Annotated in this window: 49 protein-coding genes and 3 pseudogenes (2 of these 52 only partly in view); 26 read left to right on the forward strand and 26 right to left on the reverse strand. The window is 64.0% G+C overall.

Annotated elements, in window-relative coordinates; genetic code table 11:
• The 12 genes and pseudogenes from ubiE to LOY51_RS24945 form a co-directional block, all read left to right on the forward strand.
• On the forward strand, window positions 1-760 hold the 3' portion of the coding sequence (gene ubiE / locus LOY51_RS24895) for a bifunctional demethylmenaquinone methyltransferase/2-methoxy-6-polyprenyl-1,4-benzoquinol methylase UbiE (protein ID WP_050707258.1). It extends 11 nt beyond the left edge of the window; only the last 760 of its 771 coding nucleotides appear in the window; the start codon falls outside the window, past its left edge; the stop codon is at window positions 758-760.
• Window positions 760-1,383, forward strand: coding sequence for a ubiquinone biosynthesis accessory factor UbiJ (locus LOY51_RS24900; RefSeq protein WP_258643493.1), 624 nt, complete (start codon window positions 760-762; stop codon window positions 1,381-1,383). The genes ubiE and LOY51_RS24900 overlap by 1 nt, the downstream gene beginning before the upstream one ends.
• Entirely contained in the window at window positions 1,380-2,993 is a 1,614-nt protein-coding gene (ubiB, locus tag LOY51_RS24905) for a ubiquinone biosynthesis regulatory protein kinase UbiB (RefSeq protein ID WP_258643495.1), read from the forward strand. The genes LOY51_RS24900 and ubiB overlap by 4 nt, the downstream gene beginning before the upstream one ends.
• A 73-nt stretch (window positions 2,994-3,066) precedes the next feature.
• Entirely contained in the window at window positions 3,067-3,459 is a 393-nt protein-coding gene (hisI, locus tag LOY51_RS24910; RefSeq protein ID WP_110994129.1) for a phosphoribosyl-AMP cyclohydrolase, read from the forward strand.
• 2 nt (window positions 3,460-3,461) lie between these two features.
• Entirely contained in the window at window positions 3,462-3,797 is a 336-nt protein-coding gene (locus LOY51_RS24915; protein ID WP_125860784.1) for a phosphoribosyl-ATP diphosphatase, read from the forward strand.
• A gap of 180 nt (window positions 3,798-3,977) precedes the next feature.
• The gene (locus LOY51_RS24920) at window positions 3,978-4,250 is read left to right on the forward strand and encodes a twin-arginine translocase TatA/TatE family subunit (protein WP_125465849.1); all 273 of its coding nucleotides are present in this window, start codon (window positions 3,978-3,980) and stop codon (window positions 4,248-4,250) included.
• Window positions 4,251-4,253: 3 nt separating this feature from the next.
• Window positions 4,254-4,631, forward strand: a complete 378-nt coding sequence (gene tatB, locus LOY51_RS24925; protein WP_125860786.1) for a Sec-independent protein translocase protein TatB — start codon at window positions 4,254-4,256, stop codon at window positions 4,629-4,631.
• Window positions 4,628-5,419 carry a twin-arginine translocase subunit TatC gene (tatC, locus tag LOY51_RS24930; protein WP_110994125.1) on the forward strand — a complete coding sequence of 264 codons (792 nt, stop codon included), beginning with the start codon at window positions 4,628-4,630 and terminating at the stop codon, window positions 5,417-5,419. The genes tatB and tatC overlap by 4 nt, the downstream gene beginning before the upstream one ends.
• Window positions 5,416-6,123: a 16S rRNA (uracil(1498)-N(3))-methyltransferase gene (locus tag LOY51_RS24935; RefSeq protein ID WP_125465851.1), complete on the forward strand. Its 708-nt coding sequence runs from the start codon at window positions 5,416-5,418 to the stop codon at window positions 6,121-6,123. Before tatC ends, LOY51_RS24935 begins: the two co-directional genes overlap by 4 nt.
• Window positions 6,124-6,333: 210 nt before the next feature.
• Window positions 6,334-7,284, forward strand: a pseudogene (locus LOY51_RS27365) (methyl-accepting chemotaxis protein); the annotation flags it as partial.
• Window positions 7,285-7,542: 258 nt separating this feature from the next.
• Window positions 7,543-8,139, forward strand: a pseudogene (locus LOY51_RS27370) (methyl-accepting chemotaxis protein); the annotation flags it as partial.
• Window positions 8,140-8,307: 168 nt separating this feature from the next.
• Complete coding sequence (locus LOY51_RS24945) at window positions 8,308-10,260, forward strand: methyl-accepting chemotaxis protein (RefSeq protein WP_258643501.1); 1,953 nt, start codon at window positions 8,308-8,310, stop codon at window positions 10,258-10,260.
• Window positions 10,261-10,370: 110 nt separating this feature from the next.
• Here the strand turns inward: LOY51_RS24945 and LOY51_RS24950 are convergent, their stop codons facing one another.
• The 7 genes from LOY51_RS24950 to pip form a co-directional block, all read right to left on the reverse strand.
• Window positions 10,371-11,105 (reverse strand): amino acid ABC transporter ATP-binding protein, encoded by a 735-nt coding sequence (locus tag LOY51_RS24950; protein ID WP_125861437.1) that lies wholly within the window; start codon window positions 11,103-11,105, stop codon window positions 10,371-10,373.
• The gene (locus LOY51_RS24955; RefSeq protein WP_258643503.1) at window positions 11,098-12,060 is read right to left on the reverse strand and encodes an amino acid ABC transporter permease; all 963 of its coding nucleotides are present in this window, start codon (window positions 12,058-12,060) and stop codon (window positions 11,098-11,100) included. The genes LOY51_RS24950 and LOY51_RS24955 overlap by 8 nt, the downstream gene beginning before the upstream one ends.
• A 111-nt stretch (window positions 12,061-12,171) precedes the next feature.
• Window positions 12,172-12,969: a transporter substrate-binding domain-containing protein gene (locus tag LOY51_RS24960; protein ID WP_167409836.1), complete on the reverse strand. Its 798-nt coding sequence runs from the start codon at window positions 12,967-12,969 to the stop codon at window positions 12,172-12,174.
• Between the two features lie 259 nt (window positions 12,970-13,228).
• Complete coding sequence (gene mdoH / locus LOY51_RS24965; protein ID WP_125860792.1) at window positions 13,229-15,796, reverse strand: glucans biosynthesis glucosyltransferase MdoH; 2,568 nt, start codon at window positions 15,794-15,796, stop codon at window positions 13,229-13,231.
• Window positions 15,789-17,513 (reverse strand): glucan biosynthesis protein G, encoded by a 1,725-nt coding sequence (locus LOY51_RS24970; RefSeq protein WP_309475586.1) that lies wholly within the window; start codon window positions 17,511-17,513, stop codon window positions 15,789-15,791. The genes mdoH and LOY51_RS24970 overlap by 8 nt, the downstream gene beginning before the upstream one ends.
• A 263-nt stretch (window positions 17,514-17,776) precedes the next feature.
• Window positions 17,777-18,214, reverse strand: a complete 438-nt coding sequence (gene dtd / locus LOY51_RS24975) for a D-aminoacyl-tRNA deacylase (RefSeq protein ID WP_258643505.1) — start codon at window positions 18,212-18,214, stop codon at window positions 17,777-17,779.
• A complete protein-coding gene (gene pip / locus LOY51_RS24980) occupies window positions 18,211-19,182 on the reverse strand; it encodes a prolyl aminopeptidase (RefSeq protein ID WP_125465856.1) in 972 nt (323 codons plus the stop codon). The genes dtd and pip overlap by 4 nt, the downstream gene beginning before the upstream one ends.
• Before the next feature lie 256 nt (window positions 19,183-19,438).
• Between pip and LOY51_RS24985 the strand changes: the two genes are divergently transcribed.
• A complete protein-coding gene (locus tag LOY51_RS24985) occupies window positions 19,439-20,689 on the forward strand; it encodes an IS256 family transposase (protein WP_125858773.1) in 1,251 nt (416 codons plus the stop codon).
• 155 nt (window positions 20,690-20,844) lie between these two features.
• On the opposite strand, the gene hutG is transcribed toward LOY51_RS24985, so the two are convergent.
• The 7 genes from hutG to hutC all read right to left on the reverse strand — a co-directional run bounded on the left by hutG (window position 20,845) and on the right by hutC (window position 29,249).
• Window positions 20,845-21,660, reverse strand: coding sequence for an N-formylglutamate deformylase (gene hutG, locus LOY51_RS24990; protein WP_258643507.1), 816 nt, complete (start codon window positions 21,658-21,660; stop codon window positions 20,845-20,847).
• A gap of 10 nt (window positions 21,661-21,670) precedes the next feature.
• A complete protein-coding gene (gene hutI, locus LOY51_RS24995) occupies window positions 21,671-22,876 on the reverse strand; it encodes an imidazolonepropionase (protein WP_125860798.1) in 1,206 nt (401 codons plus the stop codon).
• A gap of 15 nt (window positions 22,877-22,891) precedes the next feature.
• Window positions 22,892-24,295, reverse strand: a complete 1,404-nt coding sequence (gene hutT / locus LOY51_RS25000) for an L-histidine transporter HutT (protein WP_125860800.1) — start codon at window positions 24,293-24,295, stop codon at window positions 22,892-22,894.
• Window positions 24,296-24,451: 156 nt separating this feature from the next.
• Window positions 24,452-25,984, reverse strand: a complete 1,533-nt coding sequence (hutH, locus tag LOY51_RS25005; protein WP_258643509.1) for a histidine ammonia-lyase — start codon at window positions 25,982-25,984, stop codon at window positions 24,452-24,454.
• Window positions 25,985-26,092: 108 nt separating this feature from the next.
• Window positions 26,093-27,766 carry a urocanate hydratase gene (gene hutU, locus LOY51_RS25010; protein ID WP_038706939.1) on the reverse strand — a complete coding sequence of 558 codons (1,674 nt, stop codon included), beginning with the start codon at window positions 27,764-27,766 and terminating at the stop codon, window positions 26,093-26,095.
• A 203-nt stretch (window positions 27,767-27,969) separates the two neighbouring features.
• Window positions 27,970-28,542, reverse strand: a complete 573-nt coding sequence (locus LOY51_RS25015) for a HutD/Ves family protein (RefSeq protein ID WP_110996502.1) — start codon at window positions 28,540-28,542, stop codon at window positions 27,970-27,972.
• Window positions 28,539-29,249 (reverse strand): histidine utilization transcriptional repressor HutC, encoded by a 711-nt coding sequence (gene hutC, locus LOY51_RS25020; protein ID WP_189654580.1) that lies wholly within the window; start codon window positions 29,247-29,249, stop codon window positions 28,539-28,541. The genes LOY51_RS25015 and hutC overlap by 4 nt, the downstream gene beginning before the upstream one ends.
• Before the next feature lie 145 nt (window positions 29,250-29,394).
• On the opposite strand from hutC, the gene LOY51_RS25025 reads away from it, so the two are divergent.
• The gene (locus LOY51_RS25025; protein WP_258643512.1) at window positions 29,395-30,759 is read left to right on the forward strand and encodes a formimidoylglutamate deiminase; all 1,365 of its coding nucleotides are present in this window, start codon (window positions 29,395-29,397) and stop codon (window positions 30,757-30,759) included.
• Between the two features lie 89 nt (window positions 30,760-30,848).
• On the opposite strand, the gene LOY51_RS25030 is transcribed toward LOY51_RS25025, so the two are convergent.
• Entirely contained in the window at window positions 30,849-31,421 is a 573-nt protein-coding gene (locus tag LOY51_RS25030; RefSeq protein ID WP_125465864.1) for a lipocalin family protein, read from the reverse strand.
• On the reverse strand, window positions 31,418-31,672 hold the full coding sequence (gene bamE / locus LOY51_RS25035; RefSeq protein WP_079230016.1) for an outer membrane protein assembly factor BamE domain-containing protein: 255 nt from the start codon (window positions 31,670-31,672) through the stop codon (window positions 31,418-31,420). Before bamE ends, LOY51_RS25030 begins: the two co-directional genes overlap by 4 nt.
• A 229-nt stretch (window positions 31,673-31,901) precedes the next feature.
• On the opposite strand from bamE, the pseudogene LOY51_RS27315 reads away from it, so the two are divergent.
• A pseudogene (locus LOY51_RS27315) lies at window positions 31,902-32,939 on the forward strand (HAMP domain-containing protein); the annotation flags it as partial.
• Between the two features lie 129 nt (window positions 32,940-33,068).
• Window positions 33,069-33,794, forward strand: a complete 726-nt coding sequence (locus LOY51_RS27320; protein ID WP_371923757.1) for a methyl-accepting chemotaxis protein — start codon at window positions 33,069-33,071, stop codon at window positions 33,792-33,794.
• 145 nt (window positions 33,795-33,939) lie between these two features.
• On the opposite strand, the gene LOY51_RS25045 is transcribed toward LOY51_RS27320, so the two are convergent.
• The 3 genes from LOY51_RS25045 to LOY51_RS25055 all read right to left on the reverse strand — a co-directional run bounded on the left by LOY51_RS25045 (window position 33,940) and on the right by LOY51_RS25055 (window position 38,217).
• On the reverse strand, window positions 33,940-34,536 hold the full coding sequence (locus LOY51_RS25045; protein ID WP_125860810.1) for a DUF924 family protein: 597 nt from the start codon (window positions 34,534-34,536) through the stop codon (window positions 33,940-33,942).
• Window positions 34,537-34,539: 3 nt separating this feature from the next.
• Window positions 34,540-35,550, reverse strand: a complete 1,011-nt coding sequence (locus LOY51_RS25050) for a class 1 fructose-bisphosphatase (protein WP_125465868.1) — start codon at window positions 35,548-35,550, stop codon at window positions 34,540-34,542.
• 201 nt (window positions 35,551-35,751) lie between these two features.
• A complete protein-coding gene (locus tag LOY51_RS25055) occupies window positions 35,752-38,217 on the reverse strand; it encodes a glycogen/starch/alpha-glucan phosphorylase (protein ID WP_125465869.1) in 2,466 nt (821 codons plus the stop codon).
• Between the two features lie 185 nt (window positions 38,218-38,402).
• Here LOY51_RS25055 and LOY51_RS25060 point away from each other — a divergent pair, with 185 nt between their 5' ends.
• A complete protein-coding gene (locus tag LOY51_RS25060) occupies window positions 38,403-38,807 on the forward strand; it encodes a YkgJ family cysteine cluster protein (protein ID WP_016712459.1) in 405 nt (134 codons plus the stop codon).
• A 193-nt stretch (window positions 38,808-39,000) separates the two neighbouring features.
• Here LOY51_RS25060 and typA read toward each other — a convergent pair whose 3' ends face one another.
• Window positions 39,001-40,821, reverse strand: coding sequence for a translational GTPase TypA (gene typA, locus LOY51_RS25065; protein WP_110995311.1), 1,821 nt, complete (start codon window positions 40,819-40,821; stop codon window positions 39,001-39,003).
• A gap of 127 nt (window positions 40,822-40,948) precedes the next feature.
• Window positions 40,949-42,403 (reverse strand): tRNA uracil 4-sulfurtransferase ThiI, encoded by a 1,455-nt coding sequence (gene thiI / locus LOY51_RS25070; protein WP_125465870.1) that lies wholly within the window; start codon window positions 42,401-42,403, stop codon window positions 40,949-40,951.
• Window positions 42,404-42,988: 585 nt separating this feature from the next.
• On the opposite strand from thiI, the gene glnA reads away from it, so the two are divergent.
• The 4 genes from glnA (at window position 42,989) to LOY51_RS25090 (ending at window position 47,976) form a co-directional block, all read left to right on the forward strand.
• Window positions 42,989-44,395, forward strand: a complete 1,407-nt coding sequence (glnA, locus tag LOY51_RS25075; RefSeq protein ID WP_110995313.1) for a type I glutamate--ammonia ligase — start codon at window positions 42,989-42,991, stop codon at window positions 44,393-44,395.
• 466 nt (window positions 44,396-44,861) lie between these two features.
• On the forward strand, window positions 44,862-45,947 hold the full coding sequence (gene glnL / locus LOY51_RS25080) for a nitrogen regulation protein NR(II) (protein WP_125465871.1): 1,086 nt from the start codon (window positions 44,862-44,864) through the stop codon (window positions 45,945-45,947).
• Entirely contained in the window at window positions 45,944-47,380 is a 1,437-nt protein-coding gene (gene ntrC, locus LOY51_RS25085; RefSeq protein WP_258643519.1) for a nitrogen regulation protein NR(I), read from the forward strand. The genes glnL and ntrC overlap by 4 nt, the downstream gene beginning before the upstream one ends.
• 140 nt (window positions 47,381-47,520) lie before the next feature.
• Window positions 47,521-47,976 (forward strand): REP-associated tyrosine transposase, encoded by a 456-nt coding sequence (locus LOY51_RS25090; protein WP_258643520.1) that lies wholly within the window; start codon window positions 47,521-47,523, stop codon window positions 47,974-47,976.
• A gap of 381 nt (window positions 47,977-48,357) precedes the next feature.
• Here LOY51_RS25090 and LOY51_RS25095 read toward each other — a convergent pair whose 3' ends face one another.
• A complete protein-coding gene (locus LOY51_RS25095) occupies window positions 48,358-48,795 on the reverse strand; it encodes a hypothetical protein (protein ID WP_258643521.1) in 438 nt (145 codons plus the stop codon).
• On the opposite strand from LOY51_RS25095, the gene trmL reads away from it, so the two are divergent.
• The gene (gene trmL, locus LOY51_RS25100; RefSeq protein WP_125860817.1) at window positions 48,794-49,255 is read left to right on the forward strand and encodes a tRNA (uridine(34)/cytosine(34)/5-carboxymethylaminomethyluridine(34)-2'-O)-methyltransferase TrmL; all 462 of its coding nucleotides are present in this window, start codon (window positions 48,794-48,796) and stop codon (window positions 49,253-49,255) included. The genes LOY51_RS25095 and trmL overlap by 2 nt on opposite strands.
• Before the next feature lie 167 nt (window positions 49,256-49,422).
• On the opposite strand, the gene secB is transcribed toward trmL, so the two are convergent.
• The 3 genes from secB to LOY51_RS25115 are packed head-to-tail and all read right to left on the reverse strand — an operon-like array spanning window position 49,423 to window position 50,615.
• Complete coding sequence (gene secB, locus LOY51_RS25105) at window positions 49,423-49,905, reverse strand: protein-export chaperone SecB (RefSeq protein ID WP_125465874.1); 483 nt, start codon at window positions 49,903-49,905, stop codon at window positions 49,423-49,425.
• A gap of 40 nt (window positions 49,906-49,945) precedes the next feature.
• Complete coding sequence (gene grxC, locus LOY51_RS25110) at window positions 49,946-50,200, reverse strand: glutaredoxin 3 (RefSeq protein WP_110995319.1); 255 nt, start codon at window positions 50,198-50,200, stop codon at window positions 49,946-49,948.
• Between the two features lies 1 nt (window position 50,201).
• The gene (locus LOY51_RS25115) at window positions 50,202-50,615 is read right to left on the reverse strand and encodes a rhodanese-like domain-containing protein (protein WP_125860821.1); all 414 of its coding nucleotides are present in this window, start codon (window positions 50,613-50,615) and stop codon (window positions 50,202-50,204) included.
• 206 nt (window positions 50,616-50,821) lie between these two features.
• On the opposite strand from LOY51_RS25115, the gene gpmI reads away from it, so the two are divergent.
• The 4 genes from gpmI (at window position 50,822) to LOY51_RS25135 (ending at window position 56,045) form a co-directional block, all read left to right on the forward strand.
• Window positions 50,822-52,357 (forward strand): 2,3-bisphosphoglycerate-independent phosphoglycerate mutase, encoded by a 1,536-nt coding sequence (gpmI, locus tag LOY51_RS25120; protein WP_125860823.1) that lies wholly within the window; start codon window positions 50,822-50,824, stop codon window positions 52,355-52,357.
• 184 nt (window positions 52,358-52,541) lie between these two features.
• Window positions 52,542-53,846 (forward strand): murein hydrolase activator EnvC family protein, encoded by a 1,305-nt coding sequence (locus LOY51_RS25125; RefSeq protein ID WP_258643525.1) that lies wholly within the window; start codon window positions 52,542-52,544, stop codon window positions 53,844-53,846.
• 87 nt (window positions 53,847-53,933) lie between these two features.
• On the forward strand, window positions 53,934-55,268 hold the full coding sequence (locus LOY51_RS25130; RefSeq protein ID WP_125465877.1) for a S41 family peptidase: 1,335 nt from the start codon (window positions 53,934-53,936) through the stop codon (window positions 55,266-55,268).
• Between the two features lie 9 nt (window positions 55,269-55,277).
• Window positions 55,278-56,045, forward strand: coding sequence for a divergent polysaccharide deacetylase family protein (locus LOY51_RS25135; RefSeq protein ID WP_125465878.1), 768 nt, complete (start codon window positions 55,278-55,280; stop codon window positions 56,043-56,045).
• Between the two features lie 17 nt (window positions 56,046-56,062).
• Here LOY51_RS25135 and LOY51_RS25140 read toward each other — a convergent pair whose 3' ends face one another.
• A protein-coding gene (locus tag LOY51_RS25140) for a dermonecrotic toxin domain-containing protein (protein WP_258643527.1) crosses the window boundary here: on the reverse strand, window positions 56,063-57,499 show its 3' portion. Its footprint extends 3,264 nt past the window's final position; only the last 1,437 of its 4,701 coding nucleotides appear in the window; its start codon lies off the right edge, out of view; its stop codon occupies window positions 56,063-56,065.

Here is a 57,499-nt window from a genome sequence, read left to right on the forward strand (position 1 = left end):
GCGCAAAGGCGACCACGCCGAACCCACCACCCACTTCGGCTACCAGGATGTGCCCGAGAGCCAGAAGGCGAAGAAAGTCGCCGAGGTCTTCCACTCCGTCGCCGCCAAGTACGACCTGATGAACGACGTGCTGTCCGGCGGCATGCACCGCCTGTGGAAGCGCTTCACCATCGAGCTGTCCGGTGTGCGCAGCGGCAACCGGGTGCTGGACATCGCCGGTGGTACCGGCGACCTGGCCGCCAAGTTCTCGCGTCTGGTCGGCCCGACCGGCCAGGTGGTACTGGCCGACATCAACGACTCGATGCTCAAGGTCGGCCGTGACCGCCTGCTCGACCGGGGCGTGGCCGGCAACATCGAGTTCGTCCAGGCCGACGCCGAGAAGCTGCCGTTCCCGGACAACCACTTCGACTGCGTGACCATCGCCTTCGGCCTGCGCAACGTGACGCACAAGGACGAAGCCATTCGCTCGATGCTGCGCGTGCTCAAGCCCGGTGGCCGGCTGTTGATCCTGGAATTCTCCAAGCCCACCAACAAGCTGATGTCCAAGGCCTACGACGCCTACTCGTTCGCCTTCATGCCACTGGCCGGCAAGCTGATCACCAACGACTCCGAGAGCTACCGTTACCTCGCCGAGTCGATCCGCATGCACCCCGACCAGGAAACGCTCAAGAGCATGATGGTCGAAGCCGGCTTCGACCGCGTCACCTACCACAACATGACCAGCGGCATCGTCGCCGTGCACCGGGGGATCAAACCCTGATGCTCCTGGCCGGCCTTCTCGCCAGCGTCGAACACGGCCTCAACCGGGTCCTGCGCATGGACAGCACGGCACTGCCGCGGCTGGCCGCGCTGGAGGGCCAGGTCATCGAGATCGACTGCGTGCAGCCGGCCGTCAAGCTGTTCGTGCTGCCCGATGAAGAAGGCCTGATGCTGGCCGCCCACTGGGAGGGCGAGGTCGATTGCACCCTGCGCGCCCCGGCCGGGCGCCTGGCCCAGTTGGCCCTGAGCAAGGACAAGAGCGCCGTGCTGCACAGCCCGCAGGTCGAACTGCACGGTGACAGCGCCGTGCTGCTCGACCTGGTCGCGGTGTTGCAGGACCTGGAACTGGACTGGGAACACGAGCTGCAACGCTGGCTCGGCCCGGTACCCACCGCGCTGCTCGCCGGCCACGTGCGCCTGCGCGCGCGCTGGACCAGGCAAGGGCTGGCCCGTTTCAGCCAGAACCTTTCCGAGTACCTGGCCGAAGAGTCCCGCACCCTGGTCGGCAAACGCGAAGCCGAAGCGGCGTTCAGCGAACTCGATGCGCTCAAAGTCGACATCGAACGTCTCGAGGCGCGCCTGCGCCGCCTCGCCCACACTCTTGATACCAGCGATAACGCATGAAGCTGCTCGCCGTCCGCCGTCTGTTGCGCATCCAGCGCGTCGTGATCCGCTACCGCCTCGATGACCTGCTGTTCGAACAGCCCCTGCTGCCCTGGTGGCTGGCCAGCCTGCGCCTGCTGATGCCTTGGCGCTGGCTGCCGCGCAAACCCCTCGAACTCAGCCGTGGTGCGCGCATGCGCCTGGCACTGCAGGACCTGGGGCCGATCTTCATCAAGTTCGGCCAGCTGCTGTCCACCCGCCGTGACCTGCTGCCCACCGACATCGCCGACGAGCTGATGCTGCTGCAGGACCGGGTGCCGCCGTTCGACCCGCAGCACGCCGTGGCGCTGATCGAAGAGCAGCTGGGGGCCAAGGTTGGCGAGGTGTTCAGCCGTTTCAACGTCGAGCCGCTGGCCTCCGCTTCGGTAGCCCAGGTGCACGCCGCACGCCTGAAAAGCGGCGAAGAAGTGGTGGTCAAGGTGGTGCGCCCGGGCCTCAAGCCGGTGATCGCCCAGGACCTGGCCTGGCTGTTCCTGATCGCCAAGGCCGCCGAGCGCGCCTCGGCCGATGCCCGCCGTCTGCACCCGGTCGAGATCGTCGGCGACTACGAAAAGACCATCTACGACGAGCTCGACCTGCTGCGCGAGGCGGCCAACGCCAGCCAGCTGCGGCGCAATTTCGAAGGCTCGGAACTGATGTACGTGCCCCAGGTGTACTGGGACTTCTGCCGGCCCAAGGTGCTGGTCATGGAGCGCATCTACGGTGTGCCGGTCACCGACATGGCCACCCTGGCCGACCAGCGCACCGACATGAAGCTGCTGGCCGAGCGCGGTGTCGAGGTGTTCTTCACCCAGGTGTTCCGCGACAGCTTCTTCCACGCCGACATGCACCCGGGCAACATCTTCGTCAGCACGGTCAAGCCGTGGAGCCCGCAGTACATCGCCATCGACTGCGGCATCGTCGGCAGCCTCACCGCCGAGGACCAGGACTACCTGGCGCGCAACCTGATCGCCTTCTTCAAGCGCGACTACCGCCGCGTGGCGCAACTGCACATCGATTCGGGCTGGGTGCCGGCGCAGACCAAGGTCAACGAGTTCGAAGCGGCGATCCGCACCGTGTGCGAGCCGATCTTCGAAAAGCCGCTCAAGGACATCTCCTTCGGCCAGGTGCTGATGCGCCTGTTCCAGACCGCCCGGCGCTTCAACATGGAAGTCCAGCCGCAACTGGTGCTGCTGCAGAAGACCCTGCTCAACATCGAAGGCCTGGGCCGCCAGCTGTACCCCGACCTGGACCTGTGGAGCACCGCCAAGCCGTTCCTCGAACGCTGGATGCGCGAACGCATGAGCCCCAAGGCGGTGTTCGGCAACCTGTACAGCCAGGCCGAGCAACTGCCGCACCTGGCCGACATGACCCGCGACCTGCTCGAACGCCTGTCGCAGCCGCACCTGCACGACCCGCAACTGCCCGAACGCCGTCGCCAGGGCGACAACTGGGCGCTGCGCCTGCTCGGTGCCGGCCTGCTGGCCGGCGGCGCCACGCTGGCCACCGGCGCCGTGAGCCTGAGCGCCCCGGCGGCGTGGCCGGCCTGGTTGATGCTGGCCGCAGGCTTGTACCTGATCGTGCGCCGATAGCCAGCCGCGCGGCTGGCTGGCACACTAGCGCACAGGGGCCCGGTACGGGAGCGGGCCCGGTTTGGAGTCGACGATGAAAGACTGGCTGGACGAGATCAAGTGGAACAGCGATGGCCTGGTACCGGCCATCGCCCAGGACCACAAGACCGGGCGCGTGCTGATGATGGCCTGGATGAACCGTGAATCCCTCGTGCTGACCGCCGCCGAAAACCGCGCCATCTACTGGTCGCGCTCGCGGGGCAAGCTGTGGCGCAAGGGCGAAGAGTCGGGCCATGTGCAGAAACTGCACGAAATGCGCCTGGACTGCGACGCCGACGTGATCATCCTGATGGTCGAGCAGTTGGGCCATATCGCCTGTCATACCGGCCGCGAAAGTTGCTTCTACCGCGTCTTCGAAGACGGCCAGTGGAAAATCGTCGATCCGGTCCTGAAGGACCCGGACGCCATCTACAGCGCAGGACACTGAACATGAGCGACACGCTGAACCGCCTCGCCGAAGTGCTGGAAGAACGCAAGCACGCCGCCCCCGACAGCAGCTATGTGGCCAGCCTCTATCACAAGGGCCTGAACAAGATCCTCGAGAAACTCGGCGAAGAGTCGATCGAGACCATCATCGCCGCCAAGGATGCCGCCGCCAGCAAGGATTACAGCGATGTAATCTATGAGACCGCCGACCTGTGGTTTCATAGCCTGGTCATGCTCAGCGCGCTGGGCCAGCACCCGCAGGCGGTGTTGGACGAACTGGATCGCCGGTTCGGCCTGTCCGGCCACGACGAGAAGGCGGCGCGACAGCCGTCTGCCTGACTTATCACAGCCCCTGTGGGAGCGGGTTCACCCGCGAAGCAGGCGCCGCAATGCCGGGCAATGGTTTCGCCCGTGTTCGCGGCGGTTCGGCGCCCCGATGAACCCGCTCCCACAGGTCCTGCATGGCCTGTAGGCGCTTGATCGGTCTCGCTGGCCGACACACATTTTCAGGAGTTTGAGATGGGCATTTTCGACTGGAAACACTGGATCGTCCTGCTGGTCGTCGTCGTGCTGGTGTTCGGCACCAAGAAGCTGAAGAACTTCGGCAGCGACCTGGGCGAATCGATCAAGGGCTTTCGCAAGGCCATGAACGAAGAAGAAAGCAAGCCGGCCGAGCAGACCCCGCCGCCCGCCCAGCCCGTGCCACCGGTGCAGAACACCGCGCAGCAGGCCCAGGGCCACACCATCGAGGGCCAGGCGCAGCCGGTCCAAGAGCCGCAGCGGAAAGACTGACCCATGTTCGGCATCAGTTTCAGTGAGCTGCTGCTCGTCGGCCTGGTCGCCCTGCTGGTGCTCGGCCCCGAGCGCCTGCCGGGCGCCGCGCGCACCGCAGGCCTGTGGATAGGCCGGCTCAAGCGCAGCTTCAATGCGATCAAGATGGAGGTCGAGCGCGAAATCGGCGCCGACGACATCCGCCGCCAGCTGCACAACGAGCACATCCTGCAGATGGAACAGGAAGCCAAGCGCATCCTCAATCCACTGGCGCCGCCTGCCGCCCAGCCCGGCACTGATGCACCCGCAACCCCAGCAGCACCCGCCGCCGACGCAGCACCGACGCCACCTGCCGCTGCGCCGCAACCCTCCGAGCCGCCACCACCGCCGCGAGCCCCATGAGCGATAACCCGGAAAACGACCAGCCGATGCCGCTGGTTTCGCACCTGACCGAGCTGCGCACCCGCCTGCTGCGATGCGTCGCCGCCATCTTCCTGATCTTCGCCGGGCTGTTCTCCTTCGCCCAGCAGATCTATACCCTGGTGTCGGCGCCGCTGCGCGCGCACTTGCCGGCCAACGCGACGATGATCGCCACCGACGTGGCCTCGCCGTTCCTCACGCCGTTCAAGCTGACCATGATCGTTTCGCTGTTCCTGGCGATCCCGTTCATCCTCCAGCAGATCTGGGGCTTCATCGCGCCAGGGCTGTACCGCCACGAAAAGCGCATCGCCATCCCGCTGCTGGTGTCGAGCATCTTCCTGTTCTACGCCGGCATGGCCTTCGCCTACTTCCTGGTGTTCCCGCTGATCTTCGGCTTCTTCGCCAGCGCCACCCCCGAGGGCGTGTCGATGATGACCGACATCGCCAGTTACCTCGACTTCGTCATGACCTTGTTCTTCGCCTTCGGCGTGGCCTTCGAGATTCCGGTGGCCGTGGTGCTGCTGGTGTGGATCGGCGTGGTCGACGTGCAGTACCTGAAGAAGATCCGCCCGTACGTGATCATCGGCTGCTTCGTGGTCGGCATGGTACTGACGCCGCCGGACATCTTCTCCCAGACCCTGCTGGCCGTGCCCATGTGGCTGCTGTTCGAGATCGGCGTGCTGTGCGGCAGCCTGATCCGCAAGCGCAGCCACGAGCGCGACGAACACAACGAAGACCACAACGACCAACCGCCTGCGACCCAACCGTGAACCTGCTGCTTCTCGAAGAGGCCGACTTCGTGTCGGCCGACCGCGTCATCCTCGCCGACCGCCGTTTCACCCACATGCAGGAGATCCACGGCGTGGCGGTGGGCGACAGCCTGCGCGTCGGGCGTATCAACGGTTTGATGGGCAAGGCCGAGGTGGTCCGCCTCGAAGGCCATGAAGCCGAGCTTCAGGTGGCCTTCCACCAGCCGCCACCCGCCAAGCTGCCGCTCACCCTGGTGCTGGCTGTGCCCCGGCCGAAAATGCTCCGCCGGCTGTTCCAGACCATCGCCACCCTGGGCGTTGAGCGGCTGATCCTGGTCAACAGCTACAAGGTCGAGAAGAGTTTCTGGCAGACGCCGTTCCTCAACCCCGAAACAATCCGGGAAAACCTCATCCTGGGCCTGGAACAGGCCCGCGACACGGTCTTGCCGGAAGTCATCATCGAAAAACGCTTCAAACCATTCGTCGAGGACCGCCTGCCCGCCATCGCCGCAGGCACCCTCGGCCTGGTCGGCCACCCCGGCCCTTACCCGGCCTGCCCGCGCGCCGTGGAAGGCCCGGTAACCCTGGCGATCGGCCCCGAAGGCGGCTGGATCCCGTACGAAGTCGACCTGCTGCACAAGGCAGGCCTGGCGCCGGTGCAGCTGGGTGATCGCATCCTACGGGTCGAGACAGCTGTCACTGCCCTGCTTTCGCGAATTTTCTGACAAACGGGTCAGCTTTCGCCCATCAAGTTTCCTCGACGCACGCCGATGGCCTTGGCAACAGAACAATAATCCGCACTGCCACGCGCCGGGGAGTCGTCTATGTACCGTTGGTTTGCCCAGTCACTGGGGAATGTAAGCGTCAATCGCAAGTTGGGGATCGGCTTCGGCCTGGTACTGCTGTTCACCCTGGGCATCACCTTCACCGGGTGGATGGGGATCGACAGCGTGACCAGCCGGGGCGACAAGCTCGGTAATATCTCGGTCATCCACCAGTACACCCAGGACCTGCGCATCGCTCGCCAGCACTATGAGCGCAACCGCGACGAGGCCTCGGTGGCCGAGCTGGAAAAAGCCCTGGCCAACCTCGAACGCCAGGTACAGCTGATGCTGGGCCAGATCGAGCTCCCCGCCGACCGCCAGCGCCTGGACCAGCAACAAGGCGCCGTGCGCGAATACCAACAGGCCTTCGCCGAGCTCAAGCAGGCCGGCCAGCGCCGCGAAGCCAGCCGTGGCCTGCTGGGCGACAGCGCCGACAAGGCCGCCGCATTGATCGGCAAAGTTCAGCAGCGCCTGCTGCAGGCCGGCGATATCCAGCAATACCAGCAAACCGTGGAAACCAGCGCCTTGCTGCAGCAGGCGCGCTTCCAGGTGCGCGGCTACACCTACAGCGGCAAGGCCGAGTTCCAGCAGACCGCCCTCACCGCCATCGACCAGGCCATGGCCGTGCTCAAGGCCCTGCCGGCCAAGCTCCCCGCCGAATACGCCGCCAGCCTTGACGATGCCGCCGAGGCCCTGGCCGCCTACCGTGACGCAGTGAACCAGTTCGGCAGCGCCCAGTCCGCCAGCGAACAAACCCTGCAGCGCATGGCCGCCCAAGGCCAGCTGCTGCTCAGCACCAGCCAGGAAATGACCCTGTCGCAGACCAATGTCCGCGACCAGGGCACCCAGCAAGCCAAGACCCTGCTCGCCGGCGCCACCGCCCTGGCGCTGCTGCTGGGTGTGCTGGCCGCCCTGGCCATCACCCGGCAGATCATCGTGCCCCTGCGCCAGACCCTGACCGCCGCCGAGCGCGTGGCCAACGGCGACCTCAGCCAGGACCTGCAGGCCGACCGCCGCGACGAGCTGGGCCAGCTGCAGGCCAGCATGCAGCGCATGACCCAGGGCCTGCGCCAGCTGATCAGCGGCATCGGCGACGGCGTCACGCAGATCGCCAGCGCCGCCGAGGAGCTGTCGGCGGTGACCGAACAGACCAGCGCCGGGGTGAACAACCAGAAGGTCGAGACCGACCAGGTGGCCACCGCCATGAACGAGATGGCTGCCACCGTGCAGGAAGTGGCGCGCAATGCCGAACAGGCCTCGGAGGCGGCACTGATGGCCGACCAGCAGGCCCGCGAAGGCGACAAGGTGGTGACCGAGGCAATTACCCAGATCGAACGCCTGGCCCACGAAGTGGTGAACTCCAGCGAAGCGATGAACCAGCTCAAGGCTGAAAGCGACAAGATCGGCAGCGTGCTCGACGTGATCAAGTCGGTTGCACAACAGACCAACCTGCTGGCGCTCAACGCCGCCATCGAAGCCGCCCGTGCCGGCGAAGCCGGGCGCGGTTTCGCCGTGGTCGCCGACGAGGTGCGCAGCCTGGCCCAGCGCACCCAGCAGTCGACCGAAGAGATCGAAGAGCTGATCGCCGGCCTGCAAAATGGCACCCAGCGCGTGGCCAGCGTGATGGACAACAGCCGCAGCCTCACCGACAGCAGCGTCGAGCTGACCCGCCGCGCCGGCGGCTCGCTGGAAACCATCACCCGCACCGTCTCGTCGATCCAGGCGATGAACCAGCAGATCGCCACGGCTGCCGAGCAGCAGAGTGCGGTGGCCGAGGAGATCAACCGCAGCGTGATGAACGTACGCGATATCTCCGACCAGACCTCCGCCGCCAGTGAAGAGACCGCCAGCTCCAGTGTCGAATTGGCGCGCCTGGGCACCCACCTGCAGGGTCTGGTCGCCAAGTTCAGGCTGTAACGCCCGGCGTGGCCGGGCCCCTCAGGGCTACCCGGTCACGACTTCTCCTATGCGTCGAAGGGAATCCTCCTACGCAATTCGCAGGTACAGTCTTACGCCTCCCCGGCCGATGAGCAGGATGTACACGCCCCGCGTCACGCAGGGCGCCCTCATCGCCGGAGACTCACCATGCTCGGACCGCTCAACCGCATGCTCGGCCACCTCAGCGTGCGCCTCAAGCTGGCCATGGGCTTTGCCCTGGTCCTGTTGCTCACCCTGCTGACCACCCTGACCGGCTGGCAGGCCCTGGGTGATGCCATCGACCGCTCGGAAAAGCTCAGCCAGATCGCCCAGCTCAACGAGCTCAGCAAGGACTTGCGCGCCGAGCGCATTACCTTCCGCGTGCTCAGCGACGATCAGAGCCGCACCCAGCTTGCACAGACCATCAAACAGCTCGAAGCCTTGATAGAAACCATGCGCCCACGCTACCTGTCCCCGGAGAACGTGCGCCTGATCGCCGAGAAGCGCGACTTGGTTGAGCGCTACCGGGCTGACTTCGAAAAACTGCAGCAGGCCGTGGCGACACGCCAGCAGCACCACACAGCCCTGCAGCAGCAGGAGTCCGAGCAGGATCAGCACATCAGCGCCCTGCAAGGTGAGCTGGTCAAGCGCTTGAGCCAGCTCGACCAACCGGCCGCCCAGAGCCAGGCACTCACCCTGATCGATACGCTCAACCGCCATGTGGAAATGGCCAACCAGCGCGCCGCCATCCCGGCCTACTACAGCGACCCGCTGCAAGCCTTCGAGGAAGTCGGCCAACCCGCCATGGATGCAGCGCAAGCCACACTCGGGCAGCTCGACCAACTGGTACGGCGCCTGGGCCTGGATGAACGCCTGAGCGCCCCCGTTGCCGCCGGTCTGGCCCGGTACCGCGAGCAGTTGCGCCAGTACGCGCGCTCAGCGATCGCCGTGGAGTTGCTGCAGAACGACATGGAGCAGTTGGGCGACCAGATCACCACCAGCAGCCGCGAGCTCAGTGACAATCAGATCGCCCTGCGCGACGAACAGGCGCTGGCCTCACGCAGCCTGATGACCAGCGTCGCCCTGCTGGCCCTGTTGATCGGCGGCTTGGCGGCCTGGCTGATCAGCCAGCAGATCACCGTACCGCTGAAACAGACCTTGCTTCAGGCCGAACGTATCGCCAAAGGCGACTTGAGCCAGATAGACGACGTCACCCGCAGCGACGACCTTGGGCAACTGCAGGGCAGCATGCGCACCATGACCCTGAGCCTGCGTGAGCTGCTGGGGGGTATCGACCATGGCGTCACCCGCTTGTCGCAAGCGGTGGACGAGCTGGCAACGGTCAGCGAGCAAACCCAGCACCGAGTCGGCCAGCAGAAGGAAGAGACCGACCAGGTGGCCACGGCAATGAACCAGATGAGCGCCACCGTGCAGGAAGTGGCACAGAACGCCGAACAGGCGTCGCAGGCCGCAACCACCGCCGACCACCAGGCGCAGTTGGGCGATCAGGTGGTGGCCCAGGCCATCGAGCGCATCGAGCAGCTCGCCGGGCAGATGGAGCACTGCCAGCAGGCCATGGCCCATCTGGCAGAAGAAAGCCAACGCATCGGCTCGATCCTCGACGTGATCAAGTCGGTGTCCGAGCAGACCAACCTGCTGGCGCTCAACGCGGCCATCGAAGCCGCGCGGGCCGGCGAGGCCGGGCGTGGCTTTGCCGTGGTCGCCGACGAGGTGCGTGGCCTGGCCCAGCGCACCCAGCAGTCGACCGAAGAGATAGAGCAACTTATCGGCAACCTGCACAGCGGCACCGAGCAGGTCATGGGGCTGCTCGACGACAGCAAGCGCCTCACCGGACAGAGCGTCGAGCTCAGCCGCAAGGCCGGTGAAGCACTTGGGCAGATCACCGCGACCGTCTCGACCATCCAGGGCATGAACCAGCAGATCGCCACGGCCAGCGAAGAGCAGAGCGTGGTGGCCGAGCAGATCAACCGCAGTGTGATGAACGTGCGCGATGTGTCGGACCAGACCAGCACGGCCAGCGAGCAGACGGCGGCGTCCAGCGTGGAGTTGGGGCAGTTGGGGCGGGAATTGCGGGGGATGGTGGGGAGGTTCAACCTTTGAAGCAGCTGCAAGCTACAAGCTACAAGCTGCAAGAAAAAGCACTACGCGTTGCCTGGGCATTCGCGGTTCGGCTTCTTCTTGTCGCTTGCGGCTTGCGGCTCGCAACTGCTTCAGAGCACCTGGCGCAGGAAGGCTTGCGCCCTCGGATCTTTCGGTGCGTCGAAGAACTGGCTTGGCGGCGAATCCTCCAGCAGCTTGCCGTGATCGAAGAACAGCACACGGTCGGCCACTTCACGGGCGAAGCCCATTTCGTGGGTTACGCAGACCATGGTCATGCCCTCTTGGGCAAGGGTCTTCATCACGTCCAGCACCTCGCCGACCATTTCCGGGTCGAGCGCCGAGGTCGGCTCGTCGAACAGCATCACCTTGGGCTCCATCGCCAGGGCGCGGGCAATCGCCACCCGCTGCTGCTGGCCACCGGACAGGCGCGACGGGAACTCGTTGGCCTTCTGCGATATGCCGACCTTTTCCAGCAGCGCCCGGGCCTTGGCTTCACGCTCGGCCTTGCCGCGCTTGCGCACCACCTTCTGCGCCAGGCACAGGTTCTCCAGCACGGTCATGTGCGGGAACAGGTTGAAGTGCTGGAACACCATGCCGACTTCGCGGCGGTAGGCGTTGATGTCGGTCTTCGGGTCGGCCAGTTGCAGGCCGTCGATGGCGACATGGCCCTGGTCGAAGTGTTCCAGGCCGTTAAGGCAGCGCAGGAAGGTCGACTTGCCCGAGCCGGACGGGCCGAGCACCACCACCACTTCGCCCTTGGCGACCTGGGTGGTGACGTTGTCCACCGCGCGCACCACCTGGCCACGGGTGTCGAAGACTTTCAGCAGGTCACGGACTTCAATCACTTTGCGCAAGCCTCCGCTCGAGCCGGCTGGCGATGTGCGACAGCGGCAGGTTGATCAGCAGGTACAGGCCTGCCACGCAGAACCAGATCTCGAAGGTCGAGAACGAAGTGGTGATGGCTTCGCGGCCGCTCTTGGTCAGCTCGGTGATGGCGATCACCGACACCAGCGAGGTGTCCTTGACCAAGCTGATGAACTGCCCGGCCAGCGGCGGCAGCACGCGCTTGAACGCCTGCGGCAGGATCACGTGACGCATCGACTGGGCGCCGTTGAGGCCCAGCGAGCGTGCCGCCTCGTTCTGGCCCTTGGCGATCGACTGCACGCCGGCACGGACGATCTCGGCCACGTAGGCGCCGGTGAACAATGCCAGCGCCGCCACCCCGGCGAACTCGCGGCTCAGGTTGAGCACGGTGCCGATGAAGAAGTAGAAGATGAAGATCTGCACCAGCAACGGCGTGCCACGCACCAGTTCGACGTAGACCGTGGACAGGTCACGCAGGGTCGGGTTGTTCGACAGCCGGCACAGCCCGGCAAACAGGCCGATCAGCAGGCCCAGGGCGCCGGAAATCACCGACAGCCAGAGCGTGGTCCACAGGCCCCAGGCCAGGGGCCCCGCGGCCCAATGGCGGGTGACACCGATGGCATCGCCTTCGGCGACGTCGTCGCCACGGGCCAGCAGCATGCTGTCCTTGGCCACTTCGATCACCTGGGTGTCGCCGCTTTCATCCTTCAGGGTGACCCGGGCGTTGTCGCCGGACACCACGATTTCCTCGACCGTGCCTGTGTTGGCGGCACGCTGGGTTTCCTCGGCCTTGTAGGCGAAGTATTGCGGAACGCGGTTCCAGCGCCACTCATAGGAAATCATCGAGGTGGCCAGGTACAGGCTGAACGCCAGGCCCACCAGGACCAGCGCGGTCAGCCCATGCCAGGGCCACTGTGCTTTCTTGTGTTTGATCACGTGCTCACTCCAGAAAGCGACAAGCCGCAAGCCACAAGCCTCAAGAAGAAGCGGACCTCACTGCGGCCTGCTTCTTCTTGTCGCTTGCAGCTTGCGGCTTGAAGCTGCCTCTTATTCCATTTCCTTCAGCCAGTCCTTGTTCTTGAACCACTTGTCGTGGATACGATCGTAGGTCCCGTCATGCTTGATCTGGTGCAGGAAGTTGTTGATGAAGTTGATGCTGTCGTAGTCGCCTTTCTTCAGGCCGAAGGCCAGCGGCTCGTAGGTGAAGGGTTCTTCGAGGAACAGCAGCTTGCCGGCGCCGGCCTTCTCCACTGCCACCACGTTGTACGGCGCGTCGTAGACGAAGGCGTCAGCCTTGCCGTTGACCACGTCCATCACCGCTTCCTGCTCGTTGTCGTAGCCGTGGTACTTGGCTTTGCCGATCAGCTTCTTGGAAACCATCTCGCCGGTGGTACCAAGCTTGGAGGTGATGCGGTACTTCTCGTTGTTCAGGTCTTTGTACGACTTGATCTCGCCCGCCAGTTCCTTGCGGATCAGCAGGGTCTGGCCGACCACGATGAAGGGTTCGCTGAAGTTCAGGCGCAGGTTGCGCTCTTGAGTGAGGGTCATGCCGCTGCCGATGAAGTCGAACTTGTCGGTGAGCAGGGCCGGGATGATGCCGTCATAGGCGGTGGAGACGGTCTCCAGCTTGACGCCCATGGACTTGGCCATGGCCTTGAGGATGTCGACTTCGAAGCCGATGATCTCGCCGCGTTTGTTGGTCATCTCGAACGGCATGTAGGTCGGGTCCATACCGACCCGCAGGGTGCCGCGCTTGACCGCGTCGTCGATGGCGCCGGCCTGGGCGGCGGTTACCGCGATGAGGGCGGTGGCACCGACCAGCAATCGCGACAGGTATTTCTTCATCATCACCAAGTCCCCTAGCAAGAAGTACGCAAATTTCTTTTTGTAGGCACGGCCTGACAGGCCGATGCGTAATGTCGCGTAGGATGCTAACGCATGCGCGGGCTGGGACCTAGCGCTCGGGGGGACTTTGTTGGCCAAAATCGAGGACGGTCAGCGAAACCGCATGAAGGCATTCGCGGGTAAACCCGCTCCCACAGGGTTTGCGTCACCTGTGGGAGCGGGTTTACCCGCGAAGGGCCGCAAAGCGGCCCCAAGAGGCTCAAGCCAGGGCTGGCTGTGCCTGGTTCTCCGGATGCAACGGCAGCAACGGCGAGTGCGGGTCGTTGTCGATCGACGCACGCCACACATCGATCCACGCCGCGTTGTGCTCGGCCCAGACCTGCCCGTGCAGGCGCGACAGCGCCACCGGGTCGCTCAGCAAGGCCAGGCGGGTGTTGCCGTCCAGGCCTTTGGGGCCTACTTCCAGCGCCTTGGCCACGCGCTCGTCACGCAAGGTTTCGATCGCCTTGGACTGACCATGGCGCGCAGTGGCCATGGCGCAGGCCAGGGCGTTCTGGCGCGGGTCGACCACGGCGCGGACGAAGCCGTCGTGCAGGGCGTGCCAGCGGTTCTCGTGGGTGTACTGGTCGGTGGCCAGCAGCTCCTGAGGCGTGGCGTACTCCTCGGGGATGAGGAACAGCTTCTCGTCCTTGGCCGCCAGGCCCAGGCGCGTGCGGCTGGAGATCACCGACACCGGGATCGACAGCAGCAGCGAGCCAACGATAGGCGCCAGCCACCACAGGAAGCTCGGGTTCAGCCAGGCCACCAGGGCGGCCCAGGCAAAGCCCAGCAGGGTCTGCGGGCCGTGGCGACGCACCGCTTCGCTCCACGGCGTGGAGTCGTCGTCACGCTGCGGCGAGTTCCAGGTCGCGGCCCAGCCGAGGAACGCGGCCAGTACGAAACGGGTGTGGAAGATCATCCGCACCGGTGCCAGCAGCATGGAGAACAGCATCTCCATCAGCATCGACAGGGTGACCTTGATGCGCCCGCCAAACTCGGTGGCGCCCTTGGCCCAGATCAGGATGACGCTGAGCAGCTTGGGCAGGAACAGCAGCACGATGGTGGTGGAGAACAGCGCGATGGCTTTCTCCGGGTGCCACTGCGGCCACAACGGGTAGAGCTGGAACGGCTCGATGAAGTACTGCGGCTCCATCAGGGTGTTGGTCGCCAGCAGCGCGGTCGACAGCACCAGGAACAGGAACCACAGCGGCGCCGACAGGTACGACATCACCCCGGTGAGGAACACCGCACGGTGCACCGGGTGCATGCCCTTTACCAGGAACAGGCGGAAGTTCATCAGGTTGCCGTGGCACCAGCGGCGGTCACGCTTGAGCTCGTCGAGCAGGTTCGGCGGCAATTCTTCGTAACTGCCCGGCAGGTCGTAGGCAATCCACACGCCCCAGCCGGCACGGCGCATCAGCGCGGCTTCGACGAAGTCGTGGGAGAGAATCGCACCGGCGAAGGCGCCCTTGCCGGGCAACGGCGCCAGGGCGCAGTGCTCGATGAACGGCTTCATGCGGATGATCGCGTTGTGGCCCCAGTAGTGCGATTCGCCCAACTGCCAGAAGTGCAGGCCGGCGGTGAACAGCGGGCCATACACGCGGGTGGCGAACTGCTGCATGCGCGCATACAGGGTGTCCATGCCCGAGGCTTTCGGCCCGGTCTGGATGATGCCGGCGTCCGGGTTGGCCTCCATCAGGCGCACCAGGCTGCTCAGGCACTCGCCGCTCATGACGCTGTCGGCGTCGAGCACGACCATGTACTTGTACTCGCCACCCCAGCGACGGCAGAAGTCGTCGAGGTTGCCGCTCTTGCGCTTCACGCGGCGACGGCGACGGCGGTAGAAGATGCGGCCGAAGCCCTTGGCCTCACGGCACACGTCCAGCCAGGCCTGCTGTTCGGCCACGGCGATGTCGGTGTCGTTGGTGTCGCTGAGCACGAAGAAGTCGAAGCGGTCGAGGTTGCCGCTGGCAGCCACCGACTCGAAGGTGGCGCGCAGGCCGGCGAACACCCGTGGCACGTCTTCGTTGCAGATCGGCATCACCAGCGCGGTGCGCGCCTCGGCGGGGATCGGCTCGTTGCCGGCACTGCTGCCAGAGATGCGGTACTTGTCACGCCCGGTGAGCAGCTCGAGGAAGCCCATCAACGCGGTCCAGAAGCCCGCCGAAACCCAGCAGAACAGGATGCCGAAGAGGATCAGGATGGAGGTCTGCAGCGCGTACGGCCACACCTGTACCACGGTGTCCCACAGCGGCTGGTGCAGCACTTCCTCGAGGTCGACGAACGACCAGCCCTGGTACGGCAGGATGCCCTTCATGTACCAGCCGGCGACGATGGTCTGGCCGATCATCAGCGTCAGCAGGATATAGCGGCGGATCGAGCCGACCGTGCGCCAGCGCGCCGGCGGCAGCTCGCGCTTGGGCGGCTGCGGGGCGTTGGTGCGGCCGGTCATGCGTCGCCACATGCGGATCAGCACGTTGGTGCGCCACGGCTCGGGCACGACCTTGGTGCGCTTGATCGGCGGGGCGATCTTCAGGCACAGCCGCCCGCTGCCGTCGACGCCGAGCATCTCGGCCTCTTCCAGCTCGGCGGCGCTGCCTACGGTAAGACGGGAGCCCACCGAGGCCTGCACGGCCTCGGCGGTGCCGGCGGCCGGGTTGGCCGCCAGACGTTGGTGCAGCTCGTTGAACGAGGTGCAGCTGGCGAGTTCCGCGCGCTGCTCGTCGCTCAGGGGGAGATGGGCCAGGTATTCGCCAAGCGATTCCGGCCTTGCGCTTGAGTTACTCATCGGCAGGCAACTGATAGCTCCAGGTCTCGGTCAGCACTTTTTCGGTGGTGGCCGGGGTACCGGTGGTGGATGCCGCGTCGGCGGCGGGTTGCTCGGCCTTGGCTTTCTCGGCCTTGGCCTGGGCGTGCTTGGCCGCAGCCTTGTCCTGTTTGGTTTCCTTGGCGGGCTTCGGTTGCTCGACCGGAACGTCACGCAGCAGCGCGGCGCGCATCTCGGTGGACTTCTTCGGATCCTGCACCTTCAGGCGCAGGGTGAGACGCCAGCCTTTGGTCTCGGGGTTGTAACGCAGGTTGTTCTCGACCACTTCGGCGTTGTCGCCGACGCTGACCTGGCTGCGCACGGCGGTGTCTGCAGGCAGTGCCGCCAGGTTCGGGCCGACGAAATCGACCAGCAGGGCGACGCTGCCGTCGGTCTGGCGGATCAGGTTGGACTGCTTGACGTCACCGGCGGAACGCAGGGTCTGCTTGACCCACCCCAGTTCCTGGGAGTGCAGTTGGTCTTCCTTGATGGTCCAGCGCAGGCGGTAGTCGTATTCGAACGGCTTGCCCGGCTCAGGCAGGGTTTCCGGGCTCCAGAACGCAACGATGTTGTCGTTGGTTTCGTCGGCGGTCGGGATCTCCACCAGGTCGACGGTGCCTTTGCCCCAGTCGCCTTTCGGCTCGATCCAGGCGCTCGGGCGCTTCTCGTATTCGTCGTCGAGGTCTTCGTAGTCGCTGAAGTCGCGCTGGCGCTGCAGCAGGCCGAAACCACGCGGGTTCTCGACGCTGAAGTTGCTCACGGCCAGGTGTTTCGGGTTGTTCAGCGGGCGCCACAGCCACTCGCCGTTGCCGGCATGGATCGCCAGGCCTTCGGAGTCGTGCAGGGCCGGGCGGTAGTTCATGATCTTCGACGGCTGGTTGGGGCCGAACAGGTACATGCTGGTCAGCGGGGCAACGCCCAGGCGGCTGACGTGGTCACGCAGGTAGACGCGCGATTTGACGTCGACCACGGTGTCTTCACCCGGACGCAGGGTGAGCTTGTAGGCACCGGTGGAGCGTGGCGAGTCGAGCAGGGCGTAAATCACCAGGTGCTTGTCGGTCGGCTTCGGCTTCTCGATCCAGAACTCGGTGAAACGCGGGAATTCCTCGCCCGACGGCAGCGCGGTGTCGATGGCCAGGCCACGGGCCGACAGGCCATAGCGGTGGCCCTTGCCGACCACGCGGAAATAGCTGGCACCCAGCAGGGTCATGATCTCGTCCTGCTTGTCGGCCTTGTTGATCGGGTAGAGCACCCGGAAGCCGGCGTAGCCGAGGTTCTTGGTGGCGTCGGGGTCATGCGGCACGTCACCGAACTCGAAGCGGCTCGGGTCGTACTTGATCTCTTCGACTTTCTTGGCGCTGATCTGGTTGATCTTGACCGGCGTATCAAAGTGCATGCCCTGGTGGTAGAACGAGAGCTTGAACGGCGTCTTGTCCTTGGACCACTCGGCTTTTTCCTGCAGGAAGCGGATCTTCTGGTAGTCGGCGTACTTCATGTCGCGGAACACCGGCGGCAGGTTGCTCTTCGGTGCTTCGTACTTCTGGCCGGCCAGATCCTTTGCCTTGGCTGCAACATCATCCAGATTGAATGCCCACAACTGGCCCGCGCTCATCAGGCCGACCAGCGCAGCGCCGGCGAGCATCGCCTTGCGCAGCCGAGTGCTGGGGATTCTTGGTGCAAAACTGGGGCTTACAATCACGAGCAATCCTCGCCGAAAACAGATCATGAAACCAACGGCCAGCGACCAATGCCGGGTTGGCGAGCACTGTTCGGACCCCGTGAGGGCGTAATGATTCCCCAAACGGATCCAGACAATACTCGGGTCAAAGTGAAACGAACCTGCGAACGCAGGTTCAAGCAGCGCGCGATTATCCAGCAGGTCGCGTTACAACGCATCAGGCTGGAGTAACTATTTATCGTACAAAACCCCTTGTTTTCCTACAAACAAGGGGTTTTTTGACCTCACATTTGTAACATAAATGTTACCGGGCCATCATTCACCAGGTGCACCTGCATGTCTGCACCGAAGCGACCGCTCGCCACCTCGGGGTGCTGGCGCCGTGCCTGCTGCAAAAGATAGTCGAAAAGCTCGGCGCCGAGGGCCGGCGGCGCGGCCGTCGAAAAGCTCGGGCGCATGCCATTGCGGGTGTCGGCGGCCAGGGTGAACTGCGACACCAGCAGCAAGCCGCCGCCGACATCCTTGAGCGAGCGGTTCATCTTGCCCTGCTCGTCACTGAATACCCGATAGTTAAGCAGCTTGTGCAACAGCTTGTCGGCGTGCTCGGGCGAATCTTCAGGCTCGACCGCGACCAGCGCCAGCAGGCCCTGGTCGATGGCGCCGACGATCTCCCCGGCCACTTCGACCCGGGCGCCGCGCACGCGCTGAATCAGGCCCTTCATGCCTCTTCCAAAGGCAGGTCGAGCAGACGCCGGGCCATCTGGTCGGCGGCACGCACCAGGGCGTCGGTGATGCCTGGCTCGGAGGCGGCGTGGCCGGCATCGCGAATCACCTTGAGCTCGCTGTTAGGCCAGGCCTGGTGCAGTTCCCAGGCGTTGTCCAGCGGGCAGATCACGTCGTAGCGGCCATGCACGATCACTGCCGGCAGGTGGGCGATCTTCGGGATGTCGCGGATCAGTTGGTTTTCTTCGAGGAAGGCGTTGTTGGTGAAGTAATGGCATTCGATACGGGCGATCGACAGCGCGCGCTGCGGCTCGGAGAAGCGGTCGACCACCAGCGGGTTCGGGCGCAGCGTCGCAGTGCGGCCTTCCCAGGTCGACCAGGCCTTGGCGGCGTGCATCTGGGCGATCTGGTCGTTGCCGGTGAGGCGCTTGTGGAAAGCCTGGACCAGGTCGCCACGCTCTTCGGGCGGGATGGGCGCGATGTAGTCCTGCCAGTAGTCGGGGAACAGGCGGCTGGCGCCTTCCTGGTAGAACCAGCTGATTTCCTGTGGACGGCACAGGAAGATGCCCCGCAGGATCAGGCCGTGCACGCGCTCGGGGTGAGTCTGGGCGTAGGCCAGGGCCAGGGTCGAACCCCAGGAGCCACCGAACAGCACCCACTTGTCGATCCCCAGGTGCTCACGGATACGCTCGAGGTCTTCGACCAGGTGCCAGGTGGTGTTGTTCTCCAGGCTCGCATGGGGCGTGGAACGGCCACAGCCGCGCTGGTCGAAGGTGATGATGCGGTACAGGTTGGGGTCGAAGTAGCAGCGGCTCTGGGCATCGCAACCAGCGCCCGGGCCGCCGTGGATGAACACCACCGGCAGACCTTCCGGCGAACCGCTTTCATCGACATACAGCACATGCGGCGCTTCCACGGCCAGATCGTGCCGGGCGTAGGGTTTGATCTGCGGGTAGAGGGTCTGCATTGCGCACTCCGTGTGAGGAATTATTCTGCCGTTGGGCATCATAAACCTGAATTGCGCGAAGAGCATGTGTCCGTGTGAAACGTCGGGGTTTTGGGGTTGTTGGTGATGGGGGGAGTGGTGGGGCGTGATGCCTTGGAGGGCATGGTTTGGGATTGCGTCAGGGCTGGCAGGTGTTCGACAAGGGATCTTCAGCGCCCTCGAGATGAGGGTGTCAGAAATTTTGTGTTCGGGCATACCATGAGTAAGAGGTGCATGCATGCCAACCAAAAAGAAACCGCTTCGAGAGTTACCGAAGGTCCCGAAAGAGCTGCTTGAACAGTTTTCCGCAACCCCACTGATGACCGCAGAGGCTATCGAAGAGGCTTCTGCCGCCTTCAAGAAAGCGTTGATCGAGCGGGCCCTGAACGCCGAACTTGGCCATCACCTGGGCTATCCTCCGGGCGCGCAGCGCCCAGAGGATGAGACCAACCAGCGCAATGGCACGAGTGGCAAGACAGTGCTGACAGGCGATGGCCCGCTACGGCTGGATATCCCTCGGGACCGTGACGGCAGCTTCTCGCCCATTCTGATCCCCAAGCATGAGCGCCGTTACACCGGATTCGATGACAAAATCATCGCCATGTACGCCCGTGGAATGACGGTCAGAGAGATCCGGGCCTTCCTGTCCGAGCAGTATGGAACCGACGTTTCACCCGATTTCATCAGCTCTGTGACAGACGAGGTCATGGAAGAGATTGGCGCGTGGCAACAGCGGCCACTGGAGCCGATGTACCCGGTCATTTTCTTCGATGCGCTGCGGGTGAAGATCCGCGAAGAAGGTCTGGTTCGCAACAAGGCCATTTACTTGGCCCTGGGCGTTCTCCCCGACGGGACGCGCGATATCCTGGGCATCTGGATCGAGAACACCGAGGGTGCGAAGTTCTGGATGAAGGTCTTTAACGACCTCAAGAAGCGTGGCGTCGAAGATGTGCTGATTGCCGTGACCGATGGCCTCAAAGGCATGCCAGAGGCCCTCAGCGCAGTGTTTCCAGAAACGACGCTGCAGACGTGCATCGTGCACCTGATCCGCAACAGCCTCGACTACGCGGCCTGGGACAAGCGGCGGGCTCTGGCCAAGGAGCTGAAGCCGATTTACCAAGCCATCAATGCCGAAGCGGCTGAGCAAGCACTCGATGAGTTTGAGAACGGGCCGTGGGGCGAGAAATATCCGACGGTGGTGGCTGCTTGGCGACGGGCTTGGGATCGCGTGATTCCATTCTTTGTTTTCCCGCCCGCCATCCGAAAGGTGATCTATACCACCAACGCCATCGAGAGCATCAATGCCCAGCTACGCAAGGTCATCAAGACTCGCGGACATTTCCCGAATGATGATGCAGCGACCAAACTGATTTGGCTGGGATTGCGCAACATCACAGCCAATTGGGGAAAACCGGCCCATGACTGGAAAAGCGCGATGAATCAATTTGCGATTCTGTATGGAGATCGGTTCATCAGGCCAACCTGGTGAGAATCAGGGCCTGCCTAGCGGCAGGCCATTACCGGCCCGCACACAAAAAATCTGACAGTCCCCTCGAGATCGAGCGCCGCGCGGGCGGCGCTCGATTTCATAGGCGCCGAAAGGGTCGTGGCGAACACCTGTCAGCCCCGACACGGTCAACCGCCCTACCCTCGCGAACCACCCCGGTACCGCTCCTCACCCCACGCCAGCACCGTCTCCAGCAGGCGCTTGAGCACCACCTGCGTCGGCTGTGCCAGGTCTTCGCGATAGCCGAACGGCTCCACCTCATTCATATAGGTGCACTGCCCCAGCTCCAGCTGCACGGCATGGATGTGATTGCCCGGATCACCATAGTGGCGAGTGATGTGCCCGCCTTTGAAGCGGCCATTGAGCACATGGGTATAGGCCGGGAACTCGGCGCAAACACCCTGCAGCCGCTCAGCCAATACCGGATCGCAACTGGCGCCATTGAAGGTCCCCAGGTTGAAATCCGGCAATTTGCCGTCAAACAGATGCGGTATCACCGACCGGATCGAGTGCGCATCCCACAACAACGCATAACCAAACTCTTCACGCATCCGCGCCAGTTCGCGACGAATCGTGTCGTGGTACGGCCGCCAGATCTGCTCCAGGTACACGGCCCGCTGTTCAACGCTGGGCGCCTGGCCTTCCTTGAACAACGGCTCCCCCTCGAACAGCGTCGCCGGATACAACCCGGTAGTAGCCCCGGCGTACAACGGCTTGTCGTCATCCGGCCGGTTCAGGTCGATGACGAACCGCGAATACTCCGCCGCCACCACACTGGCCCCCAACTCGCGGGCAAAGTCGTACAACTGCGGAATATGCCAATCGGTGTCGGGCAGGCTGCGCGCCGCGTCGACCAGGCCATCACGCACCGCGTCGGTCAGGCCAAGCCCGGCATGGGGCATGCTGATCAACAACGGCAGGCGGCCCTGGTGGAAACTCAATACCTTGTCCATGTCGCCTCGCTCAGTGGGTTATCTCGTGACCCAGGCGCACCACGCGCTTGGGCAAGTCGCCGCCGAGCCAGTAGCTGAGGTCGGCGGGGCGCTCGATCTGCCAGGCGACGAAATCGGCCACCTTGCCGGCCTCCAGCGAGCCATGGCTGTCGCCCAGGCCCAGTGCCGTGGCGGCATGCACGGTGACGCCGGCCAGCGCCTCTTCCGGGGTCATGCGGAAACAGGTGCAGCCCATGTTCAGCATCAGGCGCAGTGACAGCCCCGGCGATGTGCCTGGGTTGAGGTCACTGGCCAGGGCAATCTTCACCCCATGACGGCGCAGGGCCTCCATGGGTGGCAGCTGGGTTTCACGCAGGAAGTAGAAGGCCCCCGGCAGCAGCACGGCGACGGTGCCGGCCTCGGCCATGGCGATGGCGTCTTCCTCGGTCATGAATTCCAGGTGGTCGGCCGACAGCGCCTGATAACGCGCTGCCAGGCTCGAGCCATGCAGCGACGACAGCTGCTCGGCATGCAGCTTGACCGGCAGCCCCAACTCCCGCGCCTTGATGAACAGGCGTTCGACCTGGGCCGGGGAGAACGCCAGGTGCTCGCAGAACGCATCCACCGCATCCACCAGGCCCTCGGCCGCCAGCGCCGGGAGCATTTCGTCGCAGATGTGGGCAATGTAGTCGTCCGCCCTGCCCGCGTACTCCGGCGGTAGCGCATGGGCCGCCAGGCAGGTGCTGCGCACGGTCAGTGGCAGCGCCTCGCCCAGGCGCCGGGCCACACGCAGCATCTTGCGCTCGTTGGCCAGGTCCAGGCCGTAGCCAGACTTGATCTCGAGCGTGGTGACGCCATCGCGCATCAGCGCCAGCACCCGCTGCCGGGCACTGGCGAACAGCGCGTCCTCGCTGGCCGCGCGGGTGGCCCGCACGGTGCTGGCGATGCCGCCGCCCTGGGCGGCGATCTCGGCGTAGCTGACGCCCTGCAGGCGCTGCTCGAACTCACCGCTGCGGTTGCCACCGAAGACCGCGTGGCTGTGGCAGTCGATCAAGCCGGGGGTGACCCAGGCATTGCCCAGGTCCACCGTGCGCTCGGCCGCAACCGGCGGCAGTTCACCCCGTGGGCCGATCCATTCGATCAAGCCGTCGTGGGTGACGATGGCCGCGTCCTCGATGATCGAGTAACGGCCCTCGGCCATGGTTGCTGCATGGCAATGCTGCCAGAGGGTTCTCATTTGCAATCTCCTGAACTAGCGGTGCAGCTCGGCCGGTGCCTGGGCCGACCCGCCCTGCCCTGCGCGCGGCTTGCACCACAGCAGGTAGGAGGCGACCAGGAACACCACCCAGATCACGCCGACGATCAATGCCGCCTGGGTATCCGGGAAGTAACCGAGCACACCGAAGATGAACACCATGAAGGCGATGGCCAGGGCCGGGCCATAGGGCCAGAACGGTACCGGGAACTTCAGTTGCGCCACCTGCTCACGGCTCATGCTGCGACGCATGGCCACCTGGGTGACCAGGATCATCAGCCAGACCCACACGGTAGCGAAGGTGGCGATGGACGCGATCAGCAGGAACACGTTTTCCGGGATCAGGTAGTTGAGCAGCACGCCGATCAGCAGCGCCCCGCCCATGACGACCACGGTCATCCACGGCACGCCGTGCTTGGACAGCTTGCCGAAGCCACGCGGCGCCTGACCGTGCTGGGACAGGCCGTACATCATGCGGCCAGCGCCGAAGATGTCGCTGTTGATCGCCGAAATGGCTGCCGAAATCACCACGACGTTGAGCACCGCTGCCGCCGAGCCAATCCCCAGGTTGCTGAAGATCTGCACGAACGGGCTGCCTTGGCTGCCGATCTGCGGCCAGGGGTACAGGCACATCAGCACGAACAGGGTCAGCACGTAGAACAGCAGGATGCGCAGCGGCACGGCGTTGATCGCCTTCGGGATCACCCGCTGCGGGTCTTTCGCCTCACCGGCGGTAACGCCGATGATCTCGATGCCGCCGAAGGCGAACATCACCACGGCGAACGAGGCGATCAGGCCGCTGACGCCATTGGGCATGAAGCCGCCATGCTCGAACAGGTTGCTCACGCCGACAGCGTGGCCAGTGCCCACCTGGCTGAAACCGAAGGCCATGATCCCCAAGCCTGCGAGGATCATCGCGACGATGGCGCCGACCTTGAGCAGCGACAGCCAGAACTCCATCTCGCCGAACACCTTGACGTTGCACAGGTTCAGGCCGCCGATCAGGAACACGATGCCCAGCACCCAGATCCAGCGGGCGACTTCGGGGAACCAGAAGCCCATGTAGATACCGAAGGCGGTCACGTCGGCGATGGCGACGATGACCATCTCGAAGGCGTAGGTCCAACCGAGGATGAAGCCGGCCATGGGGCCGAGGTAGGTACTGGCGTAGTGGCCGAAGGAGCCGGCCACCGGGTTGTGCACGGCCATCTCGCCGAGGGCGCGCATGACCATGAAGACGGCGGCGCCACCGATCAGGTAGGCCAGCAGCACGGCTGGCCCGGCCATCTGGATGGCCGAGGCGGAGCCGTAGAAAAGCCCGGTACCGATTGCCGAACCGAGCGCCATGAAACGGATATGCCGGGCAGATAGCCCGCGGGTGAGGCCTTGAGCTTGTTGCATGTCACGTCCCTATATTGTTCTTGTGGTCGTGATGTCTGGATGGGGTCTGCTGCGCAGCCCAATCGCCGGCAAGCCGGCTCCCACAAAAGAGGGTTCACACCGTCAATGTGGGAGCCGGCTTGCCGGCGATGGGCCGCAAAGCGGCCCCCGAGGGCATTACAGGCTTGGCAGGACGCCGGCCGGCAGCAGGCCGGTCAAGGTGCCTTTGGCCAGCAGCTCGGCAGCTGCCTCGATATCCGGCGAGAAGAAGCGGTCGCGGTCATAGTGCGGCACTTCACGGCGCAGAGCCTGACGCGCCTGCTCCAGCTTGGCGGAGGTTTTCAGGCCTTTGCGCAGGTCCAGGCCCTGGCAGGCACCCAACCACTCGATAGCGATCACGCCACGGGTGTTCTCGGCCATTTCCCACAGACGCTTGCCGGCAGCCGGGGCCATCGACACGTGGTCTTCCTGGTTGGCCGAGGTTGGCAGGCTGTCGACGCTGTGCGGGTGCGACAGCGCCTTGTTCTCGCTGGCCAGCGCGGCGGCAGTGACCTGGGCGATCATGAAGCCGGAGTTGACCCCACCGTTCTCCACCAGGAATGGCGGCAGCTGGGACATGTGCTTGTCCATCATCAACGAGATGCGGCGCTCGCTCAGCGAGCCGATCTCGGCAATGGCCAGGGCCAGGTTGTCGGCGGCCATGGCCACTGGCTCTGCGTGGAAGTTGCCACCGGAAATCACGTCGCCTTCGGCGGCGAATACCAGCGGGTTGTCGGACACGGCGTTGGCTTCGATGCCCAGCACTTCGGCGGCCTGGCGGATCTGGGTCAGGCAGGCGCCCATGACCTGTGGCTGGCAGCGCAGGGAGTACGGGTCCTGGACCTTGTCGCAGTTCTTGTGCGACAGCGACACTTCACTGGAGTCACCCAGCAGGTCGCGGAAGCAGGCGGCGGTGTCGATCTGGCCACGCTGGCCACGCACTTCATGGATACGGGCGTCGAAGGGCGAACGCGAACCCAGTGCAGCTTCAACGCTCAGGCCACCACAGGCGATGGCTGCGGCGTACAGGTCTTCGGCCTGGAACAGGCCGCGCAGGGCGTAGGCGGTGGAAGCCTGGGTGCCGTTGAGCAGGGCCAGGCCCTCTTTCGCGGCCAGGGTCAGTGGCTCCAGGCCGGCAACGGCCAGGGCCTCGGTAGCGTTCAGCCACTGGCCCTTGTGGCGGGCCTTGCCTTCGCCCAGCAGCACCAGCGACATGTGCGCCAGCGGGGCCAGGTCGCCGGAGGCGCCGACCGAACCTTTGAGCGGGATGTGTGGGTAGACTTCGGCGTTGACCAGGGCGATCAGGGCGTCGATGACTTTGCGGCGGATGCCGGAGAAACCACGGCTGAGGCTGTTGATCTTCAGCACCATGATCAGGCGCACCAGGTCGTCGTCCAGCGGCGCGCCGATACCGGCGGCGTGGGACAGCACCAGCGAGCGCTGCAGGTTTTCCAGGTCATGGCTGGCGATGCGGGTCGAGGCCAGCAGGCCGAAACCGGTGTTGATGCCGTAGGCGGTGCGGTCTTCGGCAATGATCTGCTCGACGCAGGCGACGCTGGCGTCGATGGCCGGGGCGGCGCTGACATCCAGTTGCAGGCGCACGGGCGCAGCATGAATGGCGCGCAGCTGGGCCAGGGTCAGGGTGCCAGGCTTGAGGGTCAGTTCGGTCACTTCGCTACTCCAATCGCTTGTGGCCGCAGGCCCTGTGTTCAGGGTCCCCGCAGGCCACTTCTTGTTGTTCAGTATCACCCTTGTGGGGTGCGATCCAAAGCGCGGCAATCAGCCGGTGATCATTGGCAGGTCGAGGCCCTGCTCCTTGGCGCAGTCGATGGCGATCTGGTAACCGGCATCGGCATGGCGCATCACGCCGGTGCCCGGGTCGTTGGTCAGTACGCGGGCGATCCGCTCGGCCGCCTCGTCGGTACCGTCACAGACGATGACCATGCCCGAGTGCTGGGAGAAGCCCATGCCCACGCCACCGCCGTGGTGCAGCGAAACCCAGGTGGCGCCGCCTGCGGTGTTGAGCAGGGCGTTGAGCAGTGGCCAGTCGGAGACCGCGTCGGAGCCGTCGCGCATGGCTTCGGTTTCACGGTTGGGGCTGGATACCGAGCCCGAGTCCAGGTGGTCGCGGCCGATGACGACCGGCGCCGACAGCTCGCCGCTGCGGACCATTTCGTTGAAGGCCAGGCCCAGCTTGGCGCGCAGACCCAGGCCAACCCAGCAGATACGGGCCGGCAGGCCCTGGAAGCTGATGCGCTCGCGGGCCATGTCCAGCCAGCGGTGCAGGTGGGCGTCGTCCGGGATCAGTTCCTTGACCTTGGCGTCGGTCTTGTAGATGTCTTCGGCGTCACCGGACAGCGCAGCCCAGCGGAACGGGCCGACACCGCGGCAGAACAGCGGGCGGATATAGGCCGGGACGAAGCCTGGGAAGTCGAAGGCATTGGCCACGCCTTCTTCCTTGGCCATCTGGCGGATGTTGTTGCCGTAGTCGAAGGTCGGGATGCCCTGCTTCTGGAAGTCGAGCATGGCTTGCACGTGCACGGCCATCGATTGCTTGGCGGCCTTGACCACGCCAGCCGGGTCGGTCACTGCGCGGTCGCGGTACTGCTCCCAGGTCCAGCCGGCTGGCAGGTAGCCGTTGAGCGGGTCGTGGGCGCTGGTCTGGTCGGTGACCATGTCCGGGCGCACGCCACGCTTGACCAGCTCAGGCAGGATTTCGGCGGCGTTGCCGTGCAGGGCGATGGAGATGGCCTTGCCTTCGGCGGTGTACTTGGCGATGCGGGCCAGGGCGTCGTCGAGGTCGGTGGCCTGCTCATCGACGTAGCGGGTTTCCAGGCGGAAATCGATGCGGCTCTGCTGGCATTCGATGTTCAGCGAGCAGGCACCGGCCAGGGTCGCGGCCAGTGGCTGGGCGCCGCCCATGCCGCCCAGGCCTGCGGTCAGTACCCACTTGCCTTTCAGGCTGCCGTTGTAGTGCTGGCGGCCGGCTTCGACGAAGGTTTCGTAGGTGCCCTGGACGATGCCCTGGCTGCCGATGTAGATCCAGCTGCCGGCGGTCATCTGGCCGTACATGGCCAGGCCCTTGGCATCCAGTTCGTTGAAGTGTTCCCAGTTGGCCCAGTGCGGTACCAGGTTGGAGTTGGCGATCAGCACACGGGGGGCGTTGCTGTGGGTCTTGAACACGCCGACCGGCTTGCCCGACTGCACCAGCAGGGTTTCGTCGTCTTCCAGGCGGGTCAGGGTCTCGACGATCTTGTCGTAGCACTCCCAGTTACGCGCGGCACGGCCGATGCCGCCGTACACCACCAGTTCCTTGGGGTTTTCGGCGACCTGCGGGTCGAGGTTGTTCATCAGCATGCGCAGCGGCGCTTCGGTCAGCCAGCTCTTGGCGGTCAGCTTGTTGCCACGCGGGGCACGGATTTCAACGTCACGGTATTTGTTGTTGTCAGTCACGGGGATGTCCTCTGCGGTCATGCGACGGCATGTGTGTGTGTCGTGGTGCTATACAAACACATCTTTACTTGTATGTACAAGCATGGACAACCAAAAATTCCGGACCGTTCCTCCGAAATGCATCGCGGGGCAAGCCCGCTCCCACAGAGCCCTGCACAGGTTCCGTGGGAGCGGGCTTGCCCCGCGATAGTGCAGCAGCTGGTTTAGCGCGGCATCAGCTCGATCAGGCAGAACCGCCCCTGCACGTCCAGCGCCAGCAACCCTTCGTTGCCTTCCAGGCGCAAACAGTCATACCGGCCCAGCTGTTGGGTCTCGTGCCCGGTCAGCCCAACTTCAACGTGATTGCTCGCGGCAAACAGCAACACCGTCGAGGCCGAGCTGAACAGCCGGCTGGTGCCATCGAACCACTGCAACCGTGCGTGATAGCGCTGCGGCGCATAGATCAGGTTGAAATCCCGGATCGCCCCACCCAGCAGCTCGCAGCTGACCTGGCTCTCGCCGCTGAAGGCGAAGGCGTCGAATGGCAGCAGGGGCCTGCTGGCCTGGCCATCGACCAGCAGGCGCATGCCATCGCCCTGCAGCACGGTGATGATGCGCTGGTAACCGGCGAAGGTGGAAAAACCGCCGGACGCTTCGATGTCGGCGATCGACAGGCGCCAGCCGAAGCCGTCCAGGCCGTCGCCGGCATCGCGGGTGATCTCTTCGGTGAAACCGCCACCGTTCTTCCAGGGCATGCGCGGGTAATCCTGCGCACGCAACAACTGCAACGCACTCATTTACTGAATCGTCCTTCCAGGCGATGACGGGAACCGGGGTGGATCAGGCGCGCGGCGGTGACCGGCTGACGACCCGACCAGGTGCGGCGGCGGATCAACAGGCAGGGCTCGCCACGCTCGATCTGCAGCAGCTGGCACTCATCGGGCTCGGCAAGTATGGCCTCGACCACGTGCTCGCCTTCGGTGAGCGGTGCCACCTGCGACAGGTAGGCGTAGGGCGTCTGCCGGGTGAAGTCCTGCTTGAGGTAGTCGGGGGCGATGGCGGCGTTTACGTAGCGGTCCTCGATCTGCACCGGCACGCCGTTCTCGTAATGCACGATCAGCGAGTGGAACACCCGCTGGCCTTCACGCATGTCCAGGGCCAGGGCACGCTCGGAGCCGGCGGCCTCTTCGGCCAGAGTGACCACCTGGCAGCTGTGCTGGTGGCCGCGACCGGCGATCTCGTCGGCGATGTTGTTGACCTCGAACAACGCCGAGCGGCTCTTCGGCTCGGCGACGAAGGTACCGACACCCTGCATGCGCACCAGCAGCCCTTCGGCAGTGAGCTCACGCAGGGCACGGTTGATGGTCATGCGGCTGAAACCCAGCTCGCTGACCAGCTCGCTCTCCGACGGCACCCGGTGATGCGGCGGCCAGCTGCCGTTTTCGATCTGCTGGGCGATCATCTGCTTGACCCGGGCATACAGCGGCGCCGGCCCTTCGCCCATCTGGGCAACCAGCGCGGAGACAGGAGGTGTCGGCACGGCGTTGAATCCTTGTACGGTTGGAGTGAACGGTAGCTTGCCGGAGTTTACCCGGCAGGCAAACGGCTGTATATGTATATACAAGTTAAACAATAACAGGATTTCACCGATGTCCGCCTATTTCGCCGAACGCGCCCTGCTACCCACGGGCTGGGCCCGCAATGTCCGCCTGGAGGTCGCCGCCGATGGCCGGCTGACGGCGGTCGAGGCCAATGCCAGCGCCGAGGGCGCCGAGCGCCTGGCCGGCCCGCTGCTGCCGGGCATGCCCAACCTGCACTCGCACGCGTTCCAGCGGGCCATGGCGGGGCTGGCGGAAGTGGCCGGCAACCCCAACGACAGCTTTTGGACCTGGCGCGACCTGATGTACCGCCTGGTCGGGCGCATCACCCCGAAGCAGCTGCAGGTGATCGCCCGTCAGCTGTACATCGAGATGCTCAAGGCCGGCTACACCTCGGTGGCCGAATTCCACTATGTGCACCATGACCACAACGGCCAGCGCTACGCCGACCCGGCCGAGTTGTCCCGGCGCATCAGCGCCGCGGCAGCCGCCAGCGGCATCGGCCTGACCCTGCTGCCGGTGCTGTACAGCCACTCGGGCTTCGGCGGGCAAGCGCCTAACGACGGGCAACGGCGCTTCATCAACTCCACCGAACAGTACCTGGCGCTGCAGCAGCAGCTCGCCCCCGTGCTGGCGGCGCAGCCGGCGCAACAGCTGGGGTTGTGCTTCCACTCGCTGCGCGCGGTGACGCCTGGGCAGATCGCCGAGGTGCTCGGCGCCAGCGACAAGCAGTGCCCGATCCACATCCATATTGCCGAGCAACAGAAGGAAGTCGACGACTGCCTGGCCTGGAGCGGCTTGCGCCCCCTGCAATGGCTGTATGAGCACACCGAGGTCGATTCACGCTGGTGCCTGGTGCATGCCACCCACGCCGAGCCCGATGAAGTCACCGCCATGGCCCGCAGCGGCGCGATCGCCGGCCTGTGCCTGACCACCGAGGCGAACCTGGGCGATGGTATTTTCCCGGCGGTGGACTACCTGGCCCAGGGCGGGCGCATGGGGATCGGCTCTGACAGCCACGTGTCGCTGAGCGTGGTCGAAGAGCTGCGCTGGCTGGAATACGGCCAGCGCCTGCGCGACCAGCGCCGCAACCGCCTGTACCGCAACGATCAGCCGATGGTCGGGCGCACCTTGTACGACGCCGCACTGGTGGGCGGCGCCCAGGCGCTGGGCCAGCCGATCGGCGAACTGGCCGTGGGCAAGCGCGCGGACTGGCTGGTGCTGGACGGGCAGGACCCGTACCTGGCCGTGGCGGACGGCGACGCCATCCTCAACCGCTGGCTGTTTGCAGGCCACGATCGCCAAGTGCGCGATGTGATGGTCAACGGGCAGTGGGTGGTGCGCCAGGGGCGGCATGGGCAGGAAGCAGAGAGTGCGCTGGCGTTTGTCGAGGTGCTGCGCCAACTGCTGGACTAATTGAAGGGCCATTCGCGGGCAAACCCGCTCCCACAGGCTCGTGTAGATCCTGTGGGAGCGGGTTTACCCGCGAAGCATTTAACGCGACTTCAATGCCGGGCAACGATTTCCTTGTCCGCCGTGCGCCAGATCAGCCGGCGGGTGTCATACCCCTGCTGGCGCGCCTTGGCCAGCAGGTTCTCGCGCTCCCACGCCGGCAACGACGGCGTGCGCGACAAAATCCACAGGTACTTGCGGTCCGGGCTGCCGACGATCGCGGTGCGGTAACGCTCGTCAACGAACAGAATCCAGTAATCACCCTTGGCCACACCCGGCACCAGGCGAGTGAACCAATTGTCGAATTCCACCCACAGCTTGTCGGTATGCCCGGGCTGTTGCGTGGTGGCATGGCCTTCGGCGCGCAGCCACTCGTCACCCAGGGTGCGGCAGCGGTTGAGCACGCCCACCGTGCCGTCGGGCTTGAGGTTGTAATGGGCCTCGGACTGGGCGCAGCCTTCCTGGTACTTCATCGGCAAGCGCGCCAGCTCGAACCACTTACCCTGATAACGCTTGAGGTCCACCGCACCTGCGGTCTTCGGTGCCAGCGGGTCGGTGGCGGACGTGGCACAGCCACCCAGCAGCATCACCAGGCACACACTCAACAGCAGGTGCAGACGCCTCATTTGAGGCCCTGCCCGGAGTACATCAATACTTTGTCCGCCGCGTACTGCACGCTGATGAAGCTCTTCTCGTCACCCCAGGTGCAGCTGCTCATGCCCAGCGCGCCGGAGCACTCGGTGGGCGTGCCGAGCAATTGCTCGACCTCGGCCTTGTTCATGCCAGCCTTGAGTTTGGAATAGTTTTCCTGGTTGATCTTGCTGCAGGCAGTCAGGACGACGCACAAGGACAACAGGGCGAGGGAACGCAACGACATGAAAGTGACACTCCTGGAGGTGGATACACAGGTTCTGAGAGGCCTGCTGGGAGCTTAGAAGGGAAAAAGGGCTCGCGGTTCCCTGCCATCCGAGGTTTTCCTGCCGCACCGCCAGTCGGTATCTGCGCAAACGATTAATGTTTTTTCCGGCACTGACGACACAGCTTCCGACGGTGTGGCTTTTCGCCGCACCTGCCCTCCTCCGTGCCCGTGCGCAGACTTTCTAAAAATGACCAAGAACCTCAAGTTCAGCCACAAGATCCTGCTGGCTGCCGCCCTGGTGGTGGCCGTTGCCTTCACCTGCTTCGTGCTGTTCAACGATTACCGACAACGCCAGTCCCTGCGCAGTGACACGGAGGCCACTCTGCAGGACCTGGGCAATCTCACCGCCGGTAACATCCGCAACTGGCTCGACAGCCGTATCCAGTTGCTCAACACCCTGGCCCAGCAGGTCGCCGTGGACGGCCCGGGCAAAGCCAGCCTGGACCGCAGCCTGGCGCTGCCGGTGTACGCCAACAACTTCATGCTCAGCTACTTCGGTGGCCAGGACGGCAGCATGCAGTCGGTGCCAGTAGGCAGCCGCGCAGCCGACTACGACCCGCGCGTGCGCGGCTGGTACAAGGCGGCCACTGCCGCCGGCCAGACCATTGTCACCGAGCCGTACATCTCGGCCTCGGCCGGCAAACTGGTGATCACCCTGGCCACCCCGGTGCAGCAGGCCGGCCGCCTGATCGGCGTGAGTGGCGTCGACACCGACCTGCAGACCATCAGCAACCTGATCAACACCCTCGACTTCGACGGCCGTGGCCACGCCTTCATCGTCAACGGCGAGGGCAAGATCCTCATCCACCCCAAAGGCGAACTGGCGCTCAAGACCCTCAGCGACGTCTACCCGGCCAATACCCCGCGCATCGGCAGTGGCCTGAAAGAAGTCGAGGTCGATGGCCGCAAGCAGTTCATCAGCTTCACCCATGTCGACGGCGTGCCATCGGCGGACTGGTACGTGGCGCTGGTACTCGACCAGGACGCAGCCTTCGCCATGCTCGGCGAACTGCGCACCTCGGCGGTGGTGGCGACCTTGATCGCAGTGATCGTGATCATCGGCTTGCTCGGCCTGCTGATCCGTGTGCTGATGGAGCCGCTGCACGTGATGGGCCGCGCCATGCATGACATCGCCGAAGGCGAAGGCGACCTGACCCGCCGCCTGAAGATTCACGCCCAGGACGAATTCGGCAGCCTGGCGCAGTCGTTCAACCGCTTCGTCGAGCGTATCCACGAATCGATCCGCGAAGTGGCCTCGGCCACTGGCCAGGTCAACAGCGTGGCGGGCCAGGTGGTCAGCGCCTCCAACGCCTCGATCCACAATGCCGACCAGCAGTCCAGCCGCACCAGCAGCGTGGCCGCGGCGATCAACCAGCTCGGTGCCGCCGCCCAGGAGATCGCCCAGAACGCCGCCCTGGCCTCGCAGCACTCCAGCGCCGCGCGTGGCCTGGCCGAGGAAGGCCAGCAGGTGGTCGGCGAAACCATCGAGGTGATGAACCAGCTGTCGGCACGCATCAGCGATGCCAGCGGCAACATCGAGACGCTGAACAACCACACGGTGAACATCGGCCAGATCCTCGATGTGATCAGTGGCATTTCGCAGCAGACCAACCTGCTGGCGCTCAACGCCGCCATCGAAGCCGCCCGCGCGGGCGAGGCCGGCCGTGGCTTTGCCGTGGTGGCCGATGAGGTGCGCAACCTGGCCCATCGCACCCAGGACTCGGCGCAGCAGGTGCAGCGCCTGATCGAGGAGTTGCAGGCCGGCGCGCAGATGGCCGTGAGCACCATGAACCAGAGCCAGCAGCACAGCGACCGCAGCGTCGGCATCGCCAACCAGGCCGGCGAACGCCTGGGCAGCGTCACCCAGCGCATCGGCGAGATCGACGGCATGAACCAGTCGGTGGCCACCGCCACCGAAGAGCAGACGGCCGTGGTCGAGTCGATCAATGTCGACATCACCGAGATCAATACGCTGAATCAGGAAGGGGTGCACAACCTGCAGAGCACCTTGCGTGCCTGCACCGACCTGGAGCACCAGGTGGAGCGGTTGAAGCATCTGGTAGGGAGTTTCAGGATCTGATTCGATAACGTGGGAGCGGGCTTGCCCCGCGATTGCGATGTCAGACCCACCATCGCAATCGCGGGGCAAGCCCGCTCCCACAGCTACCGCTAGAAGCTAGAAGCTAGAAGCTAGAAGCTAGAAGCTAGAAGCTAGAAGCTAGAAGCTAGAAGCGGGAACCAGGCTCCAGCAAGAAATCCATCTCCTCGCTAGTACTCGGCCGCTCCAGCAACAGGTTGCGGTGCGGGAAGCGCCCGAACCGGGCAATCACCCGCTGGTGCTGCTGGGCATAGTCGAGGAAGCCTTCGAACAACCGGCGATTCGCCTCCGGCTGTTCACCCAGCAAGATCTGGTAGCGCTCGACGCACAGGTTCTGCCAGTCCAGCACCTCGGCATGCTCCAGCACCAGCAGCACGAACACCCGCTGGATCGGCAGCAGCTGGTAGTCCCAACCCTTCTGCAAACCCTGCATGGCCACCACCTGCGCCCGCCGGTCGCCCTCGAAGGCGCGCGGCGTGTCGCGGTGGATCATGCGCGGCAGCTGGTCCAGCAGGATCAGCAAGCCGAGCCAGCCCTGCGGGCTCTGCTGCCACTCGTCGAGGCCGCCCGCCAGGGCGTGCTCCATCAGGTCGCCGAACAGCGCCTGGGCTTCGGCATCGTGATGCTTGCCGAACCACAGCGTGCTCTTCTCGTCAGCCACGGCCTGGGGGCTGCTGCCCCAACCGAACCACCACTCCAGCAACGGCTGCCAAGGTGCGAGCATGGTTTACTCCTTGTGGTACGCGGTGACGCGCTCGACCTCTTCCTTCGAGCCGAGGATCACCGACACGCGCTGGTGCAGGCCCTCTGGCTTGATGTCGAGGATGCGCTGGTAACCGTCGGTGGACGCACCGCCGGCCTGTTCGATGATGAACGACATCGGGTTGGCTTCGTACATCAGGCGCAGCTTGCCCGGCTTGCTTGGGTCGCGGGCGTCGCGTGGGTACATGAACAGGCCGCCACGGGTCAGGATACGGTGCACGTCGGCCACCATCGAGGCGATCCAGCGCATGTTGTAGTTCTTCTTCAGCGGGCCGGTCTCACCGGCCAGCAGCTCGCCCACGTAGCGCTGAATCGGGGCTTCCCAGTGGCGCTGGTTGGACATGTTGATGGCGAATTCGGCGGTGCTTTCCGGCACGCGGATGTTCTCGTGGGTGAGCACGAAGCTGCCCAGCTCGCGGTCCAGGGTGAAGCCCTTGACGCCATTGCCCAGGGTGAGGATCAGCATGGTCTGCGGGCCATAGATGGCATAACCGGCGGCGACCTGCTCGGTGCCTGGCTGCAGGAAGGCGTTCTCGTTGAGGCTTTCGTTCTGGCTCAGGTATTGGTTAGGGCAACGCAGCACCGAGAAGATGGTGCCGACCGAGACGTTGACGTCGATGTTCGACGAACCGTCCAGCGGGTCGAAGACCAGCAGGTAGGCGCCTTTGGGGTACTTGCCCGGGATCTGGTAGGCGTTGTCCATCTCTTCGGAGGCCATGCCGGCCAGGTGGCCGCCCCACTCGTTGGCTTCGAGCAGGATGTCGTTGGAGATGACGTCGAGCTTCTTCTGCACTTCGCCCTGCACGTTTTCGGTGCCCATGCTGCCCAGGACGCCACCCAGCGCGCCTTTGGAGACGTGATGGCTGATTTCCTTGCACGCACGCGCCACCACTTCGATCAGGAAGCGCAGATCGGCAGGGGTGTTGTTGCTGCGGGTCTGCTCAATCAGATAGCGACTCAGGGTAACGCGGGACATGTATGGCTCCGAAAAGGAAAGGGGGAGAAAAACCCCCGCAGTTTACAGGGAGTGTTGCGGGCTAGCGAGCAAAGAGACTCGTTGGACGACGTTGAGTTCAGCTCGCCGAGGGCCAGCTGTCGGCCAGAGAAGCATCGCGGGGCAAGCCCGCTCCCACGTGTTGCCAGCGTGGGAGCGGGCTTGCCCCGCGATGGGCGAGGCTCAATCCAGTGCCTTCCAGATCTCGGTGGCATATTCACGAATGGTCCGGTCCGACGAGAACCACCCCATCCGCGCGGTATTGAGCACTGCCATGCGCCACCACTCCTGGGGCGTATGCCACAGCTCCTCGACCCGCCGCTGGGCATCCCAGTAGGCGTCAAAGTCGGCACACACCAGGAAGCGGTCATAGGCGATCAGGCCATCCACCAGCCCGGTATAACGCGACGGATCATCCGGTGAGAACACCCCGCTGCGAATCGCCTGCAGCACATCGCCCAAGCGGTGCGACGCCCCAATCGCCGCGCTGGCGCCAAAGTCGCCACTGCGCTTGCGCGCCTCCACCTGCTGCGCGGTCAGGCCGAAGATGAACATGTTCTCGGCACCGACCTGCTCGCACATCTCGACGTTGGCGCCGTCCAGGGTGCCGATGGTCAGCGCGCCGTTGAGCCCGAACTTCATGTTGCTGGTGCCAGAGGCTTCGTAACCGGCCGTGGAGATCTGCTCGGACAGGTCGGCCGCCGGGATGATGCTCTCGGCCAGGCTGACGTTGTAGTTGGGCAGGAACACCACCTTGAGCAGGCCGCGCACGGTCGGGTCGTTGTTGACCACCCGGGCGATGTCGTTGGCCAGCTTGATGATCAGCTTGGCCTGGTGATAGCTGGCCGCCGCCTTGCCGGCGAAGATCTTCACCCGTGGCACCCAATCGGTACCGGGGTCGTGACGCATGGCCTGGTACAGCGCCACGGTGTGCAGCAGGTTGAGCAACTGGCGCTTGTACTCGTGGATGCGCTTGACCTGCACGTCGAACAGCGCCTCGGGGTTGACCGTCACCCCCAGGCGGTCCTGGATGATGGCGGCCAGGGCACGCTTGCTGTGCAGGCGCTGGGCCGCGAACTGCTTGCGAAAGTCGGCCTTGTCGGCAAAGGGCACCAGGGCCTTGAGCTTGCCTTCCGGGTCGTCCAGCACCTCCGGGCCCAGCGCCTCGATCAGCATCGCCGTGAGCGGCGGGTTGGCCTGGTAGAGCCAGCGGCGGAAGGTAATGCCGTTGGTCTTGTTGTTGATCCGTTGCGGATAGAGCTTGTGCAGCTCGGCGAACACCGTGCTCTTCATCAGCTTGCTGTGCAGCGCCGACACACCGTTGACGCTGTGCGAGCCAAGGAATGCCAGGTTGCCCATGCGTACCCGGCGGCCGTTGTCCTCTTCGATCAGCGACACCGCGCGCAGCACGTCGAAGTCGTGCAGGCCTTTGGCCCGCAGCGCGTCGATATGGTAGGCGTTGATCAGGTAGATGATCTGCATGTGCCGCGGCAGCATGCGCTCCATCAGCGCCACCGGCCAGGTTTCCAGGGCCTCGGGCAGCAGCGTGTGGTTGGTGTAGGCCAAGGTGCCGACGGTCACCTGCCAGGCGGTGTCCCAGGGGATCTCGTGCTGGTCGACCAGCAGCCGCATCAACTCCGCCACGGCGATCGACGGGTGGGTGTCGTTGAGCTGGATCGCCGCTGCATCCGGCAGGTTGAGCAGGTTGTCATGCATGTTCAGGTGGCGGCGCAGCAGGTCCTGCAGCGAGGCGGAGACGAAGAAGTACTCCTGGCGCAGGCGCAGCTCCTGGCCGGCCTCGGTGCTGTCGGCCGGGTACAGCACCCGCGAAATGCTCTCGGCCCGGGCCACCTCGGCCACCGCCCCCAGGTGATCGCCGGCGTTGAAGCGCTCCAGGTGCAGCTCTTCCAGCGCCCGGGCGCGCCACAGGCGCAAGGTGTTGACGCTGGAGCCACGCCAGCCGACCACTGGCGTGTCGTAGGCCACGGCCCTCACCGTTTCACCCGGCCACCAGACCTGGCGCTGCTTGCCGGTGCCTTCCTGCACGGTTTCGACACTGCCGCCAAAGCTGATCGGGTAGATCACCTCGGCACGCTCGAACTCCCAGGGGTTGCCGAAGTCCAGCCAGTTCTCGGTCTGCTCCTGCTGCCAGCCATCGACCAGCGCCTGGCGGAACAGGCCGTGTTCGTAGCGGATGCCATAGCCATGGGCAGCAATGCCCAGTGTCGACATGCTCTCCATGAAGCACGCCGCCAGGCGCCCGAGGCCGCCGTTCCCCAGCGCCGCATCCGGCTCGAGCAGGCGAATACGCTCAAGGTCAACGTCCAGGCCCTGCAGCGCCTCGCGGGCGATTTCCAGGTAGCCCAGGTTGCTCAGGCTGTCGTACAGCAGCCGGCCGATGAGGAATTCGAGGGAAAGGTAATACACCCGCTTCTGGCTGCGGCGGTAGGCCCGCCGGGTGTGGTCCATCCAGTGGTCGACCATATGGTCGCGGGCCGCCAGGGCGATGGCCTCGAACCAGTCGTGATCGAACGCGTGTTCCGGGTCCTTGCCGACCGCGTAGGTCAGCTTGGCCAGCACGGCGGCGCGAAAATCCGCCACCTCCTCATGATGAGCTTTGGCCTCACGGGCCTTGTTTTCCTGGGACATGCGGCATCCTCGGGCAAGTAGGCTAAAGCGCAGGGAAAGTGTTCAGCCTAGACGGTCTGACACAGAGCGACAGCAACGGTTCGCGGATTTCATGCGCCAGGCGGGAATCGGGCAAAAGGTTGTTCACAAATTGAACAACTCCGGTATGATCGCGCGCCCCAAGACCGTGATTCGCCCCCATAACGATGAAAACGACCCTGATCGCCGCCGCCGAAGTCGACCGCCTGGAGACCTGGCAGCGCTATGCCAGCCACATGTGCGGTGGCTGCCACTCGACCTGTTGCACCTTGCCGGTGGAGGTGAAGATCAAGGATCTGATCCGTATCGGCGTGGTGGACGAGTTCGAAAAAGACGAACCGCCGAAGAACGTGGCCAAGCGCCTGCAGAAGGAAGGCATCATCGAGCGCTTCAACCAGAAGTCGGGGATCTTCACCCTGACCCGGATGAGCAACGATGACTGCATGTACCTGGACCGCAAGAGCCGGCTGTGCACCATCTACGACAAGCGCCCGGACACCTGCCGCAACCACCCCAAGGTCGGGCCGCGGCCGGGGTATTGTGCGTACAAGCCCAAGGTGGTTGGGCGCTGATCGTCAGCCAGTGCCGGCCTCTTCGCGGCTAAAGCCGCTCCCACAGGTACTGTGCAGACCCTGAGTCCAGTAGAGATCCTGTGGGAGCGGGTTTACCCGCGAAGAGGCCAGCAAAACCCATGCAAATCCTCCAGGCATAAAAAAACGCCCCCGGCCTTTCGACCGGGGGCGTTTTCATTGCGCCTGAGCTAACTCAGTTCTTGGCTTTCTTGGCAGCGCGGGTACGCTCGCCTTCGTCCAGGATCTTCTTGCGCAGACGGATCGACTTCGGAGTGACTTCGCACAGCTCGTCGTCCTGGATGAATTCCAGGGCCTGTTCCAGGGTGTGGCGAACCGGCGGCACCAGGGCGATGACTTCGTCTTTGCCCGAAGCACGCATGTTGTCGAGCTTCTTGCCTTTGGTCGGGTTCACGCCGAGGTCGTTGTCACGGCTGTTCAGGCCGATGATCTGACCGTTGTAGATCTCCTGGCCGTGCTCGACGAACAGCTTGCCGCGCGCCTGCAGGGTTTCCAGCGAGTAGGTCAGAGCCTTGCCGGTCTCGACCGAAACCAGAACACCGTTCAGGCGGCCGGACATCTGGCCGGACTTCATGGTGTCGTAGCGATCGAAGATCGAGGTCAGGATGCCTGCACCGTTGGTCAGGGTCAGGAACTGGTTACGGAAACCGATCAGGCCACGGGCTGGAATGTTGTATTCCAGACGAACACGGCCCTTGCCATCCGGCACCATGTTGGTCAGGTCGCCTTTACGCAGACCCATCTCTTCCATGACCTTGCCCTGGGCTTCTTCAGGGATGTCGATGGTGACGTTCTCGAACGGCTCCTGCTTGACGCCGTCGACTTCGCGGATGATCACTTCAGGACGGCCTACAGCCATCTCGAAGCCTTCACGACGCATGGTTTCGATCAGTACCGACAGGTGCAGCTCACCACGGCCCGAAACCTTGAACTTGTCTGGGGAATCGGTTTCCTGAACGCGCAGGGCAACGTTGTACAGCAGCTCTTTGTCCAGACGGTCCTTGATGTTACGGCTGGTGACGAACTTGCCTTCCTTACCGCAGAACGGCGAGTCGTTGACCTGGAAGGTCATCGAAACGGTCGGCTCGTCGACGGTCAGCGGCTTCATCGCTTCTACCGCGTCCGGGGCGCACAGGGTGTCGGAGATGAACAGCTCGTCGAAACCGCTGATGCAGACGATGTCGCCAGCCTGGGCTTCTTCGACGTCGACGCGGTGCAGGCCGTGGTGGCCCATCAGCTTCAGGATACGGCCGTTACGCTTCTTGCCGTTGGTGTCGATGGCGACAACCGGGGTGTTCGGCTTGACGCGACCACGGGCGATACGGCCAACACCGATAACGCCGAGGAAGCTGTTGTAGTCCAGTGCCGAGATCTGCATCTGGAACGAACCGTCACGGTCAACGTCCGGCGCCGGTACGTTGTCGACGATCGACTGGTACAGGGCGGTCATGTCTTCGCCCATGGCGGTGTGGTCCAGACCGGCGATGCCGTTCAGGGCCGAGGCGTAGACGACTTTGAAGTCCAGCTGTTCGTCGGTGGCACCGAGGTTGTCGAACAGGTCGAAGATCTGGTCCAGAACCCAGTCAGGACGCGCGCCCGGACGGTCAACCTTGTTGATCACGACGATTGGCTTCAGGCCAGCTTCGAAAGCCTTCTTGGTCACGAAGCGGGTTTGCGGCATCGGGCCGTCCTGGGCGTCGACCAGCAGCAGCACGGAGTCGACCATCGACATTACACGCTCAACCTCGCCACCGAAGTCGGCGTGGCCGGGGGTGTCGACGATGTTGATGTGGTAGCCGTTCCAGTTGATGGCGGTGTTCTTCGCCAGAATGGTAATGCCGCGCTCTTTTTCCTGGTCGTTGGAGTCCATGACGCGCTCGTCGTTGAGCTCGTTACGCTCCAGGGTGCCGGACTGACGCAGGAGTTTGTCGACCAGAGTGGTTTTACCATGGTCAACGTGGGCGATGATGGCGATGTTACGCAGATTTTCGATCACAACTGTATCTCGATCAGAGGATTCGGTTGCCGCCAGTTTAGGCGGCGAATATGTACGGTTTGAGGCTCAGCGGGCCCGATGGTCGGGAGGGCGATGGCGGATGCTGCCGCCATACAGCCCTGGGGTCTTATGTCGGACGATAAACACGCACATTGGCATGTCCCTCACTGAGCAGGTGGTGTGCGTGCAAACGGCTCATCACACCTTTGTCGCAATACAGCAGGTACTGGCGCGTGGGGTCCAGGTGCTTGAACTTGCTGTTGATCGCGTAGAACGGCATGGCCTGGACTTCGATACCGTCCAGTGCCAGAGGTTCGTCTTCCTGGGCGTCGGGGTGACGGATGTCGATGACGATCTGGCCCGGCAGTGCCTCGGCCACTTCCTCGATCTCGATGTCCTTGCCCAACTCGTCGATCACGTGGTCGATGGAGATGAACTTGGCGCGCTCCAGAGCACGCTCCAGCACCGCCATGTCGAACTGCTTCTCTTCGTGCTCCATGCGGTGACGCTTGGCATGGGTGGTCGGGTTCACCGAAATCACGCCGCAGTACTCGGGCATGTGCTTGGCGAAGTCGGCGGTGCCGATTTCGGTGGCCTGGTCGATGATGTCCTGCTTGTGGCTGGCCAGCAGCGGGCGCAGCACCAGCTTGTCGGTGGCCGAGTCGATGATCGACAGGTTCGGCAGGGTCTGGCTGGACACTTGCGAGATCGCCTCGCCGGTGACCAGCGCGTCGATCTGCAGACGCTCGGCCATGTGCGCGGCACCGCGCAGCATCATGCGCTTGAGGGTCACGCCCATGTAGCTGTTGTCGACCTTGTTGAGGATTTCGCCGACCACTTCCTCGAACGGCACGCTGATGAACAGCACGCGCTGGCTGCTGCCGTACTTCTTCCACAGGAAGTGCGCCACTTCCATCACGCCCAGCTCGTGGGCGCGCCCGCCCAGATTGAAGAAGCAGAAGTGCGTCATCAGGCCACGGCGCATCATCTGGTAGGCGGCCACGGTGGAGTCGAAGCCACCGGACATCAGCACCAGGGTCTGCTCAAGGGCGCCCAGCGGATAGCCGCCGATGCCGTTGTGCTGGTTGTGGATCACGTACAGGCGCTGGTCGCGGATCTCGATGCGCACCAGCACTTCGGGCTTCTTCAGCTCGATGCCGGCGGCGCCGCATTGCTGACGCAGCTGGCTGCCGACATAGCGGTCGACGTCCATCGAGGTGAAGTCGTGGTGGCCGCCGCGCTTACAGCGCACGGCGAAGTACTTGCCGGCCAGCAGGTGACCGAAGTGCTGCTTGCACTTCTCGACGATGTCGTCAAAGTCACCCAGCGGGTACTCCTGCACCTGCAGGAAGTGGGTGATGCCCGGGGTGCAGCGCAGGCGCTCGATCATTTCCCGCTGAATCTTTTCGTCCTCGATGCGGGTGACCACCTCGAGATTGTCCCAGACGCCATCGACCGCGAGCTCAGGATCGAGGTCCTTGAGCACGTTGCGGATGTTCTTGCTGAGCTGACGGATGAAGCGCTTGCGCACCGGTCGGCTCTTGATGGTGATCTCTGGGAAGACTTTGACGATAAGTTTCATTGGTTTAACAGCGCGCGCAGGGCCTGCCGAAAATGAGGGGCGCGAATTATATCGGAAATTGCTCAGGTTTTGACCAACTTTTGATCAGAAGCTTTGAGATAAATGTATGGGCGGGCTTTTGTGCTGCCTGTTCCGGCTCTTCGCGGGTAAACCCGCTCCCACAGAGACCGCACCGATTCCATAGGCTGTGCAAACCCTGTGGGAGCAACTGTCTTATGTTGTCAGTGCTGGCCTCATCGCTGGCAAGCCAGCTCCCACAGGTACGATGCTGCCTCGAAGTTAGCGCGATCCCTGTGGGAGCGGGTTCACCCGCGAAGAGGCCCCCAAAGAAAGCACACCAGCCGGCCAGCGCACTCTATTGGTGCATTGCTACCAAAATTCGCATCTTAAGAGTGCACCCTTCCCCGCCACCCCACCGCCAGATGCCCGCAAACGCCTTCTTTTATCCCACTCTCGCCATTTTCGGGCACTGGCATGCAATTTGCTCTCTTGTGAGGCAGGTACGCTTGGCCGACTATCCGCGCCTGGCAACACCCTTTTTCCAGAGCAGCGGCCCACCGCGCTCTAGACCATCCGGAGGACAACATGTCGAAGTCGGTTCAACTCATCAAAGATCATGACGTCAAGTGGATTGATCTGCGTTTCACGGACACCAAAGGTACTCAGCACCACGTGACCATGCCGGCGCGTGATGGCCTGGACGAAGACTTCTTCGAAACCGGCAAGATGTTCGACGGTTCCTCCATCGCCGGCTGGAAAGGCATCGAAGCCTCCGACATGATCCTGCTGCCGGACGACTCCACCGCCGTGCTGGACCCGTTCACCGAAGAGCCGACCCTGATCCTCACCTGCGACATCATCGACCCTGCCAGCATGCAGGGCTATGACCGCGACCCACGCGCTATCGCCCGTCGCGCCGAAGAGCACCTCAAAGCCACCCTGATCGGTGACACCGTGTTCGCCGGCCCAGAGCCTGAGTTCTTCATCTTCGACGAAGTGAAGTTCAAGTCCGACATCTCCGGCTCGATGTTCAAGATCTACTCCGAGCAAGGCTCGTGGATGTCCGACCAGGACGTGGAAGGCGGCAACAAAGGCCACCGTCCAGGCGTCAAAGGCGGCTACTTCCCAGTTCCGCCGTTCGACCACGACCACGAAATCCGTACCGCCATGTGCAACGCACTGGAAGAGATGGGCCAGACCGTCGAAGTTCACCACCACGAAGTGGCGACTGCCGGCCAGAACGAAATCGGCGTCAAGTTCAACACCCTGGTGAAGAAGGCCGACGAAGTTCAAGCCCTGAAGTACGTCGTGCACAACGTTGCCGACGCCTACGGCCGCACCGCTACCTTCATGCCTAAGCCACTGTACGGCGACAACGGCTCGGGCATGCACGTGCACATGTCGATCTGGAAAGACGGCAAGAACACCTTCGCGGGTGAAGGCTATGCCGGTCTGTCCGACACCGCCCTGTACTTCATCGGCGGCATCATCAAGCACGGTAAGGCCCTGAACGGCTTCACCAACCCGGCCACCAACTCCTACAAGCGTCTGGTACCTGGCTTCGAAGCCCCGGTAATGCTGGCCTACTCGGCTCGCAACCGTTCTGCCTCGATCCGTATCCCTTACGTTTCCAGCCCGAAAGCCCGCCGTATCGAAGCGCGCTTCCCGGACCCGGCGGCCAACCCGTACCTGTGCTTCGCCGCCCTGCTGATGGCAGGCCTGGACGGTATTCAGAACAAGATCCACCCAGGCGACGCCGCCGACAAGAACCTGTACGACCTGCCGCCTGAAGAGGCGAAAGAGATCCCGCAGGTGTGCGGCAGCCTGAAAGAAGCCCTGGAAGAGCTGGACAAGGGCCGTGCGTTCCTGACCAAGGGCGGCGTGTTCTCCGACGACTTCATCGATGCCTACATCGAGCTGAAATCCGAAGAAGAGATCAAGGTCCGTACCTTCGTGCACCCGCTGGAATACGAGCTGTACTACAGCTGCTGATTTGATCGACGCCTCGCGTCGGTGACATCAGGACGGCCTCCCCAGGGAGGCCGTTTCCATTTCTGCATCACCTTCACCGACCTGCTGCCTCGCACTATCGGGCTGCAGCACACCGCCACCGCCCCCTTCAAACCTCGTCACCCTGCTCGATGCCATCGAGCAACGCCCTGCCCTGATCCGCGCCAGCATCCAGCTGTGCAAAACCTGATGAGCGCCCTATGCTCCATATTGGTGCACCGAAAGGCCTGACGCCCCAGCATGCACCCCACTTTGGGTCACATGAATCGTTTAACCAGGGCTTTATGTCCTGAATTGGCGCGAATACAGGCTTTTATCCGCCATTTCCGCTTCTTTTCAGAGCCTTGGTTTGGTTCTTGCATTTTCATCGCATCCAGCACGTCATCCGTGCGCGCCCCAGGCCTTGCCGGGGCGCCAAAAGAGTGCCAACAGAGGTCAACGACGCCTTATGACCATCAGCGATGCACAGCACCGTCTGCTTCTGGACAACCTGACCACGGCCACGCTCCTGCTCAACGCCGAGCTGCGCCTTGAGTACATGAACCCGGCGGCGGAAATGCTTCTGGCCGTCAGTGGCCAGCGCAGCCATGGGCAGTTCATCAGCGAGCTGTTCACCGAATCGACCGAGGCACTCAACTCGCTGCGCCAGGCGGTGGAGCAGGCGCATCCGTTCACCAAGCGCGAAGCCCAACTGACCTCGCTGACCGGCCAGAGCATCACCGTCGACTACGCCGTCACGCCAATCCTGCACCAGGGCAATACCCTGCTGCTGCTCGAAGTGCACCCGCGGGACCGCCTGCTGCGCATCACCAAGGAAGAGGCCCAGCTGAGCAAGCAGGAAACCACCAAGATGCTGGTGCGCGGCCTGGCCCACGAAATCAAGAACCCGCTGGGCGGCATTCGCGGCGCCGCGCAGTTGCTGGCCCGCGAATTGCCCAACGATGGCCTGCGCGACTACACCAACGTGATCATCGAAGAGGCCGACCGGCTGCGTAACCTGGTTGACCGCATGCTCGGCTCGAACAAGCTGCCGTCGCTGTCGATGACCAACATCCACGAAGTGCTGGAGCGCGTGTGCAGCCTGGTGGAGGCGGAAAGCCAGGGCGGCATCACCCTGGTGCGCGACTACGACCCGAGCCTGCCGGACGTGCTGATCGACCGCGAGCAGATGATCCAGGCCGTGCTCAACATCGTGCGCAATGCCATGCAGGCCATCGGCGGGCAGAACGAACTGCGCCTGGGCCGCATCACCCTGCGCAGCCGCGCCGTGCGCCAGTTCACCATCGCCCACGTGCGTCATCGCCTGGTGGCCCGGGTCGAGATCGTCGACAACGGCCCGGGCATCCCCGCAGAGCTGCAGGACACCCTCTTCTACCCCATGGTCAGCGGCCGCCCGGACGGTACCGGGCTCGGCCTTGCCATTACCCAGAACATCATCAGCCAGCACCAGGGCCTGATCGAGTGTGAAAGCCACCCCGGCCACACCGCCTTCTCGATCTACCTGCCCCTGGAACAAGGAGCCACCGCCTCATGAGCCGAAGTGAAACTGTCTGGATCGTCGATGATGATCGCTCCATCCGCTGGGTCCTGGAGAAGGCCCTGCAGCAGGAGGGCATGACCACCCAGAGCTTCGACAGCGCCGACGGCGTGATGGGCCGCCTGGCACGCCAGCAGCCTGATGTGATCATTTCCGATATCCGCATGCCCGGTGCCAGCGGCCTCGACCTGCTGGCACAGATTCGCGACCAGCACCCGGGCCTGCCGGTCATCATCATGACCGCGCACTCCGACCTGGACAGTGCCGTTGCCTCATACCAGGGCGGTGCCTTCGAGTACCTGCCCAAGCCGTTCGACGTGGACGAAGCGGTGTCGCTGGTCAAGCGCGCCAACCAGCACGCTCAGGAACAGCAAGCGCTGGAGGTGCCCCAAACACTGGCCCGCACCCCCGAGATCATCGGTGAAGCACCGGCGATGCAGGAGGTGTTCCGCGCCATCGGCCGCCTGAGCCACTCCAACATCACCGTGCTGATCAACGGCGAGTCGGGTACCGGCAAAGAGCTGGTGGCCCATGCCCTGCACCGCCACAGCCCGCGCGCGGCTGCGCCGTTCATCGCCCTGAACATGGCGGCAATCCCCAAGGACCTGATGGAGTCCGAGCTGTTCGGCCATGAAAAAGGCGCGTTCACCGGCGCCGCCAACCTGCGCCGCGGCCGCTTCGAGCAGGCCGACGGCGGCACGCTGTTCCTCGACGAAATCGGCGATATGCCCGCCGACACCCAGACCCGCCTGCTGCGCGTGTTGGCCGACGGCGAGTTCTACCGGGTCGGCGGCCACGTGCCGGTGAAGGTCGATGTGCGCATCATCGCCGCGACCCACCAGAACCTGGAAACCCTGGTGCAGGCCGGCAAGTTCCGCGAAGACCTGTTCCACCGCCTCAACGTGATCCGCATCCATATCCCGCGCCTGTCCGACCGTCGCGAAGACATCCCGACCCTGGCCCGCCACTTCCTCGGCCGCGCCGCCCAGGAGCTGGCGGTCGAGCCCAAGCTGCTCAAGCCGGAAACCGAAGAGTTCATCCGCAACCTGCCGTGGCCGGGCAACGTCCGCCAGCTGGAAAACACCTGCCGCTGGATCACCGTGATGGCCTCCAGCCGCGAGGTGCTGATCGGCGACCTGCCACCGGAGTTGCTCAACCTGCCACAGGACGCAGCGCCAGTGACCAACTGGGAGCAGGCCCTGCGCCAGTGGGCCGACCAGGCCTTGGCCCGTGGCCAGTCGAGCCTGCTGGACAGCGCCGTGCCCAGCTTCGAGCGAATCATGATCGAGACCGCGCTCAAGCACACCGCCGGGCGGCGCCGCGATGCAGCGGTACTGCTGGGCTGGGGGCGCAACACCCTGACGCGCAAGATCAAGGAGTTGGGGATGAAGGTCGATGGCGCCGAGGATGATGACGGCGACGATCACTGAGTTCTGATGCAGCATGCCATCGCGTGGGAGCGGGCTTGCCCCGCGATGGCTTCAGCCCTGAAACATGATGTGCCCATTGCCTTGGGCGCGCCTGATCCTGCCTAACTAACTTGTTGTTTTCCCTTATCGAGGAATACGACATGGAAAGTCCTGCCTCCCATCGACTGCGTCGCGGTCGAGTCTCTGAGCCTGGTCGGGCCTATCTGCTGACCAGCACCACCAAGGACCGGCTACCCCTGTTCCGCGACTTTCAAGCGGCTCGCTGCCTCCCAGCTACTTTCGCGCAGGCTGAGGCCGAAGGCTCGGTCCTGAGCCTTGCATGGGTGATCATGCCCGATCACGTGCACTGGCTGATCCAACTCAGAGACGACACCCTTTGCACTGTCATGCGTCGCTTCAAATCACGCAGCCGTTGCTCGCTGTACAAAATGGGCAAGCTCAACGGGCAGCTATGGCAAGCCGGCTATCACGACCGAGCACTCAGACGCGAAGAAGACCTGCGAAGCTTTGCCAGGTACGTAGTTGCCAACCCTGTCAGGGCGGGGCTGGTCAGCCGCGTTGGAGACTACTCGCACTGGGATGCGATCTGGGTTTAGAGGGAGATTGCAATCGCGGGGCAAGCCCGCTCCCACGGCAGATCGCGTTCTTGAACGTGGGAGCGGGCTTGCCCCGCGATTTGCACCGATCCTGTGCCCGACGCACCCGATAAAGGCACAAATCCCCTCGAAACCCGGCCAATTCGCCCTGAAGCCCAGTATTTCCGGGCATTTCAAAACTGGCACGCCCCCTGCAATGAGTACTGCAACTCCAGTTTCGGGGTCCTCGGTACAGGCAGGCCGGGAAAGCCCCTCTTTTATTCGCAACAGCAACACCGTTTCGGGGACCCTGGTACAGGCAGGCCGGGAAATCCCCCTTTTATTCGCCACAGCAACCTGCTTTGGGGACCTCGGTACAGGCAGGCCGGGACATCCCCTCTTTTATTCGTGCAGCCTCACCTGCACCTTCCAGCGCCCGTCGTCCTCTGCACCTGACCATTCCCCTCGCAGGGGGCGCGCGGCAATCAGCGTCAGCAGCAAGCCTTCCTTGCCCTTCTGCACCCGCCAGGCCACCGGTTTGCCCTGCAAGAACAACTGGCCGCGCTGGGCCTTGCCCTCGGCCTGGAACGCCAGCGCCACGGTGCCTTCAACGTTCTCGCCATGCAGCTGGGGTTCTTCGTTGAACCACAGGTCCAGGCCATCCTGCACCACCTCGACCTGCTGCAGCACCCGCTCGTCCGGGGCGGTCAGGCGGCCGATCATCAGGCCCACCATCAACCCGACGATGGCCAGCGACAGGATCATCTTCGGGAACGCCTTCGAACGCACATCGGGTTCGGGGGTAGAATGCCCGTCATCTTCATGCTTGGAGCCGTGCATGTTTCACGTCATCCTTTTTCAACCTGAAATTCCGCCGAATACCGGCAATATCATCCGCCTGTGCGCCAACAGCGGCTGCGCCCTGCACCTGATCGAACCCATCAGCTTCGAACTGGACGACAAGCGCCTGCGCCGCGCCGGGCTGGATTACCACGAGTATGCCACGCTCAAGCGCCACGAAAGCCTGGCCGGATGCCTGGAAAGCCTGGGCAACCCGCGGCTGTTCGCCTTCACCACCAAAGGCTCGCACCCCTTCCACGAAGTTGCCTACCAGCCGGGCGATGCCTTCCTGTTCGGCCCCGAGAGCCGAGGCCTGCCGACCGAGGTACTGGACAGCCTGCCGGCCGAGCAGCGCCTGCGTTTGCCGATGCGCCCAGGGTGCCGCAGCTTGAACCTGTCCAATACCGTGGCGGTGACCGTTTATGAAGCCTGGCGGCAGAACGGCTTTGCCGGGAGTTGATGCATTGCCTGTTCAGGCCTATCGCGGGGCAAGCCCGCTCCCACGGATTGAGCTGCCCCCAAGAAGCAGGCCAGAGTACCGTGGGAGCGGGCTTGCCCCGCGATAGGGCCGGTACTGCCAACACAAAAAAAGCGCCCCGAAAGGCGCTTTTTTCATGACCGCTGCAATTACTGCACGGTCGGCACTTCACCGGCTTCCTGCATGCGCTGCATTTCTTGCGCGTACAGGGCGTCGAAGTTGACCGGCGACAGCATCAGCGCCGGGAACGAACCACGGGTCACCAGGCTGTCCAGGGCCTCACGGGCGTACGGGAACAGGATGTTCGGGCAGAACGCGCCGAGGGTGTGGCTCATCGAGGCCGCGTCGAGGCCTGCGATCAGGAAGATACCGGCCTGCTGCACTTCGGCGATGAACGCCACTTCTTCACCGTTCTTCACGGTCACCGACAGGGTCAGCACCACTTCATGGAAGTCGCCTTCCAGGGCTTTCTGGCGGGTGTTCAGGTCCAGCGAGACATTCGGCTCCCACTGCTGGCGGAAGATCTGCGGGCTCTTCGGAGCCTCGAACGACAGATCGCGCACGTAAATGCGCTGCAGGGAGAACTGTGGGCTGTTGTCTGCAGCCGCGCCGTTGGTCTGTTGGTCAGTCATGGCAGATCCTTATCCTAATGTTTTCGAATGCAGTGCAAAGTCAGGCCGCCAGCAGCGCGTCGAGCTTGCCCGCGCGCTCCAGGGCATAAAGGTCATCGCATCCACCGACGTGCGTGCTGCCGATCCAGATCTGCGGTACCGAAGTACGGCCGGCCTTCTGGCTCATTTCGGCGCGCAGCTGCGGCTTGCCGTCGACCTTGATCTCTTCGAACGCCACGCCCTTGCTCTCGAGCAGGTATTTGGCGCGCATGCAGTAGGGGCAGTAGTCGCTGGAGTAGACGATGACGGGCTTCATATCACTTCACCAGGGGCAGGTTATCGGCTTTCCAGCTGGATACGCCACCGCTCAGCTTGGCCGCGGTGTAACCAGCCTTGAGCAGCTCACGGCAGATGGTGCCGGACTGCTGGCCCATCGCGTCGACGACGATCAGGGTCTTCTCTTTATGTTTTTCCAGCTCGGTCATGCGGCTGACCAGCTTGTCCTGCGGAATGCTCACCGCACCGACGATGTGCCCGGCGGAATACTCCTTGGCAGGGCGAATATCGATGACCAGCGCCTTGTCGGCGTTGACCAGCGCGGTCAGCTGGCCGTTGCTCAGGCTCTGGCCACCACGACGCACTTCGTTGATCAGCAGCAGGACCAGCAGAACGACGAAGATCGCCACCAGGATGAAGTGATCTGTCGCGAATTGAATCAGGTGAGCAACCATCGGGGGTGTTCCAGGCGATTGAAAATGGCGGCCAGTATACACAGCCCCCCATGACCACCAAAGCCCGGTGGGCCACCGGCAAAACCGGCTTCATGTTGCATATCCGACAGCGCTGGTCGGACAAGGGGAGGAATATTCGCCGTCGCTGGCGGATTTGCCCTAAAATGCGTGTCTTTATCATCTTTGAACAACCGTGAGTTTGATTGATGACGAGTACGCCTAAACCCCTGGTCCTGATTATCCTGGATGGCTTCGGACACAGCGAAAGCCCCGAATACAACGCCATCTTCGCCGCCAACACACCGGTCTACGACCGCCTGCGCGCCACCCAGCCGCACGGTCTTATCTCGGGGTCCGGCATGGACGTGGGCCTGCCCGACGGGCAGATGGGCAACTCTGAAGTCGGTCACATGAACCTCGGCGCCGGCCGCGTGGTGTACCAGGACTTCACCCGGGTCACCAAAGCCATCCGCGACGGCGAGTTCTTCGAAAACCCGGTGCTCACCGGCGCGGTGGACAAGGCTGTCGGTGCCGGCAAGGCCGTGCATATCCTCGGCCTGCTCTCCGACGGTGGCGTGCACAGCCACCAGGACCACCTGGTGGCCATGGCCGAACTGGCCGCCCAGCGTGGCGCCGAGAAGATCTACCTGCACGCCTTCCTCGACGGCCGCGACACCCCGCCGCGCAGCGCCCAGTCGTCCATCGAACTGCTCGACGCCACCTTTGCCAAGCTGGGCAAGGGCCGTATCGCCAGCCTGATCGGCCGCTACTACGCGATGGACCGCGACAACCGCTGGGACCGCGTACAAGCCGCCTACGACCTGATCGTCGACAGCACCGCCCAGTACACCGCCGACAGCGCCGTGGCCGGCCTCGAGGCCGCCTACGCCCGTGACGAGAGCGACGAGTTCGTCAAGGCCACGCGCATCGGCGAAGCGGTCAAGGTCGAGGATGGCGACGCGGTCATCTTCATGAACTTCCGCGCCGACCGTGCCCGCGAGCTGTCGCGAGTGTTCGTCGAGCCTGACTTCAACGAATTCCCCCGCGCCCGCCTGCCAAAGCTGGCCGCCTACATCGGCCTGACCCAGTACTCGGCGAAAATCCCGGCGCCAGCGGCCTTTGCCCCATCCAGCCTGGACAATGTGCTCGGCGAGTACCTGGCGAAGAACGGCAAGACCCAACTGCGCATCGCCGAAACCGAGAAATACGCCCACGTCACCTTCTTCTTCTCCGGTGGCCGTGAAGAGCCGTTCGAAGGCGAAGAGCGCATCCTGATCCCGTCGCCGAAGGTCGCCACCTATGACCTGCAGCCGGAAATGAACGCCCCCGAGGTGACCGACCGCATCGTCGAAGCCATCGAGCAGCAGCGTTTTGACGTGATCGTGGTCAACTACGCCAACGGCGACATGGTCGGCCACACCGGCGTGTTCGAGGCAGCAGTCAAGGCGGTCGAGGCCCTGGACAACTGCGTCGGCCGCATCGTCGAGGCACTGGCAAAGGTCGACGGCGAAGCGCTGATCACCGCCGACCACGGCAACGTCGAGCAGATGGAAGACGCCTGCACCGGCCAGGCGCACACCGCCCATACCAGCGAGCCAGTGCCGTTCATCTATGTCGGCAAGCGCAAGGTCAAGGTGCGTGACGGCGGCGTGCTGGCCGACGTGGCGCCAACCATGCTCAAGCTGCTGGGATTGGAAAAGCCTGCAGAGATGACCGGAACGAGCATTCTGGTCGATCTGTAAACCTTGTGGGAGCGGGCTTGCCCCGCGATTGCGATCGCGGGGCAAGCCCGCTCCCACAAGGGCATTCGCTGCCTATGCAGATGAATTCCAGACAAACGCCTCGCTGCACATGCCGCGAGGCGTTTTTTTTGCAAGCCCGCGCGGGCATACTAGGCCAGTCTCCATCCTTGGTACGCCCAACCCCATGCTCCGCGCCCTGCTCCTACTCGCCCTGTCATGCCTGCTCGCCCCGGCCTTCGCCGACGAGCGCGCACAGACCCAGCAACAGCTGGACGCCACCCGCCAGGACATTGCCGAGCTGAAGAAGATGCTGGGCAAGCTCCAGGAGGAGAAGTCCGGCGTGCAGAAAGACCTCAAGTCCACCGAGACCGACATCGGCAACCTGGAAAAACAGGTGGAGGCACTGCAGCAAGAACTAAAAAAGACCGAGGGCGAGCTGGAGCGCCTTGATCACGAGAAAAAAAAACTCCAGAGCGCCCGCGTTGAGCAACAACGCCTGATTGCCGTCCAGGCCCGTTCGGCCTACCAGAACAACGGCCGCGAGGAATACCTCAAGCTGCTGCTCAACCAGCAGAACCCCGAGAAATTCGCCCGCACTCTCACCTACTACGACTACCTGAGCAAGGCGCGCACCGAGCAACTGCGCACCTTCAACGAGACCTTGCGCCAGTTGGCCAATGTCGAGCAGGACATCGGCCGCCAGCAGGAGCAACTGCTCACTCAGCGCGCCGACCTCGACAGCCGCCGCCAGGCGCTGGTCAGCGAACGCGACAAGCGCCAGCAGGTACTGGCCAAGCTCAACAGCGACATGAAAGAGCGCGACCAGAAGCTGCAGTCCCGCGAGCAGGACCAGGCCGACCTGGGCAAAGTGCTCAAGACCATCGAGGAGACCCTCGCACGCCAGGCCCGCGAGGCAGAAGAAGCGCGCCAGCGCGCCCTGCTCGCCAAGCAGGAAGAAGAAAAGCGCCGCAAGGAACAGGCCCTGGCCGCCGCAGCCCGCAACCAGCAAGCCGAACCGGAAGAGCCCCCGAAAAAGGCCCGCACCACGCTTGGTCCGGTGGTTTCCAGCGACGGCGCCAACTACGGCGGTGCATTTTCCGCAGCCCGGGGAAAACTTCCATGGCCAGTCAATGGTCGACTGCTGGCACGCTTCGGTGACATGCGCGGCAGCGATGCCCGGGCCAAGTGGGACGGCGTGATGATCAGCGCCAGCGCCGGTACCCAGGTACGCGCCGTACACGGCGGGCGCGTGGTATTCGCCGACTGGTTGCGCGGCGCCGGGCTTCTGGTCATTCTCGACCACGGCAATGGTTACCTGAGCCTGTACGGCCACAACCAGAGCCTGCTCAAGAGCGCCGGCGACATCGTCAAGGCCGGCGAAGCCATCTCTACCGTGGGCGACAGCGGCGGCCAGGACAGCGCCGGTCTGTACTTCGCGATTCGCCAGCAGGGCCGGCCCACCGACCCTGCGCAATGGTGCCGCGGCTAACACCGACTACTTTTACGGCACGGCGCGTGAAAACGCCGGGCCGATGCTCCCGCAAGGGGCGCCTACAGGATCAGGAGTTCGTTCGACATGCTGCACTCGCCTCGCCTCACCCAGCTGGCCCTGACCATTGCCCTGGTCATCGGCGCGCCCCTGGCGCTCGCCGCCGAGCCGGCCAAGCCTGCCGTTGCCGCCAAGCCGGCCACGGTGCCGGCCACCGAGGTGACCGCCAAGGCGCCACTGCCGCTGGAGGAGCTGCGCACCTTCGCCGAGGTCATGGACCGCATCAAGGCCGCGTATGTAGAGCCCGTCGACGACAAGACCCTGCTGGAAAACGCCATCAAGGGCATGCTCAGCAACCTCGACCCGCACTCGGCCTACCTCGGCCCTGAAGACTTCCAGGAGCTGCAGGAAAGCACCAGCGGCGAATTCGGTGGCCTGGGCATCGAAGTCGGCCAGGAAGACGGCTTCATCAAGGTCGTTTCGCCGATCGACGACACCCCGGCCTCCCGCGCTGGCGTGCAGGCCGGTGACCTGATCGTCAAGATCAACGGCGCCCCGACCCGTGGCCAGACCATGACCGAAGCCGTCGACAAGATGCGCGGCAAGGTCGGTGAGAAGATCGTCCTCACGCTGGTGCGCGACGGCGGCACGCCGTTCGACGTGACCCTCACCCGCGCGGTGATTCAGGTCAAGAGCGTGAAGAGCCAGTTGCTGGAGAACGACTACGGCTATATCCGCATCACCCAGTTCCAGGTCAAGACTGGCGAAGAGGTGGGCAAGGCCCTGGCCAAACTGCGCAAGGACAACGGCAAGAAGCTGCGCGGCGTGGTGCTCGACCTGCGCAACAACCCCGGCGGCGTGCTGCAAGCCGCGGTGGAAGTGGCCGACCACTTTCTCACCAAAGGCCTGATCGTCTACACCAAAGGCCGCATCGCCAACTCCGAACTGCGCTTCTCGGCCGACCCGGCCGACGCCAGCGAGGGCGTACCGCTGGTGGTACTGATCAACGGCGGCAGCGCCTCGGCTTCGGAGATCGTCGCCGGTGCCCTGCAGGACCAGAAACGCGCCGTGCTGATGGGCACCGACAGCTTCGGCAAGGGCTCGGTGCAGACCGTGCTGCCGCTGGCCAACGACCGTGCGCTCAAGCTCACCACCGCGCTGTACTTCACCCCCAACGGCCGCTCGATCCAGGCCCAGGGCATCGTCCCCGACATCGAAGTGCGCCCGGCCAAGCTCACCGCCGAAACCGACACCGAGAACTTCAAGGAAGCCGACCTGCAGGGCCACCTGGGCAACGGCAACGGCGGCGCCGATCGTCCGACCGGCAGCGCCAAGCGCAAGGAGCGCCCGCAGGACAACGACTTCCAGCTCAGCCAGGCGCTGAGCCTGCTCAAGGGCCTGAACATCACCAAGGGCGATTGACCTGCGGCCATGCGTTATCTGCTGTTACTGCTGTGCTGCCTGTTGGCCGGCGTCGCGCAAGCGGCACCAGCCAACAAGGCCTACCTGAGCATCATCATCGACGACCTGGGCCAGAGCAGCGAGCGTGACAGCCGTACCCTCGCCCTCTCTGGCCCGGTCACGATGGCGATCATGCCCGACACCCCTCACGCCAGCGACTTCGCCCGCCAGGCCCACAAGGCCGGCAAGACGGTGATCCTGCACATGCCCATGGACCCGGCCACCGGCCCCTATGCCTGGCACCCCGGTACGCCACTGCCGGAACTGGCCAGTCGCTTGCAAGCCGCCCTGGCCAAGGTCCCTTACGCAGCGGGCATCAACAACCACATGGGCAGCCGCATGACGGCCCAGCGTGAACCCATGGCCTGGCTGATGGGAGAACTGCAGCAACGCCACCTGTTCTTCGTCGACAGCCGCACCAGCGCAGCCACCGTGGCGGCGGCCGAGGCCCAGCGCATCGGCCTGGCGCATGTGTCGCGGGATGTATTCCTGGACGACGTACGCACGCCCGAGGCGATCACGGCTCAATTGCAGCAAGGCGTGGCCCTGGCCCACAAGCAGGGCTCCGCCGTGCTGATCGGCCACCCCTACCCGCAAACCCTGCAAGTGCTGGAGCGTGAGATACCCCGGCTCAAGGGCCAGGGTATCGAACTGATCCCGCTGCGCCAGATGATCGCCGAACGTGGCAACCAGGCCATGCCTGCCCATGGCGGGCACGGGCTTTACCATAACCGCTGACCCCTGCCAGCACTCAATCAAGCGAACGGGATGATGCCCTTCACCTGCTCGTAGGTGAGCGGTCCCCGGTGTATACGCTCACCTTGCCTGGCCAGCTCGAGGGCTTCGACACGACCGTAGAAGCGCTGTTGCCAGGTTTTCAGATGTGCCCGGGTGAACTCATGGGCAGGAGCGGCCTGATCGCTGAAGTGAAAGTGCGCAGCCCAGAGCGGTACGCCCTGGACGTCCCCGGGGTATCTCAAGTGCTTGATGCTGTACTCGTCCATGGCTGTACCGTTGGCAATCCGCTGTCGGGGCCCCTCGTACGTCACCTTGATCAGCCCTTGCCGGTGCAGGAACGCGAGCGCCCGCGCACCTGGGTAGCGTGTTTGCAGATAGTGTTCGGTGAGCAAGGCCGTGCGTCGTGCCGTCCAATACTCGATGCGCTCACTCAAACGCGTCATCACGGCCTTGGCGCCATCCTCGCCTACCCTGGCCAGTGCGGCGCTGGCACCGCGCAGGGCTTTGTCATGCTCGTCCAGCAACCTCTTCAGCTCGCTGTCTCGCACATCGCTTGCAACGTAATGCCTGGCCTTGACCTCGACCTGCTGGTCCTCGGCCAGCAACGCCTCGGCCTGTATCCTGGCATCGCTGGCAACAGCCCCCTCCCCCGAAGGCTCTGGCACCTCGGCGACAACCTCCTCCCAGGCATCACCTCTCTTTTCGAAAGTGTGCAGACGCACGCCGGTAATCGGCTCGTCCACCTTCAGCCGGATGACATCGCCGTCCTTTTGCTCGCTTGCGATCACCAGCTCGCCATCCACGGTGCGCACGGCATGCTGGGGTGCAGCACTTCTGCCGTAGGCCTGCCGCCGAGTGGACAACTGGCCGCTATCCTGCTCGGCAATGGCTTCACTCAGCTGTTCGCTGGCCATGTCCTTCAGGGCTTGCAACTGCCGCATATAGCCATCCAGCATGCCGCGCTCAAGCCCTGCGCCCCCCTCTCTGCCAATATCGAGGCCATTGACGATTGCAGTGGAGTACTCATCCCAGGCGGTTTGCAGGATTTCGATCCGCTGCGCTGCCGGCAGGTTGCTCAAAGGCAGCAAGCCGTGACTGCTCGCAGCGCTGCGCAAGCCATCACTACCCAGCTGTTTTCGGTAGCGCGCCTGCCGCTCGAGCTGCTTGGTCTTGTCCATCGGTAACGCAAGGTCGATGTAGTTCGAAGCCTGGTGAAAACGCACGCGCTCTGTGGTGAGTTTGCGTAGCATGGCGACTTTGGCAGCCGTATAGGGTTCTTGCGCGGCGTACAGGAGCGTCTGCGGATCGAGACGGGACAAGCTGAAATCCAGATCGAGGCTGGCCTGGATCATACGCTCCTGAAGGCTTACCGCATTTTTCAGGTGACCGAGCAGTGCACGGTACTCCACGAGCACCTCGTGTATCCGACGCCCATCCAAAGCCGACATCAAGCT

The sequence above is a fragment of the Pseudomonas sichuanensis genome, from assembly GCF_024749065.1.
Taxonomy (GTDB): Bacteria; Pseudomonadota; Gammaproteobacteria; order Pseudomonadales; family Pseudomonadaceae; genus Aquipseudomonas; species Aquipseudomonas sichuanensis.

Bases quoted from the DNA above. Each gene is read 5' to 3' on its own strand.
- tatC (WP_110994125.1), top strand. From the start codon at position 4,628: ATGAGCGATAACCCGGAAAACGACCAGCCGATGCCGCTGGTTTCGCAC.
- LOY51_RS25060 (WP_016712459.1), top strand. From the start codon at position 38,403: ATGAAAACGACCCTGATCGCCGCCGCCGAAGTCGACCGCCTGGAGACC.
- hisI (WP_110994129.1), top strand. From the start codon at position 3,067: ATGAAAGACTGGCTGGACGAGATCAAGTGGAACAGCGATGGCCTGGTA.
- thiI (WP_125465870.1), bottom strand. From the start codon at position 42,403: ATGAAACTTATCGTCAAAGTCTTCCCAGAGATCACCATCAAGAGCCGA.
- LOY51_RS25090 (WP_258643520.1), top strand. From the start codon at position 47,521: ATGGAAAGTCCTGCCTCCCATCGACTGCGTCGCGGTCGAGTCTCTGAG.
- tatB (WP_125860786.1), top strand. From the start codon at position 4,254: ATGTTCGGCATCAGTTTCAGTGAGCTGCTGCTCGTCGGCCTGGTCGCC.
- hutI (WP_125860798.1), bottom strand. From the start codon at position 22,876: ATGAGAACCCTCTGGCAGCATTGCCATGCAGCAACCATGGCCGAGGGC.
- LOY51_RS24920 (WP_125465849.1), top strand. From the start codon at position 3,978: ATGGGCATTTTCGACTGGAAACACTGGATCGTCCTGCTGGTCGTCGTC.
- pip (WP_125465856.1), bottom strand. From the start codon at position 19,182: ATGCAGACCCTCTACCCGCAGATCAAACCCTACGCCCGGCACGATCTG.
- ntrC (WP_258643519.1), top strand. From the start codon at position 45,944: ATGAGCCGAAGTGAAACTGTCTGGATCGTCGATGATGATCGCTCCATC.
- LOY51_RS25130 (WP_125465877.1), top strand. From the start codon at position 53,934: ATGCTGCACTCGCCTCGCCTCACCCAGCTGGCCCTGACCATTGCCCTG.
- LOY51_RS25030 (WP_125465864.1), bottom strand. From the start codon at position 31,421: ATGAGGCGTCTGCACCTGCTGTTGAGTGTGTGCCTGGTGATGCTGCTG.
- dtd (WP_258643505.1), bottom strand. From the start codon at position 18,214: ATGAAGGGCCTGATTCAGCGCGTGCGCGGCGCCCGGGTCGAAGTGGCC.
- LOY51_RS25115 (WP_125860821.1), bottom strand. From the start codon at position 50,615: ATGGTTGCTCACCTGATTCAATTCGCGACAGATCACTTCATCCTGGTG.
- LOY51_RS25135 (WP_125465878.1), top strand. From the start codon at position 55,278: ATGCGTTATCTGCTGTTACTGCTGTGCTGCCTGTTGGCCGGCGTCGCG.
- LOY51_RS25025 (WP_258643512.1), top strand. From the start codon at position 29,395: ATGTCCGCCTATTTCGCCGAACGCGCCCTGCTACCCACGGGCTGGGCC.
- LOY51_RS24900 (WP_258643493.1), top strand. From the start codon at position 760: ATGCTCCTGGCCGGCCTTCTCGCCAGCGTCGAACACGGCCTCAACCGG.
- mdoH (WP_125860792.1), bottom strand. From the start codon at position 15,796: ATGAGTAACTCAAGCGCAAGGCCGGAATCGCTTGGCGAATACCTGGCC.
- ubiB (WP_258643495.1), top strand. From the start codon at position 1,380: ATGAAGCTGCTCGCCGTCCGCCGTCTGTTGCGCATCCAGCGCGTCGTG.
- glnL (WP_125465871.1), top strand. From the start codon at position 44,862: ATGACCATCAGCGATGCACAGCACCGTCTGCTTCTGGACAACCTGACC.
- LOY51_RS25125 (WP_258643525.1), top strand. From the start codon at position 52,542: ATGCTCCGCGCCCTGCTCCTACTCGCCCTGTCATGCCTGCTCGCCCCG.
- hutG (WP_258643507.1), bottom strand. From the start codon at position 21,660: ATGGACAAGGTATTGAGTTTCCACCAGGGCCGCCTGCCGTTGTTGATC.
- LOY51_RS24960 (WP_167409836.1), bottom strand. From the start codon at position 12,969: ATGAAGAAATACCTGTCGCGATTGCTGGTCGGTGCCACCGCCCTCATC.
- LOY51_RS24915 (WP_125860784.1), top strand. From the start codon at position 3,462: ATGAGCGACACGCTGAACCGCCTCGCCGAAGTGCTGGAAGAACGCAAG.
- LOY51_RS24985 (WP_125858773.1), top strand. From the start codon at position 19,439: ATGCCAACCAAAAAGAAACCGCTTCGAGAGTTACCGAAGGTCCCGAAA.
- gpmI (WP_125860823.1), top strand. From the start codon at position 50,822: ATGACGAGTACGCCTAAACCCCTGGTCCTGATTATCCTGGATGGCTTC.
- glnA (WP_110995313.1), top strand. From the start codon at position 42,989: ATGTCGAAGTCGGTTCAACTCATCAAAGATCATGACGTCAAGTGGATT.
- LOY51_RS25055 (WP_125465869.1), bottom strand. From the start codon at position 38,217: ATGTCCCAGGAAAACAAGGCCCGTGAGGCCAAAGCTCATCATGAGGAG.
- LOY51_RS25045 (WP_125860810.1), bottom strand. From the start codon at position 34,536: ATGCTCGCACCTTGGCAGCCGTTGCTGGAGTGGTGGTTCGGTTGGGGC.
- grxC (WP_110995319.1), bottom strand. From the start codon at position 50,200: ATGAAGCCCGTCATCGTCTACTCCAGCGACTACTGCCCCTACTGCATG.
- LOY51_RS24945 (WP_258643501.1), top strand. From the start codon at position 8,308: ATGCTCGGACCGCTCAACCGCATGCTCGGCCACCTCAGCGTGCGCCTC.
- LOY51_RS25015 (WP_110996502.1), bottom strand. From the start codon at position 28,542: ATGAGTGCGTTGCAGTTGTTGCGTGCGCAGGATTACCCGCGCATGCCC.
- secB (WP_125465874.1), bottom strand. From the start codon at position 49,905: ATGACTGACCAACAGACCAACGGCGCGGCTGCAGACAACAGCCCACAG.
- hutT (WP_125860800.1), bottom strand. From the start codon at position 24,295: ATGCAACAAGCTCAAGGCCTCACCCGCGGGCTATCTGCCCGGCATATC.
- bamE (WP_079230016.1), bottom strand. From the start codon at position 31,672: ATGTCGTTGCGTTCCCTCGCCCTGTTGTCCTTGTGCGTCGTCCTGACT.
- LOY51_RS25050 (WP_125465868.1), bottom strand. From the start codon at position 35,550: ATGTCCCGCGTTACCCTGAGTCGCTATCTGATTGAGCAGACCCGCAGC.
- hutC (WP_189654580.1), bottom strand. From the start codon at position 29,249: ATGGGCGAAGGGCCGGCGCCGCTGTATGCCCGGGTCAAGCAGATGATC.
- LOY51_RS25095 (WP_258643521.1), bottom strand. From the start codon at position 48,795: ATGCACGGCTCCAAGCATGAAGATGACGGGCATTCTACCCCCGAACCC.
- trmL (WP_125860817.1), top strand. From the start codon at position 48,794: ATGTTTCACGTCATCCTTTTTCAACCTGAAATTCCGCCGAATACCGGC.